The following is a 57,671-nucleotide window of genomic DNA, read 5'->3' as shown; positions in this document are numbered from 1 at the left end:
GGCCCGATGCAAATAACGTTCATCAGCAGTTGCTTCAAACGCGGCAATCAATGCTTCGCAGCTATGCATATTGGCGTTTTGCCCGCGATAGGGTGAGACGACGCCATCGGGGCTGGCTTCATCGGCATATAAACCGTCGGCTTCCGACCAGAACAGGCGCTCCATCAATTCGAAGGTTGCGCTGATACCGGTTTCGGCTTCACTGATGCCAATTCTGAACGCGTGGGCGTGTGCCAATAAGACGAATGCCAAGCCGTAGCAATGCTGGGTGCGGTCAACCGGAATGCCGTTTTCCAGCACCCAGGCGTAACCGCCATATTCCGCTTGTTTGTGTTTTTCTTCGAGAAAACGCAAGCCATGGCGTACAGCGTCGCGATATTCTTCTTTACCATCCAGCCGAAAGGCGAGGGCGTAACAAAATACCATGCGGGCGCTGTTGACCAGATGGCGGCTGGCGGCATCGTAAATACTGCCATCATCGTTCAGATAGTGAAAAAATCCACCGCTAGGATCAATCGTGCGCGGATGAAAAAAAGCGATATCGCGTCGCAGTTGTGCGTGCAGGAAAGCTGGCGTTTGAAAGGGGGATGGCTGGGTCATTTTGTCTGTCTCGATTTTTATATGCCGCGAATTATTACGGTCTTTCGCGGACTTGCGCTATTTTTGTAGTGGGTATTACTGACGATTGCGTATGGATGGAAATGGCAACTGCAGGTTGGTGCGATCAGCGAAAAAAGGAATCAAACTGCATGTCGAACTGTTGCAACGCTTTCTGCGCATTTTGCATTTTCTTGCGGAATTCCGGCCCGCGCTTAAGTGCAAGTCCGACTGCCAGAATATCAATGACAACCAGATGCGCAAGCCTTGCCGAGATGGGTGTATACGGATCGGTATTAAAGCTCAGATCGATGGGCACCAGCACGGTTGCCAGTTCTGCCAATGGCGTACCGCTAGGCCCGAGCACGATGATATCGGCACCGCCTTTTTTTGCTAGTTGCACGCTCCGCAGCAAAGCGGCATTCCCACCGCGTTGCGAGATGGCGACTACCGCATCGCCTGGCTGTAAGAGTGAGGCTGCGATACTGTGGATGTGAGGATCGGAATAGGCGACCGTCGGCACGCCGGAACGAAAAAATTTATGCTGCGCATCGGCGGCCACGATACCGGAAGTGCCCTGACCGTAGAACTCAATCTTGTTGGCCTTCAGCAAGACATCCAGCGCACGTTGAATTGCATCCGGGCTGAGATGATTGCGCAGGTCAAGCAACGTATTAATTGAGCGGCTGCAAATCTTGTTGACCAGATCGGCTGCGATATCATCCTGCGCCAGCATTTCGTTTGCGCCCGGCAAAGCAACTGCAAGACTTTGTGCCAGTTTTAGTTTGAAATCATGCCAGCCTTCATAACCGATAGCGCGACAAAAACGTACCACCGTCGGCTCAGAAACTTGTGCATTTTTGGCTAAGGCGGTGATGTTCTCGGATAACGCCAGTTGCGGATTATCGAGAATCGTCAGGGCGACCTTTTTCTCTGACTTTGATAACAAGTCAATTTGGGTGCGAATTGCATCGAGTAACATTGCCACGTTGATGTTCCTGGAAGGCTTTTCAGCTAAATAAGCAGAAAAATTGCGATGAATTTTTGTGTGCCAAACGCGGGGGAAACCTTAGTGCATTGTGTCACTTTTGTACATCTGCCATGGCGAAGAGCAACTTCGCCAGAAGGAAAAATACGCGATTTTCAACCGCGTATTTGAGCAACTAAAAATGAACTAATTTCTATACTTCCGGCAGCGCTTCTTCGCGCCATTGCAAGCCGTCGCGTCCGATCAAGGCACTGGCAGCGGCAGGTCCCCATGTACCGGCGCTGTAAGGAATCGGTTCGTTCTCTTCTTGCTCCCAATACTCAAGAATCGGCTCAACCCATTCCCAGGCGGCTTCCAGTTCGTCGCTGCGCATGAAGAGTGTCAGCTGGCCACGTAATACATCGAGCAGCAATCGTTCGTAGGCTTCCATGCGCGGCGCTTTAAAACTTTCGCGGAAATTCAATTCGAGTTCAACTGGCTTTAAACGCATCCCATCGCCAGGTGTTTTTGCCATCAGATTCAAATGCAAACCTTCATCGGGTTGCAAGCGAATTACCAGACAATTATTTTCAAAACTGCTGTTCGGCTGAGTGAAAATCGAATGCGGAATTTTTTTGAAGCGAATCACAATTTCAGCCAATGAATCGGCCATGCGCTTGCCGGTACGGAGATAAAACGGTACGCCAGCCCAGCGCCATGTATCGACTTCGGTTTTGATGGCGACAAACGTTTCGGTGCGTGAATGTGGATCGGCATCCTGCTCTTTGCGGTAGCCCGGCACCGCAATGCCGTTGACGTGGCCAGCACGATATTGGCCGCGCACGACGTTTTGTGCAAGGGTGACAGGGGTAAAGCGTTTCAGCGAACGCAGGACTTTGAGTTTTTCATCGCGTACGGCATCCGATGTGATGGAGACTGGCGGTTCCATCGCGACAATACACAGCAATTGCAGCAAATGGTTTTGCAGCATGTCGCGTAGCGCGCCGGAGCTTTCGTAGTAGCCCATACGATTGCCGACGCCGAGTTCTTCAGCGATCGTAATTTGTACGTCGGATATCCATTCACGACGCCAGAGCGGCTCAAACAAGACGTTGCCAAAGCGTAGGGCCAGCAAGTTTTGTACGGTCTCTTTGCCGAGATAATGATCGATCCGGAAAATTTGAGATTCGGAAAATATCTGGCCGACTTCAGCATTAATTTGTTTGGCGCTGGCAAGATCACGTCCGAGCGGTTTTTCAAGCACTACGCGTGAGTTTGGCGTTGCCAATCCACAGTTGGATAAATTGCGACAAATTTTAGAAAACAGTGCCGGAGGTGTCGCCAGATAAAAGACGTTGGTGACTTGCGGATCCGGCCGCATCGCGGCAACCAATGCTTTATAGGATGCGGCATCGGTGGCGTCCATGGCGACATAGCGAATACGCTTGCAGAAGCGTTCCCAGATCGTGCTATCGAAGGTCTCCATCGAAATATGCGGCCGCGCGTCACCGTCTATTTGTTGAAGAAAATCTTCATGCGATATGTCGTGTCGGCCGATGCAAAGAATGCGCGCATGCGGTGGTAAATCGCCGGCGCGGTCGCGCGAGTACATTGCCGGTAACAATTTACGCATGGCGAGATCGCCGGTGCCGCCAAAGATTGCCAGATCAAATTCTGCTAGAGCCATGATGTGTGATTATCCGTTTGACTAAAATATTCTTTGTGGGTTTGTTGCACTGTAAAACTACAACCAAAATATAGGAACTAAATATAAGAGTGCTGTCTTGATGGCTGCGACAAATTACAGCGCAGCGCGAGCGCGTGCGATCAAGCCATTGGTAGAGCTATCGTGTTGATCGGGTGAAGGTTGGCCGATCAGCTCATCCCGAATGTGGGTTGCAAGTACCTTGCCGAGTTCGACGCCCCATTGATCAAAACTGTTGATGCCCCAAATCACGCCTTGAACAAATACTTTGTGCTCATACAAGGCGATCAATGATCCGAGCGACGCCGGGGTGAGTTTTTCCATCAGAATGGTATTGCTAGGACGATTGCCCGGAAAGGTGCGGTGCGGTAACAGTGCATCGATTTCCGCTTCCGACAATCCTTTGCTCTGCATTTCAGCGCGCACTTCATCCGGTGTTTTACCGCGCATGAAGGCTTCGGATTGCGCAAAGCAATTCGCCAATAATGCTGCCTGATGACCGGGCAGGTGATGGCTGGCTGTCAAAGCGGCAATAAAATCAACGGGCGTGATATCCGTGCCTTGATGTAATAGCTGGAAGTAAGCATGCTGACCATTGGTGCCGACATTGCCCCAGATAACTGGGCAGGTTTTGATCTCAACAGGGCTACCGTCGATGGCGACGCGCTTGCCGTTGCTTTCCATTTCCAATTGCTGCAAATAGGACGGAAAATTGCCCAAATCCTGATGATAGGGGGCAATGGATAACGAAGCGCTGCCGCAAAAATTGCGCTGCCAGATGCCGACTAATGCCAGAATTACTGGCATATTCTGCGCAAGCGGGGCCGTGCGAAAGTGCGTATCCATCGCGTGTGCACCGGCCAGAAATTCAGTGAATTGCGTAAAGCCAATTGCCAGCGCGACTGACAGGCCGATTGATGCCCATACAGAATAGCGACCGCCAACCCAATCCCAGAACGGAAACATGTTTTGCGGATCGATGCCGAAGGCCTTGACGCCTTCTGTATTGGTGGACACTGCGACAAAGTGATGCGCCAGATCGCTTTCCTGCGCGCCGTCGGCGTGCTGCAAAAACCAGGTGCGTGCGCTATGCGCATTCATCATGGTTTCCATCGTGGTGAATGTTTTGGAGGCGATGACAAAAAGCGTGCTGGCAGGGTTAACCTGCGACAGTACGGCATCCAAATCATGACCATCCACGTTAGATACAAAATGCATCGTCAGACGTGCATGCTGAAACGGTCGTAATGCCTGACAGACCATTTTAGGACCGAGATCGGAGCCACCGATACCGATATTGACGATGTCGGTAATCGGCTTGCCGTTATAGCCGCGCCATGACTCGGAGCGCACCGCCTCGGTAAATTTTGCGACTTGTTCGAGCACTGCATGTACGTCAGCGTTAACGTCTTGCCCGTCGATCACGAGTGGGGCACCCACTGGCGGCCACGGCGCACGCAGGGCGGTGTGCAAAACTGCGCGCTGCTCGGTTGTGTTGATTTTTTCGCCGATGAACATCGCTTCGCGCCGCTGCTCTACCTTGCGTTCACGTGCCAAATCGTATAACAGCGACATAGTGTCGGTTGTAAGCGTATTCTTGGCGTAATCTAAAAACAACCCGGCAGCTTCGATAGAAAACGTCGTAAAGCGTTGAGAGTCTGCAGAGAACAGGTCGCGTAAGGTTTGTTTTGTCGTCGCAGCGTGGTGCTTTTGCAGCGCTATAAAGGCTGGAGAATCAGGTTTTAGGCTAGAAATGTCGTGCGCAGTAGTGGGCATGTCCGTAGTCTCTTGGCATCTGGAATTATGTAAGACTATACAATACCTGCAATAGTTTATGGTAATTTCACTACAAATTATTCTCGATACTATTTTTGCGTCTAACTAGCTAATTTACGTATTTTTTCACTCATCGTCCTTTGATCGGTTGCTGAGGAACTCTACCTTTTGCCATCAATTCGCGTAAATAAAGACCTATCATTATGTGGTTTATTGCAGCAAAATACGTTTTGTATCCGGCGGACAGACCGTCAGAAAAATGCAGCTAGTGCAGCGCAAATCAAAGTAAATTGTAGTAAAATTTCATATTTATAGCATTTCAGTCTTTATCCAAGCGCGCATGCGGTCGAATTCAGCGTGTGTCCAGCTTATCTCTCTCAAGGATCTCCACTATGTCCGTTCAAGCCAGCGTCGCTAAAGTTACCGAGCGCATTATTGCGCGCAGCCAGCCATATCGTAGTGCCTATTTAGCGCGTATCGAAATAGCCCGTCGTCAAGATGTACAGCGCGGTGCGTTGTCCTGTACCAACCTTGCGCATGGATTTGCCGCGTTTCCAGTGAATGATAAGTTGCGACTAAAGCAAGATAAAGATCTCTCGGTAGCAATCGTGTCGTCTTACAATGACATGTTGTCTGCACACCAACCATTCGAGTATTTTCCCCAAATTATCAAAGATGCCGTGCGCGCTGCCGGTGGCGTAGCCCAGTTTGCCGGTGGTACACCAGCGATGTGCGACGGCGTGACCCAAGGGCAGCCGGGCATGGAGTTGTCGTTGTTTTCGCGTGATGCGATTGCGATGGCAACGGCGGTAGCGCTGTCCCACAATATGTTTGATGCCGCATTGTATTTAGGCATTTGCGACAAGATTGTCCCTGGTCTATTAATAGGCGCTTTGCATTTCGGTCATCTGCCAGCGATTTTTGTACCGGGCGGACCGATGACTAGCGGTATGACAAATAAAGAAAAAGTCAAAATTCGCCAGTTATATGCAGAAGGCAAAGTTGACCGCGCCGGTTTGCTAGAGGCCGAATCGCAGTCTTACCATAGCGCCGGGACGTGTACTTTTTACGGTACGGCTAATAGTAATCAAATGCTGATGGAGGCATTGGGCCTGCATCTGCCCGGTTCTGCGTTTATCACGCCGGGTACGCCATTGCGCGATGCATTGACCGCCGAAGCAGGGCGTCAGGCTTTGAAGATTACCGACCATAGCGGTAATTATCGTCCCGTCGGGCATGTGGTCAGCGAAAAGAGTATCGTCAATGCCATCGTTACACTGCTGGCGACAGGTGGATCTACTAATCACACCTTGCATTTGGTGGCGATTGCCAAGGCCGCCGGGATCGTGATTGATTGGAACGATTTTGATGCGTTGTCTGCCGTGGTTCCGTTGATCACGCGTATTTATCCAAACGGCGATGCAGACGTGAACCATTTTCATGCCGCCGGTGGTACGGGTTTCGTGATTCGCGAGTTGTTGGATGCCGGTTTGATGCATGAAGACGTCTCGACGATTTTGGGCGATAGTTTACGCGCTCACTGTGCTGAGCCATTTCTGGAAGGAGACGCGGTCATATTTAAGCCTGCTCCGGAAAAAAGTGGCGATGATACGGTGCTGCGCACCGCGTCGGCACCATTCTCGGCAGATGGCGGTTTGCGATTATTGACCGGAAATCTGGGGCGTGCGGTCATCAAAATTTCGGCTGTAAAAAAAGAACATTGGATAGTCCAGGCACCCGCGATTGTATTTAGTTCGCAAGAGGCATTCATGAAGGCGTTCCGTGCGGGTGAGTTGGATCGGGATTTTGTCGCCGTGCTGAGTTTTCAGGGACCGCGCGCCAACGGGATGCCGGAATTGCATGCATTAACACCGGCGCTGGGCCTGTTGCAAGATAAAGGACGCCACGTTGCGTTGGTAACCGATGGCAGAATGTCGGGTGCATCAGGCAAAGTACCGGCGGCGATCCACGTCACGCCGGAAGTGCTGGCCGGTGGGCCATTGGCGCTGGTACGAACTGGTGACATGATTAAGATGGACGCGCAACACGGCATACTTGAGGCGCTGGTTCCTGCGGATGAATGGGCGCAGCGTCAGGGTGAAGTGGTGAATTTGAGTGCAAATCAGGTTGGTATGGGACGCGAGTTGTTTGCCGTGTTCCGCAACGCGATTAGCGCGGCAGAAGAGGGTGCGACTATCTTTGACTTGCCACCAGCATTGGATACGGTGGCAGTGACTGTTGGATAATTGATATTGCGATATTTGACGAACTAGGAAATCATTACTATGACAACGACTAAATATTTGTACGACAACGAAGTACTGGACATCATGCGCACCTCCGCCGTTATTCCGGTGATCGCGATTGATGATATTGCACACGCCGTTCCGTTGGCGCGGGCATTGGTGGCAGGCGGTATCCGCGTGCTGGAAGTGACGTTGCGGACAGTTCATGGTTTGGCAGCAATTCGCGCCATGGCAGAAGTGCCGGGAGCAATTGTCGGCGTCGGTACGTTAACTCAGCCGGAAGAATTTGCTGCTGCACGCGATGCTGGCGCTGTCTTTGGTGTGTCGCCTGGCTTGACCCCTGCATTGATCGCCGCCGCAAAATCGAGCGGTTTGCCTTTGTTGCCTGGCGTTATGACGCCGTCAGAAGTGATGGCAGCGCGTGAAGCCGGTTTCCGTCAACTCAAGTTGTTTCCAGCGGTGCCAGCAGGTGGCGTCGGCATGTTGAATGCGATTGCAGGGCCACTGAGCGATGTGATTTTCTGTCCTACTGGCGGAATATCGCAGCAGACTGCACCGCAATTCCTCGCATGCAAAAACGTCGCATGTGTTGGCGGATCATGGTTGACGCCTAAAGATGCGCTGGAGTCGGGCGATTGGGCACGGATCACTGCATTAGCATTGGCGGCTAGCCAGTTACGCGCTTCGTAATGACACCTTGATCATAGCGGCTATTTTGCGGCCGCTATCGATGTTCTCTGCATTAAATTTTTCGGCGTCACTCAAGTTGTCATTGAAGTGCTAAGACTTTCTAAGGCGTCGAAAAATTGTCGTATTGCCGCTTTTTACTCCTTCTTTTTCCGCTGTTTTTAGCAAAATTAGTACTTTTTAGTTATCAATAGACATTCCGGTAATAGCTTTTATAAAAGGCATTACTGGACTTCATCAAGAAAAATCATTAAAATAAGTCCTCTTTAAAATATTGCACCACCCCAAAATGGTGTAGTTAAGCCGCGTGACCTGCATCAGCGGGTCGTCCAATGCTCTGACAAACGTCGGAGTTTCATCAAAAGTCGTGGATATCCTCGCACTCAGTTTGCCGCCCCAATGCGGCAGTCGACTCACTCTGAACAATCCTTTCGGGATACGGAGTGGGATAAATTAATTGACAGTTGTTTGTCATGCTCGCGCGTCTCGGACTGTGCAGGTTTTTCCTGTGCTGTAGATACGTCTTGCAGGAAGGAGTAAAACATGACGAGTCGTTATCGTAATGCCATCGTCGGCACAGCCATCACGCTATTGGTTGTGGCGAGTATCGGCTGGACGGTCGGCGCCGACGCTATTCAGCGGTATCAAGGCGATCTGATTTATTACACTATGCGTCACATGCAGTTGGTTGGCTGGTCAATGTTATTGGCTTTGGCGACCGGTCTGCCCGCAGGTATTTTGCTGAGCCGTCCGCTATTCGCGCGCCACGCAGAAAAATTCATGCAAATCTTTAATATCGGGAACACCATTCCGTCGATTGCCGTATTGGCCCTCGCGTTGGCGTTTTTCGGTATCGGCGATAAACCGTCGATCATTGCTTTATGGCTTGCCTCATTGCTGCCGATAGTGCGCAATACTTACGAGGGGCTGAAGCAAGTACCGCCCGCGCTGAGCGATGCTGCAAAAGGCATCGGCATGAAACCTTATCAAATCTTATTCCGTGTTGAGTTACCGAACGCCATCCCGATTATTGTCGGTGGTATTCGCACTGCATTGGCGATTAACGTCGGGACCGCCCCCCTATCGATTTTGATTGGCGGCGAAAGTCTCGGCAGCATTATTTTCCCCGGCATTTATCTGAATAATCAGGACCAATTGCTACTCGGCGCTACCGCAACGGCATTGCTGGCATTGATGTTGGACGCCATTGTGTCTATCGGCAGTAATGCGTATCTCACCAAACGCGGTTTATTACGCTAATCGGGATGTGCTAATGATGTATTCGGATGCATTTTTTGCCTCCATTTAGAAGGGTAAACACTATGAAAAATAGTATAAAAAAATTGCGCGTAAAGCCGTTATTGGCGATTGCATTAAGCGTATTAACGATATTGGGGTTGGTGGCTTCCACTTCTGCCGCTGCGGCAACGTTGACGGTCGGCGGTAAAAATTTTACTGAACAACTGATTCTGTCCACGATGACGCAGCAATATTTGCAGGCCAAAGGCTACGACGTTGAACTGAAAAATGGTTTGGGCTCCACCATCATGCGTCAGGCAATTGAAAGCGGGCAGCTCGATATTATGTGGGAATACACCGGCGGATCGTTGATCGTCGTTCATAAAGTCTTTGATAAGCTCGATTCAGAGCAATCCTATGAACGCATAAAAAAACTTGATGCCGAGATGCATTTGGTCTGGCTTGAGCCTTCACGATTAAATAACACCTATGCATTAGCGGTACCAGCCAAGCGGGCTGAAGAATATGGCCTGAAAACGATAGAAGATCTGGCTAACAAAATTGCCGCAGATAACGCGCAGAATCCGGACAAAAAACATTTGTTTGGCGTCGATTTTGAATTCGCGTCGCGCCCGGATGGTTTGGGGCCGATGTCAGCGTTGTATGGTTTGAACTTTGACCGCAGCGAGGTCAAGCAAATGGACCCCGGTCTGGTCTACACGGCATTGCGAAACGATCAATTATTTGTCGGTTTGACTTATTCGTCCGATGGACGGATCGAAGGATTTAACTTGAAACTGCTGGAAGACAACAAGCATTTCTTTCCTTTCTATACTGCCGCACCGGTTGTGCGCGAAGAGGTTCTTGCTGCCAATCCCAAACTGGCTGAACAGTTGAATGCGCTTTCTTCCAAAATCGACACCCAGAAAATGGCCGAGATGAATAAGAAAGTCGATATCGATCAACAGCCGATAAAGAAAGTCGCTGAAGATTTCCTGCGTGCCGAAGGTTTGCTGTGAGGACCACAAAATGACACTTTTTAATTATCTTTCTGGCGCATGGCCTGAGATATTACATCTCACCATGCAGCATTTAATGTTGGTGAGTATCGCCGTCGGTCTGGCGATTTTGGTTGGTGTGCCGCTCGGCGTTGTGATGATTCGTCATCCCGGTTTGGCTAGCCTGATGCTGGGTTTGGCGACTGTCGTTTTGACATTGCCGTCGATTGCCTTGTTCGGCTTAATGATTCCGCTGTTCTCGCGTTTCGGTCAGGGACTCGGTCCGTTACCGGCTATTACGGCGGTATTTTTATATTCTTTGTTGCCGATCATGCGGAATACTTATTTGGCGCTGGATGGAATCGAAGATGGCGTAAAGGAAGCCGGTATCGGTATCGGGATGACGTTTTGGCAGCGCTTGCGCCTGGTGGATTTACCGTTGGCAGTCCCTGTGATTTTAGGCGGCGTGCGCTCAGCCGTGGTGATGAATATTGGCGTGATGGCGGTGGCGGCAGTGATTGGCGCAGGCGGTTTGGGCGTATTGATCTTGCATGCGATTAGCCAGAGCAATATGCAGAAACTTGTCGTTGGCGCTGTATTGATTAGTGTTCTGGCGATTGTCGCCGATGCGCTGCTACAGTGGTTGCAACGCGTATTAACACCGAAAGGAATGCAAAAATTATGATAGTTCTCGATAAATTAAGCAAAGTTTTTACTCAAAAAGATGGCGTTAAAGTGAAGGCCGTTGATGAGGTAAGTCTGACTGTCGCTGAGGGGGAAATCTGCGTATTTTTGGGACCCTCGGGTTGCGGTAAGAGCACTACCCTAAAGATGATCAATCGGTTGATCGTACCGACTTCGGGGCGGGTGTTGCTAAACGGCGAGGATACGACCGGGATTGATGAGGTTACGCTGCGGCGGCATATTGGTTATGTGATTCAGCAAGTTGGTCTGTTTCCTAACATGACTATCGAAGAAAATATCACCGTTGTACCACGCTTGCTGGGATGGGATAAAAAGCGCTGTCGTGAACGGGCGGTTGAATTGATGGCGATGGTGGCGTTGGATCCTAAGTTGTATTTGAAGCGTTATCCGCGTGAATTGTCTGGTGGGCAGCAGCAGCGTATCGGGGTGATTCGGGCGTTGGCCGCTGATCCGCCGGTGTTGTTGATGGATGAGCCGTTTGGTGCGGTTGATCCGATCAATCGCGAGTCTATTCAGAATGAGTTTTTTTTAATGCAGCGGCAGCTTAATAAAACGGTGATTATGGTTAGTCATGATATTGACGAGGCCATTAAGCTGGGCGACAAGATTGCTATTTTCCGGGCTGGTAAGTTGGTGCAGATTGATCATCCGGATACACTTTTGGCGCGTCCTAAGGATGAGTTTGTTGGTTCTTTTGTGGGCCAGGATGCTACTTTGAAGCGGTTGCTTTTGGTGCGGGCGGGGGATGCGGCTACTACTTCTGCCACGGTACGGGATGACTCTGCTTTGGTGGATGCTTATGGGTTGATGGACGAGAATGATTATCGCTATGTTACTGTTACTGATGGTGATAATCACGCTATGGGGTTTGTTTCGCGGCGCGATGCTCGGGGGGCGGTGGGAGCTTGTTCTGAGAAGGTGAAGCCGTTTCCTGTTAGTGCTACGCCGGATGAGAATTTACGGGTTGTGCTTTCTAAGATGTATAAACATAGTACTAGTTGGATGCCTGTTATTGATCATGATAGTAGTTATTTGGGTGAGGTTACGCAGGATTCTATTGCGGATTATTTGAGTTCTGGGCGGACTCGGCGGTAGGGGGCTGATTTAGAACGATGTTTGGGGATTTGATACTGTCGGCGCTCCGTTGGGGCTTTGCCGGGGGCGGCCCGACAGCCGGTCACTTTCTTTTGCGTCGGCTCGGCGCCCGATTTGCCTGTAATTTCAAAAGCAACTTCAACGTTCTTTAGCTGATTCAAAGCACTTTTCTTGCTGACTTGGTCATCGTCGTGATGTCAGTCTGGGAGTGAGAATTTTGTTTGAATTAAATAGCCGAGGTTGGGCTAGAGTTTAGATCTGTACTGATAAATAAAAAACGGCCATCGGAGTAATCCGATGGCCGTTTTTTGTTTAGTTTAACAATCAGTGATGATTGTTGGACTAACTATTATTGAGCGCTAATTAACGATCGCCAAACGAGCGACGTGTGCTGCTGTCGTTTGTGCGGTTGCCTTTGTAGCCGCCGCCTGCACCAGCGCCTGCGCCAGCACCGTCACGGCGTGGAGCACCTGGTTTGCTAAATGTACGGCCACCGCTTGGCTTGCTTGGTGCACCGCGGTTATCGCCTGGTTTCCAGCCACCTGGTTTGTGGTTCGAGCGTGGTGCTGATGCTGTTTTCTTTGGTTCGAAACCAACAACGACATCGACTGGAATCAATTGCTTGGTGAAGCGTTCGATGCGTTTGACGTTCATGCTTTCAGCGTGGTTTACCAGTGACACGGCAACGCCGTTACGGCCAGCGCGACCGGTACGGCCGATGCGGTGGACGTAGTCTTCTGGGAACTTCGGCAGATCGTAGTTGAATACGTGGGTGATGGCTGGGACGTCGATACCGCGAGCGGCGACGTCAGTTGCTACCAATACACGAACTTGACCGCGACGCAGGCTGTCCAGAGTGCGGTTACGCGCGCCTTGATGCATGTCACCATGCAGTGCAGCAGCAGCGAAGCCAGCGATGTTCAGGCGGTCAGCGATATTGTCTGCATCACGCTTGGTTGCTGTAAATACGACAGCTTGGTCCATGGTTTCGTCGCGCAACAAATGATCCAGCAAACGATTCTTGTGCGACAGATCGTCGACAAAATGAACCTTTTGTTGAATGTTTTCATGTTTTGTTGCCGAACCAGCGATCTGAATGATCATTGGGTTTTTGGTGATGCGCTTTGCCATGTTACCGACAACGCCATCCAGCGTAGCGGAGAACAGCATTGTTTGACGCGACTCAGGTGTGGCAGCAACGATTTTTTCGATATCGTCGATGAAACCCATGTCCAGCATACGATCGGCTTCGTCTAGTACCAGAATTTGCAGTTGCGAGAAATCGATTTTGCCCGATTCCATGTGATCGATCAGACGACCAGGTGTAGCAACCAGGATTTCTGGGTTCTTGGCAAGCAATTGCATTTGCTTTGGATAAGGCATGCCGCCAAGGATCGAAATTGCTTTGATACGCTTCATGTGCGAACCGTACTTGTCAGTCGCGCTTGTTACTTGCAATGCCAATTCACGTGTTGGAGTCAACACCAGCATTTTTGGCTGAGCGGCTTTAAAACGTGGACGGTCACCGCGTGAACGCGATGCCTGCATTTCTTGATTTGGTGTTTTGCCGGTCTGGTCAACTACTGGCTCAGAGGCGAATTTATGCAGTGCTGGCAGCATGAATGCTGCAGTTTTGCCGGAACCGGTTTGCGACGATACCATTAGGTCGCGGCCTTCGATGGCGGCTGGAACAGCTTGTTCCTGAACGCTAGTTGGTTTTGTGTAGCCGGCTTCAGTCAATGCCTGGATAACGGACGCGTGCAGGCCTAGGGATTCAAATGTCATTATTTTCTTTCGTAAAGTTCAGCGCTATATTCTGCAAGCAGTCGTAAAACGACAAATGCAGAGAACGCAAAAAAGCAACGCCGACCAACGAAATTACTATGAAACGACAAAGAAATTTCGGCACAAAAGCTTTGCGCCGGGACGGTGTCAGTTAAACGACACACAAGGCGGGAGGGCTTTTACAATGCAATGTCTTAAATTGATGCAAGACACGCTTAGGCTTGCGCAGCTACTTGTTTTTGTTCTTAATGATTAAACTGTTGTCTAACCATTGCTTGCGTCATATTGCAACGCAGCCCCGGATAATACAGTATTTTTCATCCTATTACACGCTCAATGTTGCGATTGCACATAAATAACGGCGTTTGTTTGTAGGTGCCTTTGTTGATAGTGCGCAATAGCAACAAAAACGTCCGAGAAGGCTCGGACGTTTTTCTGGAAAATCCTGGGATGCCTGACTCCGTCAGAAATTTATTCCGAGATGCCGCCGACAACCTTGGAGAAACCGCCATCTACGTAGGTGATTTCGCCGGTAATGCCGCTAGCTAGATCGGACAACAGGAAGGCTGATGCATTGCCGACATCTTCTAGCGTGACGTTGCGACGCAAAGGAGCATGGTCTGCCACAAAGCCGAGGATTTTGCCGAAGCCTTTAATGCCGCTGGCCGCCAATGTCTTGATTGGACCGGCAGAGATACCATTGACGCGTACACCCTTTGGGCCGAGCGATTCAGCGAGGTAACGCACGCTGGCTTCGAGCGAAGCTTTCGCCAGACCCATTGTGTTGTAGTTAGGTACTACGCGGTCTGAACCCAGATAAGTCAGGGTTAGTAATGCTGAATTTGGGCGCAGCATCGGCAACGCTGCTTTTGCCATCGCCGGAAAGCTATACGCCGAGATGTCATGCGCGATCTTGAAGCCTTCGCGTGATAAGCCATCCAAAAAGTCACCAGCAATCGCTTCTGCCGGAGCGAAGCCGATTGCGTGTACTAGGCCATCCAATTGATCCCACGATTTTCCAAGGTCAGCAAACAATGCATTGATTTGGGCATCATCGCCAACATCGCAATTGAAAATCAATGTGCTGTCGAATTCAGCGGCAAATTTAGTGATGCGGTCTAAAAAACGTTCGCCGACATAGGTAAATGCGAGTTCTGCACCTTCGCGCTTGCAAGCCTGGGCGATCCCATAGGCGATTGAGCGATTCGATAATACGCCCGTGATGAGGATTTTTTTTCCTTGCAGAAATGCCATGTTGACTCCAGATAAATGCGCCGCAAATCAAGTGCGAGGTGCGGCCGCGAGGTTGTGCAATGCGCTACCTGCCGGGTGACACGCGTCACTGGCACAATAACGGATGGGGGTTTTACGCGAATAAGGGCAGATTGTAGGGGTTCATTGCGATCAGGGCAACTAAGCTTGCCCTGATCGCGTTACTTACGATGCCGTTGTCACGCTTTATTGTTTTCGAGAACTTCGGGCTGACGCCAGAATTTCTGTCTTTGTGCTTTGGGGTTTGCTTTTCTTGCTTGCAGCAACGATAACTGCTTTTTTCTCATGTGTCTTGCTGGCGGTTTGTGCGACTTTTACGATGCGCTCCTTACGTTCGCCACGCTTGTTGACTATCACCGCCTTGTGGTATTGCGTGGTGGCAGAAGCGCGTCTGATGCTGCCATCGCCGGAGGAGGCCATGCGGTTCGGTACTTGTAATTGCAAACTTTGACCACGGCTGACACCGTCGCGATGCAAGCTGTTCCAGGATTTGACTTGGCTGACGCTGACGTTATAGCGACCGGCGATGGATGCCAGCGTATCGCGCTTTCCTACTTTGACAAAGATCCGCCGCGTCTCAGGGACGTCTGGCGCGACTGCCATAGTGGCGTTATTGGCGACTTCAGCGGTGATGTCGCTATTTTCGCTCTCGGTTTTTGGCACCAGAATAGTCGAGCCAGCTTTGAGCAACATCCGTGGCGGAATATGATTTACTTCGCGGAGAATGGCGGGCGTCGTGTCGAATTTGATCGCAATTGCCTCAATCCGTTCGCGTGCACTGCCAACGGTGTGCGACGTCCACGATGACAAAGACTGCGTCCATTTAATGATGTTTTTCTTAAATTTTTCTGCATTCGTTTGCGGCAGCAAAATTTTAGTATCCGAACTGCCGATAATGACAGGACGATTAAATTGGGGATTGAGTGCTCTGAAGTCATCCAGTGACAGTTCCGCCAGTTGCGCGGCAACTTTCACGTCAATGTCGCGGGTTTTGCCGATGGTGACAAAATATGGTTCATTGTCGATTTTTGGCAGGGCAATATTATACGCCTCAGGCGCTGCGATGATGTTTTTTACCGCTTGCAATTTAGGCACATAATTGCGAGTTTCAGCAGGCATCAGCGGTGCCAGACTAGCAAAGTCGGTAGGCAAACCGGCGGCTTGATTTCTGTCGATAGCCTTTTGGACCGAGCCTTGGCCCCAGTTATAGGCTGCCAGCGCCAGTTGCCAGTCGCCAAACATGGCGTACAAAGTTTGTAAATAGGTTAATGCAGCGTCGGTGGAGGCAAGCACGTCACGGCGCTCGTCTTTGAACATGTTTTGCTTGAGGTTGAAATCGCGTCCCGTCGCTGGCATAAATTGCCATAAACCTACGGCTTTGGCGCTAGAGAAGGCTTGGGGATTAAACGATGACTCAATAAATGGCAGCAGCGCGAGTTCGGTCGGCATGCCCCGTTTTTCCAACTCTTGTACGACGTGAAACAAATAAGGCGAGGCACGCAGCGTGGTGCGTTCAAAATAATCGGGGCGGGAGCTATAGAACTCGGTTTGCGAGACGACTTGGGCATTGTCGAGGTCTGGAATACTAAATCCTCTGCGTATCCGGGTCCAGACATCGAACTGCGACATCCCAATCACTGCAGGATTGGGGTTGGATGGATCAATCAAACTAAAATTGGGGGTGTAGATAGAAATATCATTGGCTTGGGCCAATAGCGGTGCGCCGAAAAATGCGATGGCGGCAAGCGCGTATGTCTTGAGTGTAAATTGCATGGATTCTTTTTTCTGACGGCATAGGAAGCAGCCGGTATAAAAGGGACAGCGAAAAGGCTAAAGCGCAGTGTACGTAACCGGCTTTTGTCGCGTCAAGCAAAAAATACGCTATCACTTTTGCATAAGTGATTGATTTATAGCGCAATTACGCTAAACAGCGTTCCATAGATTAGGAAATTGCCTATGGAGGGGAATAATGTGCCGGTGGGATGCAACAACTATTTTTGAAGAGATATTTCACAACTGCTAAATAAATATTATTCTAATAATATATACAGTTATTGGCAGTTTATTTGAAATTATTTTTCCATAAACGCAACGCGGCAAATGCAGCCACCGGATCGTCGTTTGCAGCAGCGTTCAGATAATCGCTTTGTTGAAGGCTGGAAATAATTTCTGGCTGTCGATAGCGCAAGAAGGGATTTGTCGCATTTTCCAAGGCAATATTCGACGGTACGGTCGGGATATTGCGATCACGCTTGGCTTGATCTGCGGCAATCCGTTCGAGCAGTGCCGGGTTGCCTGGCTCAACAGCCTGTGCAAAGCGCAGATTCGCCATCGTATATTCGTGGGCGCAAAATACCTGCGTTTGTGGCGGCAATGTGCTTAACTTTGAAAGCGATGCGACCATTTGCGCAGGTGTGCCCTCGAACAAACGCCCGCAGCCGCCAGCAAATAGCGTATCGCCGCAGAATAACCAGTTTTCTGACTGCGCCACATACGCAATATGACCGCGGGTGTGGCCGGGTACGTCAAGTACAGACAACTTTAGCGGTAATTGCGGAACCTCTACAACGTCGCCTTCTTTTAATAGTTTGGTAACATTCGCGATAACTTCGCCCGCCGGGCCAAAGACAGGAACATTATTATGCTGCAATAATGTTTCCACCCCGCCAACATGGTCAGCATGATGATGTGTCAGTAAAATAGCGCTCAGTTTGAGTCCGAGGGTCGCAAGCGTTGCAATTACCGGCGCGGCGTCGCCGGGATCGACGATTGCGGCGTGCTGCCCATCATGGATAAGCCATAGATAATTGTCATTGAAAGCCGGAATCGCTACTACACTCAACGCGTTATTTAACAAGGCAGTCATGGAATATCCGTCTTCAAAAAAGTCTATTATAGCGCTCGGTCCATGGCTACAAACACCCATAGGCCGGTATATGCTGGAATGGGAGCAGGCGCATCTGGACGCAATGACCGCCGATATTTTCGGTTTTAATGCGATGCAAATTGGGTTGCCCGAAATCGATGCATTGCAGGCTAACAGAATGCGGCATAAATGGTTGAGCGATAGCAAAGTTGTTGTCGGCTCAGCGCAAAATCCGCTGATTGGTTGTGGTTTGCAGGAGCAAAATCCGGATCACGCATCGGGCCGCTCTAAAATAGTCATCGCGCACGATTTCGCCGAGTTGCCATTTGCCTCACAAAGTCTGGATCTGGTGGTGTTGCCGCATGTATTGGAGTTTGCCGACGAGCCGCATCAGGTCTTGCGGGAGGTGGAGAGGGTATTGATTCCCGAAGGGCAGGTCATTATTTGTGGGTTTAATCCCGCCAGTTTATGGGGAATACGGCAATCTACGGGCCGATTATCGGGCGCGCATTTTTTGCCGCAGAATGCAGAGTTTATTAGTTTATTGCGCCTGAAAGACTGGTTAAAGCTGCTGAATATGGAAGTCAATCGTGGCCGTTTCGGTTGTTACGCGCCGCCATGCTCCACAGCTAAATGGTTGCACCGTTTTTCGTTTATGGAGAAAGCCGGTAACCGCTGGTGGCCTTATTTTGGCGCTACTTATATAGTGCAAGCGATTAAACGGGTCAAAGGTATGCATCTGATTGGACCGGCGTTTAGTAAAAAAGCAGTCCAGGCGGGCAAGGGCGTACCAGCCACCAACCGAATACATAAAGCGGGCGAAAAATAAGCGGGGAATTGCGCTGCAGGCATAGTGTTTGGCGGCCGCGCTGTAATTGCATTGCAAACGATTTCGTTCTGATTCAATTTTCAAGAAATAGACAAGCATGGACAAAGTAGAAATATTCACCGATGGCGCTTGCAAGGGCAATCCCGGCACTGGCGGCTGGGGCGCGTTACTGATTTCTGGCGGCAACGAAAAAGAGTTATTTGGCGGTGAGCGCAATACGACCAATAATCGGATGGAGTTGTTGGCTGTGATTGAGGCCTTAAAGGTGCTCAAAAAGCCGTGCGAGGTCACGGTGCATACCGATAGCCAATACGTTCAGAAAGGGATCAGCGAGTGGATTCATGGCTGGAAAGCGCGTGGCTGGAAAACTGCCGCCAAGGCACCAGTGAAGAATGTCGATTTATGGCAAGCGTTGGATGCGGCACAGGCGCAGCATCAGATGCAATGGCGCTGGATCAAAGGGCATGCCGGCCATGTTGGCAATGAACGTGCTGATCAGCTTGCCAATCGGGGCGTACTCACTGTTTTGTAGCCTGATAATGGGTGATGTTTGCCATTTGCTTTTCCGAATACTTTTAAAAAATTGAAGTGACTATGCGACAAATCGTTCTAGATACAGAAACTACCGGTCTTAATCCGCGCACCGGTGACCGCATCATCGAAATTGGCTGTGTTGAATTGATCGACCGACGTTTAACTGGCAACAATTATCACCAATACATTAATCCCGAGCGTGATTCTGAAGATGGCGCGTTGGCGGTGCATGGATTGACGACGGAATTCCTCAGCGACAAGCCGAAATTCATACAGATTGCCGCGGAGTTGAGAGAGTACATCGCCGGTGCCGAAGTCATTATTCATAATGCTCCGTTCGATTTGGGCTTTTTGGATGCTGAGTTCAAGCGACTGGATCGTGAGATTTTCAGCAATGAAATCGCTGGTGTTATCGATACGCTGGTCCAGGCGAAGGAGATGTATCCCGGCAAGCGGAATTCGCTGGATGCGCTGTGTGATCGTTACGGTATTTCAAATGCGCATCGTACGTTGCATGGCGCGTTGCTGGATTCTGAGTTGTTGGCTGAAGTTTATTTGGCGATGACGCGGGGGCAAAATAGTTTCAGTATTGATTTTGGCGATGGGGATGAGAGTCTTGGCGAGGATGGGGTACGGTTGCCGTTAGCACCGCTGGGCGAGATTTTTGTACGGCTTGCGAATACCGAAGAACTGGCCGATCACGAGGTGGTTTTGGCTAGTCTGGATAAGGAAGTAAGAGGGGTATGCATTTGGCATAAGGCAGAGGTTGAGGTTGTACTAAACTAAGTGCGCGAAAGCGCGATCATTGTGACCTCTTCTGATTGCTGTTGGAAAATCATTAAAATTAAGGTTGTACAGATGCGAAGGTTGTTGTATTATTTCGTCCTGTTGCAAACGGGCGGTTAGTTCAGCTGGTTAGAATACTTGGTCGACATCCAAGGGGTCGCAGATTCGAATTCTGCACCGCCCACCAGAATATAAAAGGTCTTTCTTCGGAAAGGCCTTTTTTGTTTTCCGCTGCGTTAACACTGTGGAGGGCGGCTGAGGCTGGCTTGCCATTGCGTCAGTGCACTATTCAATATTTGCTTAGGGCGCGCTTATGTCTTCTATAAAAGCATCGTTTTTCAATACTAAATATGTTGGACAAGTTGCGTCATGGGTCTTGATTGGCGTGTTTGTGCTGTTCTATAAAGTAATTCTGCCTAGGTATATTGAGAGTCCTGTTTGGGAGAATTCGACGGTTTTTGGAGTTGGGGTTGCGCTTTCGTGGATTGTTGGGCGTTTGGTTGGAAAAATGGTGCTGGAGAAGAAGCGCATTGGGGCTTTTCTGGTTAAGTGAATTGGTTCGCCTAACACTCGTCCAGTAGACGAAGAACCCCCTCAATGCACGTCCACTTTTTTCCATGGTACGATCCTAATAACAACTAGGAGACTACAATGCCATCCACTACCATAGGTACGTATGAAATTGAGTATTCAGGTGTTTTACTGCCCGATAGCGAACACTGGGCAGCCTACGTAACGATCTTCGCACCGTCACCCAACCCGATGCACCGCAACAATATATTCCCCAACCAGCGCGTTTCCGTCGAGCACATTTTCAGCACTCAGGCAGAAGCCGAGCAGGAGGCTCTAAAGATCGCCACGGAGATGATCAGTCAGTGCAAATCCAAAGCAACCTGATAAACCAACCAATCAGCCTGCGATTAATATCAATAGTCAGTCCAATGCATTCAGGCCGAAAAAAGCCCCTCAAGCCGCCAACAAAAACCCCAACGCAATGGCAGCAGGCAGCGCTTGAACGAACAGGATCTTTTTACCTACTGTAGCCGCGCCAAATATTCCTGCAATAATCACACAAAGCAGAAAAAACACACTAATCGCCAAGCCCGCCGTTCCCAGGTAAAGACCCCAAATCAGCCCCGCCGCAAGAAACCCATTATATAAACCCTGATTCGCGGCGAGCGTTTTCGAGGCGGTGGCGAACTCCTGTGTCAGACGAAAAGTTTTCAACCCGATTGGCTTATCCCACAAAAACATTTCCAGCACCAGAAAATACACGTGCAGCAACGCAACCAGAGCAATCAAAACGCTTGCGATGACGATCATGGACTTTTCCTTAAAACGAAGATTTACGCACTATACATGGCGCAGCCCACCTTTTGCCGAAGCAAAGCGTGGGCTGCGTGTCCTGCGAGCGCTGCGTTATTTGTTCACTAAACGTGGCGGTAACGTCATTGTCAGAACTGCGCCTATCAACAACGAAGCCGCTAGCAAGAACATTCCGCTATTGGTGCTTTGCGTCGTATCTTTCAGCCAACCGACCGCGTAAGGGCTGACGAAACCAGCCAGATTACCTACCGAGTTAATCAGCGCAATCCCGGCAGCTGCCGCGGTACCGCCTAGTAAGGCCGTTGGCAAACTCCAAAACAAGGGCAGCACGGAAACGATACCAATCGCTGCCAGCGTCAACGCACTCATTGCCAACAACGTATTGTGGTCAAACGCGATACTCAATAACAGCCCGATACTGCCCAGAACGGCGGGGATTGCCACGTGCCAGCGGCGTTCGCGGTGTTTATCGGCACTGCGTGCAATCAATAACATGGCGACTACCGAGAAAGCGTACGGAATGGCAGTCAACATGCCGATATCAAATAAATCGGTGACGCCAGTGGTTTTGATAATGGTCGGAAGCCAGAAGCTGACGCCGTACAGTCCCATCACAAAAGAGAAGTAAATCAGCGCCAGCAGCCATGTCCTGGAATTTGCCACCATTTGTCCGAGCGATTGTTCTTCCTTTTGGCTGGCTTCGGCTTTTACCTGAACTTCCAGCAATTGCTTCTCTTCTTCCGTCAGCCATTTGGCATCACGAATCCGATCCTGCAAATACATAATGACCGCTATACCCAGAACTAATGATGGAATCGCTTCTAAAATAAACATCCATTGCCAACCTGCGAGACCGTTTGTGCCGTTCATGTTACGCAGGATCCATCCCGACAAAGGGCCTCCAATGACGCCTGAAATAGGAATGCCAGTCATGAAAAGGGCCACGATTTTGCCGCGACGATGGGATGGATACCAATAGGTCAGATATAAAATCACACCGGGAAAGAAGCCTGCTTCTGCTACGCCGAGCAAAAACCGCATTACGTAGAACGTCGTTGGCGTGTTCACGAAAATCATCGCGCCGGAGACCAGTCCCCACGTGATCATGATGCGGGCGATCCATAACCGTGCGCCCACGCGATGCAAAATCATGTTGCTGGGGACTTCAAAGATAAAATAGCCGATAAAAAAGATGCCGGCGCCGAGTCCGTAGACTGTTTCGCTAAACTTCAGATCGTTCAGCATTTGTAATTTGGCGAAACCGACGTTCACGCGGTCCAGATAGGAGCCGACGTAACAGAGAAACAGCAACGGTAGCAAACGCCATGTTACTTTGGCATAGGTGGCGGTTTCAAATGCGGGGGGAGCGGAGGAACTATAACTATCAACGTTAGCAACCATGTCTTCCTCTATGTGTAATTGTAATTAAGGAGTCTGTTTTATTACGTCAGGCTTACGTAAAATCGCGCATGCACCGTGCGCTGTTTTCGTTAATATGTCGTACTTGAACAATTTTTCGTAAGCCTTTTTTCTGTCTGCTCAGCGATGAATTACTGCCAGACGAGGAAATACAACCAAACTAATAATGCGTTGCAGCTAGCGATATTACATAATGTTGCGACTTTGTATGAATAAATAATTTCCGGGACTGACGTAAAAACGTCGCGACGAACAGATCATCTTCCGCGGCTTGAGGAACGCTGGTGCTGCGCGCACAATTTTGCTTGAGTCTTGATTTTTTGATGATTAGGATCACCCCTTCATGGAATTGCGTCAACTGCGTTATTTCGTTGCCATTGTCGATCACGGCTCGCTTTCCAGCGCCGCCCGTGTCCTGCACGTAGCCCAACCCGCGCTGACGCAGCAAATCAAGCAGCTGGAAGACGAACTTGAGGCGCAATTGCTGCACCGCTCGGCCCAAGGTGTCATGGCGACCGATGCCGGAAAAATATTTTACGAGCATGCGCAGGCAATTCTGAAGCAGGTCGGCGATGCCAAGTCGGCAGTGGGGCAGTCTACCGACAATCCTACTGGCACCGTCGCGTTGGGTATTCCGCAAAGTGCCTCTGGCGTACTCGCGCTTCCCCTCCTGACAGCAATCCGTGCCCGCTACCCGGAAATTTCGCTGCAATTGACAGAAGAATTGACCGGCAACCTGATTGAGCAGTTGAAAACCGGCCGTATCAATCTGGCAGTCTTGTTTGATGATGGACAATTGACATCCTTTGCCACCATGCCGTTGGTGGAGGAGGAAATGATGTTCATCACACGCCGCGATTCGCACTATGCCGACGCGCAGAATGCGACGGCATCCTCAGCCTCCGGGTCAATCACTTTGAGCGAAGTAGTCAAGGCACCCTTAATTTTGCCCGGCCGCTTGCATGGCGTGCGTCCCCGGATTGAGAACATCGTCAGAACGATGGGTTTATCAATCGATAACGTCATCGAAATCAACTCTGTGACAATTTTAAAATCCGCGATTCTGGCCGATATTGGCGCGACAATTTTACCTGTCGCGCCATTGCTATTGGAGATCGAACGCGGTGAAATGCAGGCTTACACGATTAGCGACGTGGTGCTATCGCGCAGGTTGGTGTTGTGCGCGTCGAAGAATATTCCATTGACGAATGCGGCGGCGGCGGTCGAGCGGCTGGTATTGGAAGTCGCAGAAGAGTTATGCAGTAGCGGCCAATGGCGCAATGCCAAAACCTTGACGGTTTAGGACCCACAAGGGCGCATTAGTATTTTGTTGCAGATTCGCGTTGGTTTTTATCACCAACGATCGACAAGACAGACCAGCGCCGCAAGGCCTTTTTAGATTTAGAAATTATGCACATTCTTCTCGTAGAAGATGATTCGGTCCTCGCAGATGGTATTTTGCGCATCTTCAAAAGCCATGGGATGGTCGTCGACGTGGTCCAGAACGGTAGCGATGCCGATGCGTTGTTACAGCGCACCGAAATTTCAGTTGTGGTGCTCGACATCGGCTTGCCCGGTATTGATGGTTTTGAAGTCGTGCGTCGGCTGCGTGCACGTGGGAGCCAGATTCCGGTCTTGCTATTGACCGCTCGCGACTCTGTACAGGATCGGGTCTACGGTTTGGAGATCGGTGCTGACGATTACCTGGTCAAGCCATTTGCAACGCAAGAATTGGTCGCGCGAGTACGTGCTTTGTTACGCCGCAGCGCGCCACAACCTTTAGAAATGCATCTGGGCGGCCTATCCTTAAATACCTCCTCGCGTCGCGCAAAAATTAATGGCAAGACGATCGAACTGTCGGTACGCGAATGGGCGGTGCTGGAATATCTGTTGCAACAAGCTTCCCGCGTGGTCTCGCGCCAGCAAATTATTGATGCGATTTTGCCGTGGGGCGCCGAACTGACGCTGAACGCGGTTGAGGTGTATATCTCTCGCATACGCTTGAAAATCGCCGATGCCGGTATCGAAATTCGTACCATTCGAGGGTTTGGTTACATGCTGGAAAAAGCCGACCATGAATAGCATCCGCATTAACCTGCTGAAATGGCTGATCGTACCGTTGCTGCTGGTGAATTTTATTGGCGCTGGTCTCAGTTATTGGCTTGCCTGGATTCCTGCGCAAATCGCCTTCGATCAAAGCCTGGCCGATGCTGGTTGGGCCATGGTGCCGCGATTGCAAGAGAAAGATGGTCAGGTTGATATCAACTTATCGAAGCAAGCCGAGCAGGTATTGCGGGTCGACCATTTCGATGCCATTTATTTAGTCGTTCGCAGCGGAGATGGCAAATTGCTTGCCGGGGATGCCGATTTTCCACCTTTGCCCAGACAAAAATTATTCAACGAGCCGTCGCCTTACGATGGCCAAATGCGCGGCGAACCGGTACGGATAGTTGCGCTGCAAACCATGATCGGACAGCAACCGGTATTTATCGGTGTTGCCGAAACGCTGCGCAAACGTAATCATATTCGCTCAGTCATATTTTTAGCATTGTCCTTGCTAGAGGCCGTGTTGGCGATAATGTTGGTTGCGACGATCTGGTTCGCCGTCAGTAAGGGTTTGTTGCCGCTGAAAAAGATGCAAATTGATTTGAATTTACGCGATCACGACGATTTGTCGGCAGTGGCTGAAGACAATGTTCCTTTGGAACTTGGCCCGGTCGTCAGTGCGATGAATGGCTTACTGAACAAAGTGCAAATCGGCGCAAAAAAGCAGCAAAACTTTCTGGCAAATGTGGCGCATCAGTTGCGTACGCCGTTGGCAGGGTTCAGAACGCAACTGGAATGGCTGCTACAAAAATATACCAACGAGCCAGAAACGGCGCACTCGATCAAGCTCATGGTGTCATCTACCGAACGCATGATCCGGCAGACTAATCAGCTTCTCGCGCTGGCAAGGGCCGAGCCGACCAAGTTTGAGAAAGACCGGCTGGAAGTCATTGAGTTGAACAAACTGGTAGAAGAATCGATACAACATTTTGTGGAGGAGGCCGACAAAAAATCCATCGATCTCGGCTTCAATTTGGAAACAACCCGTGTCATGGGTGATCAATTTTTGTTGCGCGATCTGATCGATAATTTGATAGACAATGCGATTCGTTATTCACCACCGAAAGGCACGGTCACAGTAAATACGATACAAGGCAAAGACGGCGGGATTTTCTCGGTTGAAGACTCAGGGCCGGGGATCGCCTCGGCCGAGCAAGAATTGATTTTTAATCGCTTTTATCGGATCGATGACAATATCGCGGGCAATGGCCTGGGCTTAGCGATTGTGCGCGATATCACCAATGATCACGGGGCGAGAATTTCGGTTGATCCCGGCGCAGTTGGCGGCACGATATTCGCAGTGCATTTTCCGTTTCCTATTCTTGGCACGCCGACGAAATTGCGACCTTAGCCTTTTTTTTTCATCCCGATAGTGTGCTGAGGCCTTGAGCAGCCATCCTAGGAATAACTGCACCGCTTGCGAGTTTTGCTTCTGTTCAGGGACTACAAAATAATAGTCTTTTACGCCGGGCACCAAGACGTCCCACGGCACGGTTAGCTGGCCCGATGCGATATCGTCCACAACGTATGTCCGGGGGACCAATGCAATGCCTGCCCCCATACGGGCCGCGTCGATCAGCATTGCGTACATCGTATAGCGTGGACCCTTCAATGCTTTTGCATCGGGGCAACCCGCCAACTCAAACCAACGCGACCAGGCCTCGGGGCGACCGGTTTTTTGCATCAAAACATAGTCAAGCAATGCGGATGGATGCTGGCAAGTCGGGCCACCGATCAGCGCAGGACTACACACCGGAATCAGTTCTTCCGTGAACAGATACGTGCTGATGGCGTTGGCCCACACCGGATGATTAAAATGAATCGCCGCATCGAATGGATCTTCAGAAAACAGAAACGGCTCTTCCCGTGCCGTGACGTGGATGGTCACCTCGGGATGCAGTTTATTAAATTCGTGCATGCGTGGCATCAGCCATTTGAGGCCAAAAGTCGGCAGTACCGCCAACTCTAACGAGATGCGCCCAGCATCATGCGCCATCGTCAGGGTGGTATCCATTTCGAGCTTATCCAGACTTTGCTGCACCAGCAAGCTGTAGCTTTTGCCTGCGTCGGTCAGTTGCAACCGCTTTTTGACCCGGCTGAATAATTTAACGCCGAGATAATCTTCTAGCAGGGCGATCTTTCGGCTGATCGCGCTTTCGGTAAATGCCAACTCTTCGGCGGCGCGGGTAAAACTGAGATGACGCGCGGCTGAATCAAATGCCTCCAACATACTGGTGCTGGGAATTTTTCTGCGCATTGATTTTGTTCCATGAAGAACTACATTAAAACGATCGATGACCGTTACGTGATTCTTCATTTTAGCATCGCACAATGGACAATTTGGGGACAGTGAAGACAAGAATGTTGCATGACCCAGGTTTAACGGCGAGCGTCAGACAAACAATTTCGAACGACGGCCTAAAGCGGCCATTTCACCGACAATACCTTTGCGAAATGCCAACACGCACAGGATGAAAATAATGCCGGTTACGATCGTTACCGAATCGCCCAAGGTACTGAACCATGGAATATGCGTCACGCCCGCCAGCCAGTTGCCGATATCGCCTAGTTTATTCTCTAACATGACAATAATGATCGCCCCGACGATAGGACCGATCATGGTCCCTAAACCACCGACTAGCGTCATTAAAACTACCAGGCCGGACATGCTCCAATGCACATCGGTTAGCGTCTGAAAGCCCAGCACCAGTGCTTTGAGCGATCCGGCCAGACCGGCCAATCCTGCCGACAAAACAAAGGCCAGCAGTTTGTAGTGATTAACGTCATAACCAAGCGAGATCGCGCGCGGCTCGTTTTCTTTAATCGCGGTCAATACTTGGCCAAACGGGGAGTGAATGGTGCGTACGATGAGCGCAAAACCGGCGACGGTAATTGCCAGCACGACGTAGTACAGCGTTAAATCATTTTCTAAATTGACCATTCCCAGCAGCTTGCCACGCGGGATGCCTTGCAAGCCATCTTCGCCGCCAGTAAAGGGTGCTTGCAGGCAAACAAAGAAAAGCATTTGCGCTAACGCAAGGGTAATCATGGTGAAGTAAATGCCACGCCGACGAATCGCCAGAACGCCAATCAGCAGACCAATCAATGCGGCGATAGTGGCACCAAGTAATAATGCGATTTCCATTGGCAGGCCCCAGACTTTTAGCGCAAGTCCGGCAATATACCCGGCGCTACCGAAAAAAGCGGCATGGCCGAACGACAATAAACCGGTGTAGCCGATCAGCAAATTAAAGGCGCACGCAAACAAGGCGAAGCACAAGATTTTCATCAATAGCACAGGATATAAACCAAACGGCGCAGCCAGTGCGGCGAGCAATAAAATGCTGTAGCCGATTTTTTTATTCATCATAGGATTTATTTTTCTTTGCCGAACAATCCGGCAGGCCGAATCATTAATACGATAACCATGACGATAAACACCACAGTCGACGATATTTCTGGATAAAACACGCGTGTCAGACCTTCAATGACGCCTAGCGCCAGGCCGGTAATGATCGATCCCATGATAGAGCCCATGCCGCCGATCACGACCACTGCAAATACTACAATGATCAGGTTCGAGCCCATCAGCGGCGACACCTGAATCACTGGTGCGGCGAGCACGCCAGCGAAGGCTGCCAACGCGACGCCGAAGGCGTAAGTCAGCGTCACCATCAGCGGTACGTTGATTCCAAACGCTTCGACCAGTTTAGGATTTTCCGTTCCTGCGCGCAGATACGCACCCAGACGGGTTTTTTCGATCACAAACCAGGTGGAAAAACATACTATCAGCGACGCCAGAACGACCCAGCCACGATAGTTGGGAAGGATCATAAAACCCAGATCAGTTGCACCTTGCAGCGACTCTGGCACCGAATAGGCCTGACCGGAAACACCATAAACGGTGCGAAAAACGCCTTCAACGACTAATGTAATACCAAAGGTTAATAACAGGCCATACAGATGGTCCAGTTTATATAGCCAGCGCAGCATCGTTTTTTCTATGATGACGCCAAACAGACCAACGATTAGCGGCGCAAGAATTAACATTAGCCAGTAGTTCAAGCCGAAATAAGTTAATCCCATCCAGGCAACAAATGCCCCCAGCATATAGAGTGCGCCGTGAGCGAAATTGATCACATTGAGTAAGCCAAAAATGACCGCCAGACCCAGCGATAGCGTAGCGTAAAAGGAGCCGTTCACCAGCCCCAGCAATAGCTGGCTGAAGAACGCAGTTAAGGGAATGCCGAATATATGCATGAGGCGTGTTAGCTGTAAATGTTAGTTAATATGGCGCGTGAATGATGAATGATGAATGATGGTTGTTAACTGGTCGCCGGTGACTTGCGGGTGATGCGTTCGCTGGTGAAATATAACGATCGCTTTACTCAAACTCCTAGCAAAGCATTCAGCGTCTCGGTCTTGGCTTCCAATTCGGACGAGGCGAATGACTCGACGATCTGGCCATGTTCCATTACATAAAAATGGTCGGCAAGCGGTGCTGCAAAACGAAAATTTTGCTCCACCATCACAATCGTGTAACCCTTAGCCTTCAAGGTCTGGATCATCCTTGCCAATGCTTGCACGATGACCGGTGCCAGGCCTTCCGATATCTCATCCAGCAACAGCAAGCGTGCGCCGGTTCGCAAGATGCGTGCAACCGCCAGCATTTGCTGTTCGCCGCCGGAAAGGCGCGTGCCCTGACTATTTTTGCGCTCTTTTAAGTTAGGAAAAATATCGTATATTTCTGCGACCGACATACTCTTGTCTGCGCTTGAAACAAGCGGTGGAAGCATCAGATTTTCTTCGGTCGATAATGATGAAAAAATTCCCCGTTTCTCCGGACAATATCCGACTCCGTGTTGCGCGATTTTGTAGATCGGCAAGGCGATGGTTTCATGGCCGTTGATCTTGATCGATCCTTTGCGAGTGCCAGTTAAGCCCATAATGGCGCGCAAAGTGGTCGAGCGGCCCGCGCCGTTGCGCCCCAGTAGCGTGACTACTTCGCCCTGATGCACGGTCAGATTCACGTTGTGCAAAATATGTGATTCGCCATACCAGGCTTGCAAGTCAGAAATCTCAAGTACTGGCGGGTGATCTGCCGATGTTGATGCCGATCTGGGCATAGTTGCAGTGCGCATTAGCATCAATGTGCTCCTTCCAGACTACCTTCAGAGACGCCCATATACGCTTCCATCACTTGTGGATTATTGGTTACTTGCGCATACGTTCCCTCGGCCAGCATCGCGCCGCGTTGCAGAACACTGATGCGATCGCAAATGCCCGCGACGACGTGCATATTGTGTTCAACCATCAGAATAGTGCGACCGGCAGACACTTTCTTGATCAGCGCGGTTACCCGATCAACGTCCTCATGTCCCATGCCTTGTGTTGGTTCGTCTAGCAGCATCAGTTCCGGGTCCATCGCCAGCGTAGTCGCAATTTCCAGCGCACGCTTGCGACCATAGGGTAAATCGACCGTAGTCGTCGCAGCGAAGTCAATCAGATCGACTTCATCCAACAGCGCCATCGCACGTGTATTCAATTGCTTCAGAGACTCGCCACTGCGCCAGAAATGAAAAGATGTGCCAAGTCGGCGTTGTAATCCGATCCGTACATTTTCCATCACACTCAAGTGCGGAAAAACTGCAGAAATCTGGAACGAGCGGATAATCCCTTTACGCGCGATCTGCGCTGGTGCTGCGGCAGTAATGTTATTGCCGTTAAACAAAATCTGGCCCGATGTCGGTGCCAGAAATTTTGTCAGCAGATTAAAACAAGTCGTTTTCCCGGCTCCATTCGGGCCGATGAGAGCGTGGATATGACCACGCGCGACACGTAAATTAACAGCACTGACGGCTGTAAAACCCTGAAACTCCTTGGTCAGGTCTTTGGTTTCCAGAATGGCATCCATATTATTTTCCTAGCGCCTGTTCTGGATCACTTCTTGGCAAAAGCACAGCTGCCGCTAGCGAGTGAAGGGTAAGCCTCCGTGCCAGGAACAGTCGCCAGTAAGTTGTAATAATCCCAAGGCCGTTTCGATTGCGCCGGTGATTTAACTTGCATCAAATACATGTCGTGTACCAACAAACCATCGGCGCGTATCTTACCGTTTTTGGTATAGAAATCGTTGACCGGCGTTTCCTTCATCTTCTTCATTACCGTATCGGCGTTGTCAGTCCCGGTTGCCTTAACCGCATTCAGATAATGCATTGTGGAGGAATAATCAGCAGCCTGAATTGCAGAGGGCATTTTGCCTACGCGTTTGTAGAAGCGCTCAGACCACTTTCTGGTTTCATCGTTTAAATCCCAATAGAAACCTTCGGTAATGTACAGCCCCTGTGCAGTTTTTAATCCTAAAGCATGTACATCATTGATGAATACCAGCAACCCTGCGAACTTCTGTTTACCAGAAGTAAGCATGCCGAATTCAGCCGCAGTCTTAATCGAATTGATGGTATCTGAACCAGCGTTGGCCAGCCCTATAACTTTTGCGCCGCTGGATTGCGCCTGCAACAAATAGGATGAGAAGTCTGAAGTATTAAAAGGATGCTTAACATTGCCGAGGACCTTACCGCCGTTGGCTTCCACGACCGCGCTTGTATCGGCTTGCAGCGAGTAACCGAAGGAGTAATCGGCAGTCAGAAAGTACCAACTGGTGCCGCCTTGTTTAACAATGTATTTACCGGCGACATTGGCCAGCGCGGCGGTGTCGTGGTTGTAATGCAGACTATACGGCGTGCAATCTTCGTTGGTGACACGGGTTGTGCCGCCGCCAGTGACAATCGCGATACGTTTCTTTTCCGCTGCAATTTTGATCGTGGCAAGCGCTGTGGCCGAGCCGGAAATATCAACGATCATATCGACCTTGCGTTGATCAATCCACTCGCGTGCGGTCGATGCGGCGACATCTGCTTTGTTCAAATGGTCGGCTGCAATGACCTCAATCGGTTTGCCATCTACTTTTCCACCAAAATCCTCCACCGCCATTTTTACGGCTTCTACCGCGCCTTTACCGGCGAAATCTGAAAAGGTGCCGCTGAGATCGGTCAGCACGCCGATGCGGACGACATCGTCTGAAATCTTTGGGACGGGTTGCGATTGCGCGACCGTAAGTGGACCGAATATTGTTGCGCAGATCGCGGTTATTTTTAGCGCGCCATGGACGAAATTGGTTTTCATATATGTCTCCTGATGAAAGTATTTATTTCTTGTTTGATGTCTACATTGCTGCGAAGTCCGAAATTGAAGGTGCAAAATTCCCTCAATGATCCAACTGGTCATCGGTCGTTCCGGTCAACTTTTTTGGGTAAAGATAGTGCTGTCGCTAAATGTCTATTTTGTTTATTTTTCTTGAATTGGTAGTGCCGTCTAGCGTTGTTTATTGCACGTTCGTTTTGCTGCGAATTGCTGCGTGTTCACCCGCTATTTTTCCAAAAACTGCGCCCCGCAATACCGATGTCGCGCCGGTATAAACTTGATAGTAGAGACCAGCCGATTCACCGGCCGCATAAAGCCCTGGAATCGTCCGCCCGTCATGATCAATCACTTGACCAAGCTTGTTTGTCTTGACGCCGCCATACGTAAAGCAAATTCCGGGAATAATCGGATAGGCGCAAAACGGCCCTTGGTTGATCGGCCGTGACCAATGCGATTTATTGATATCCAAACCTTGCGTTGCCAATCCATCCTCTTTCAGCGGCGAAAATTCGCCATCAGTACAGGCAGCGTTGTATTCATCGATCGTGCGGATGAAGGCGCTTGCCGGCAGATTACAGGCTTGCGCCAATGCCTCCAGCGTGTCTGCCTGGATGGCTGGTTGGTCGGTACGTATGCTTTTTTTCCAATTGGGAACATCATTGATGCGCTGATCGAACACGACATAGGCAATGCCGTCCGGTTGTTCGCCGATATCGCGGGCGATATGGTCATAGTGGGCATCGACCGGGCCGGGAGCCTCATCCAGAAAGCGCTTTCCGCGTTTGTTCACCAGTACGCCGTAGGAGAAATTCATGACCAGCGCTTCGGTTTCCTTCGAGCGTGGATCCAGTGGTTCGGCATGATATGAGCCGAAATCCCCGGCAGGTGCAGCGCCAGCATTCAGCGCCATACGAATGCCTTCGCCGCGATTGTAATAGCCGCCCGGTGCCACCGGCCGTACAAACTTAGCGCTGTTGCCCAGATATTGGGTCAACATTTCTGGATTACCTTCAAAGCCACCAGACGCAATCATCACGTTTTTTGCGTACAAGGTTTGTTGCTGGCCACCTTCGCCAGTGACCAATACCTGCAAATTACCCTGCGTATCTGCACGCGTCATTTGGCTTGCCGTGGTGTGATATTTAAAGGTGACACCAAGTTTCTCTGCCTCAGTCAACAGCGCTTCAAGCATTGCAAGACCGCCGCCGACCGGCATCAAACGCGGTGCTGCTGCTGTGACGAAATAAGTTGGTAGCGTATCAAAACGAATGCCGAAACTTTTCAGCCATTGGACGGTGGGTCCGGCTTGTTCCGACAGTGTCGAAATAAGCTCGGGGTCTGGCATGCCGTGTGCCTTGACATACGGCGGCCAGGTGGCGTATTCGGCTGCCACTTCATGGACAATATGCGGGTCTAAATTGTAACCAGCATTGGTGATCAGTTTTTCCTCGAAATCGTCGCTGACTTCATTGTCATTTTTCATGCGGAAATAAGATTCGGTCCAGCGCGTATTGCCGCCGAATTGCTCTCTCGCGGAACGTTCCAGCACGACGACGCGGGCACCGGCAGTAGCCGCTGCTACCGCTGCGGAGAGACCGGAAATACCGCTACCGATGACGAGAAGGTCGGTATCTTTATTGGTAACTTTATTGGCATCAATACTCGCCGCAGTTTCTGATGATGTATGCATAGTGCGTACCTGTTCTATTTCTCTAATGTTGCCGGTTGTTGCGGATGGCTACCGACGCGATGAGCGAACGGGGTTCGCTCATCTTTCGTGAAAATCGCGCGTCGAAGCCATAACATTTCCGACGCAATAGACGACCGCTCTTTAATACTTGCGCACAAAAGGATCCGGCATGTCTAAATCGGTCGAGATCCAGACGCTCTTCGTCTCCAGATATTCTTTTACCGCCTCAATCCCGCCTTCACGGCCCAGACCGCTATCTTTATAACCGCCGAATGGGGTTGTAAAACTGGTTGAGCGGTAATTATTCACCCAGACCGTACCTGCCTTGATTTTCTCCGACATCAGCATCGCACGGTGCAAGCTCTTCGTCCAGATACCTGCAGCCAGTCCAAAGCGAATGTCATTGGCGATCCTGATAGCGTCCGCTTCATCCTTGAACTTGATGACCGCCAGCACCGGCCCAAACACTTCTTCCTGCGCGATACGCATGCTGTTGTCCACGTCGACGAAAATGGTGGGTTCCACAAACTGTCCGGCCCCAAAACCCTCGCCGGTACGGGCGTTTCCGCCCAAGATGCAACGCGCGCCTTCATCTTTACCGATTTGGATGTATTCCATGATTTTTTCAAATTGCGGACGCGTAGCCACCGGGCCGACTTGCACATCCGATCTGGTTGGGTCGCCCAGCTTGGCTTTGCCAGCGATAGCCAGCAGCCGCTCTATGAATTCATCATGTATGTCTTCTTGCAGCAGCAGGCGTGAACCGGCCATGCAAGTCTGCCCACCTGCTGAGAAAATGCCCGTGATGACGCCGTTGGCTGCGCGGGTCAGATCGGCATCGTCGAAAATGATGTGCGGCGATTTTCCGCCTAGTTCCAGCGATACACGTTTTAAGTGCTGTGCGGCTAACAGGTTTACTCTCTTTCCACCTTCGTCGCCGCCAGTGAAGGCGATGCGCGGTACTTTTGGATGCGTTACCAGCGGCTCGCCCACTTCATTTCCAAAGCCAGTGATGACGTTGAATACGCCCGGCGGAAAACCAGCTTCGATGAATAACTTTGCTAATTCAAACATCGATGCAGAAGTATGTTCTGAGGGTTTAGCGATGATGGTATTGCCCGCGCATAATGCCGGGGCTATTTTCCACGCAGTCAGCAGCAAAGATGAATTCCAGGGCGTAATCGTCGCGACCACGCCGATTGGCTCGTAACGGGTGTAGTTGAAAACCTTTGGTTTATCCATCGGGATCACCGCGCCCTGAATCTTGTCTGCGAGTCCTCCGTAGTAATAAAAATACTTGGCCATGTAGCGCACCTGACCACCGACTTCGCTGGACAATTTGCCATTGTCACGACTTTCGGCAAGGGTCAGGTTATCTGCATTCTTTTCGATCAATTCACCAAGTTTGTGCAGCAACAGACCGCGATCGGTGGCCGACATCGTGCCCCACGGACCGTCCATTGCGGCGGACGCTGCTTCTACAGCGCGGTCGACGTCTTCCTTGTTGGCGCGGGGGATTTCTGCCCATGCTTCACCGCTGAACGGATCGAGCGTATCAAACCATAGTCCGGAAAGTGGATCGACCCACTCGTTGTTGATGAATAATTGATAGCGTTGCGTCATGCCTGCCCCCATTTGGAAAAGATGTGTAATGTGTATTTCGACGGAAAATTATTGTTCTTTTTGGGGTGCGCTAGCAAACGATGAATAGGAACGAGTTCATGCGCATTTGGAATTAACTATCAGCGGTTTAACGGTTTCTGGGGACGAGTGGGGCTGATTTTCTTCTCAATGATGCGCAATCCGCATGCTGCGCTTCTTGATTTTTTCTTATTTATTTGCAGTCGCTGGTGTTTGTCAGGGTTTTGTCAGGTTTCTTTCAGGTTTCTGACAGAATCAATCGGTAATCTGTTGTCATCCCTTCATGGGATCGCAGGATATCTGGCGGTTAGCTGGATCTTCTGTGCCATTTCCCTACTGGCGCACGAAGTCGCATTTTATGAATTTTCCTCTCAACCGTATTTTTAGTCTGGCGCTGCTGTTGGTCGGCATTACCGTGCTATTCCCCGCCAAGGCGCAGGATGCACGCGTGCCATGCCAACGGTTTTGGCATCAAATTGCCTGCGTTTCAGTTCCGCTGGCAACGCCCGCTGACGATGCGCAGGCCAAGCAATTTGACGCGCCATCCGATGCGGTGGCAAAAATTTACCTGGCGCGGTCAGGCACCATGGCACCACTGCAAAAATCAGATATTTTTCTAGACGGAAAATGGATCGGCACCTTGGCGCCGTTGACTTATCTGGTCATTGAAACCAATCCAGGCACACATACTGTGAATGCAAGCGATCCCAAAAATGGGAAGCATGATAGCTTTTCGATGCAGGTTGAAGGCTATAAGAATACCTATCTGCAAGAGCAGCTATATCAGCTTTTCAATGCTGAAAAAATCACCTTCAAGATCGTCGACCAGCAGACTGGACAAGCTGCTGTGTTGGCATCCAAATTGATCAGTCCGGCAACGCAGCCCGCTGCCAGCATTGATCGTCCCCCCAGTCCCTGACGCTACTTTTGCAACTCGGTACGCAATAACGCGGTTGCAAAAAAATGCAAGAAATTGAGGCGTTCTAACGATTAAGCCAGTGATACAACGATATTTATTTAAAGTCCCATCATGCAAAAATCACTCCCGCAACAAAAAAAACCCGTATTCATCATCGCCATCGCTATTTTCGTCGCTGTGTGTATTGCCTGGGTAGTGGCAATCGGCGTCGGCAAAAGTCTGGCGCACGCTACTGAAGTCCGTCCTGAGCCGAATTTTGTCCGCAGCGGCGAAGAAATTTCTATTCCTGCGCAGTCCGCCTTACGCGACAGAATTGTGGTCCAGGCGGTAGAGGCGCTTGGAAGCGACCATACGTTGGCATTGCCAGCGCAGGTAGAAGCCGATCCTGCGCGTACGGTAAACATCGTGCCGCCAGTGGCCGGGAAAGTATTGGAATTGAAAGTAGGTCTAGGGGATCACGTTAAAAAAGGCCAGCTGTTGTTAGTGCTGACATCGGGCGATTTTGCGCAAGCCACGGCGGACCAACAAAAGGCCCGCGATGCATTACAACTGGCTAACAAAGTGCTGGAACGTCAGCGCGGCGTGCAAGATGCCGGTGCGGGTGCAGCCAAGGATTTGGAGCAAGCTGAAAGCGCGCATATTCAAGCGCAGTCGGAATTTACCCGCGCCGATACGCGCGTGAAGTCTTTGAGCGCCGCAACCAACGGCAGTGCCGCGAGTAATGGACAGCGCCTGAATATTGTTGCGCCTACCTCCGGTAGCATTACCGCACTAGCCGTCGGCGTCGGCCAGAGCCTTAACGATCCGACTGCCGTATTGATGACAATCGCAAATCTGGATAGCGTCTGGGTCACCGCCAACGTGCCAGAAAATATGCTGGCATCGGTTAAGAACGGTCAGTCAGTGGCGATCCGTTTTCCTGCCTATCCTGACAATGCGTTTCAGGGAAAAGTCGCCTTTATCAGCGATGTTTTACAGCCCGATACACGACGTGCTGCGGTGCGCATCAGCATGCCAAATGCCGATGGAAAGTTGAAGCCGAATATGTTTGCAACGGCGGCATTTAGCGTCGTACAAGCAGCGGCCCCAACGGTGCCGACGTCGGCCTTATTGATGAACAATGACGACACGACGGTATTTCTGGAGTTGACGCCGTGGACTTTTGTCCGGCGCAAGGTGACGATAGGCAGTGAAGATGATGGTAGTGTCCGCATCCAGTCAGGACTTAAGTTGGGCGATCGCGTCGTGACTAAGGGCGGAGTGCTCTTAAATGATTAATAACATCGTTCGCTATTGCCTGCAAAAGCGTTATGCAGTGATTCTGGTGACGATTTTGGTAGCGTTATTTGGCTATTATTCCTGGACACGGATGGCGGTAGAAGCCTATCCGGAACTGTCCGACGTTTCCGCTCAAGTCACCACCCAGGCCCCCGGTCTGGCTGCTGAAGAAATCGAACAGCAAATCACCATCCCGCTAGAACGCCAGTTAAGCGGCACGCCCGGATTGGTGCACATGCGCTCGTCCAGCACGTTTGGGTTGTCGCTGATTACGCTGACGTTTAAAGACGGTGCAGAAGATTATTGGGAACGTCAACGCGTGACCGAACGAATGGCGCAAGCTACGTTGCCGACCGGGATCACACCTAGTCTTGATTCCGTCAGTGGCCCATCGGGCGAAATTTATCGTTATACGCTGGAATCGGATAGCAAAAATTTGCTGGAATTGTCCGAGATTCAACGCTGGATTGTCATGCCCGAATTACGGCAAGTCGCGGGCATTGCCGACGTTGGTAATTTCGGCGGTTTGACGATGGAATATCAACTTGAAGTCGATCAGGATCAGTTGCAGCGTTTTGGTGTGTCGCTGTCCGATGTGACGACCGCAATCAACAACAATAACGCCAACGCAGGCGGCAGCCGGATTTCACGCGGTGAACAGGGTTATGTGGTGCGTGGCATCGGCATGATGCGCAGCTTGACCGATTTGGGCAATGTCGTGGTCAAGCAAGTCAATGGCGTACCGGTATTGGTGCGTGATTTGGGCAAGCTGCAATACAGTCATCAAGAGCGCCAGGGAATTCTCGGCAAGGACAATAATCCTGACACGATTGAAGGGATTGTCAAACTGTTGAAATATCAAAATGCCTCAGAAGTGATTAAGGATGTGCATGCCAAAGTTGCGCAATTACAGAAACAATTAGCACTGCAAGGTGTCCGGATTGTTCCGTACATTGATCGCGACGAATTGATTCAACTCACCGTGCATAAAGTCAGTCATACCGTGATCGAAGGTATTGGTCTGGTGTGTATCGTTTTGATCCTTTTTCTGGGCAGCCCACGCAGCGCATTAGTGGCGGCAGTGACTATTCCACTGGCGCTGGTGGCGGTCTTTATCATGATGTATCTGACCAAGATGCCAGCGAATTTATTCTCGTTGGGCGCGATTGATTTCGGCATCATTGTCGATGGTGCGATTGTCGTTACTGAGGCAATTTTGCGGCGGCGCGAAGCCAAGCCGACGGAAGAATTAAGCGAGGCGGAAGTCCGTGCTGCTACCACTGAAGTCATCAGGCCAATTTTCTTTGCGACGTTGATCATTATTGCCGCGTATTTGCCCTTGTTTGCGTTTGAACGTGCCGAAGGAAAATTGTTGTCGCCGATGGCATTTACGGTCAGTTATGCGTTGCTGGGCGCGTTGTTGTGTAGCATCGTTTTGGTGCCGGGATTGGCATATATGGCGTTGCGCAAACCGCGTCGTATTTTCCATAATAAGCCGCTCGAATGGCTGAGTGCAGGCTATCGTAAAACGCTGGGAAATTTATTAAATAAACCGGTAATTGCTTATGGCATTGGCGCTATCGCATTGGTGGGCGTGATTGTGTTGGGTGGTGCGACTGGTCGTGAGTTTATGCCGCAATTGGATGAGGGCACGCTGTGGCTGCAAGTGCAGATGCCATCCGGTCTGTCGCTGGAAAAAGGCAGTGAAATGGCGGCTGAGCTGCGCCGTACATTGCTGTCGTTTCCTGAGGTTTCTTACGTTGTTACCCAGCTTGGGCGCAGTGATGACGGGACCGATCCGTGGACGCCCTCGCATATGGAAGTGCCGGTGGGATTGAAGCCGTATAGCACGTGGCCCAACGGTGAAAATAAGGCTGAATTTGTACGACGCCTGAATGCGCGTTTGGTGCAGCTGCCGGGATTTTCGGTCGGGATTAGTCAGCCTATCAGCGATGGTGTGAATGATGCTGTCGGTGGTGCGCATAGTCCACTGGTAATCCGCGTTTATGGCGATGATTTTAAAGAACTGCGACGTATCGGCAATGATATCGTTAACGTCTTGCACGGTGTCAGAGGCAGCGCCGATGTGTCGATTTTTCAGGAACCGCCGATTCCACAGATGGTGATCGATATTGATCGTGCTGCGGCTGCCCGTCTGGGTATCAATATCGCGGATATTTCGAACCTGATTCAGACCGGTATTGGCGGCGCGCCAGTGACGCAAATGTATGTTGCCGATCGTATCTATAACGTCTCGGTAAGGTTTCCGAAAGATAGCCGCAACGGGCCGGAGGCGTTGGGTAATTTGTTGTTGACAGCATCCAATGGCGCACGGATTCCGTTGTCGCAACTGGCGCATATTCGGACCAGCACTGGCGAGAGCACGATTACGCATGAAAGCACGCATCGTCAGTTAACCGTGCGGCTGGATTACGCGGACCGCGATTTGCTGTCCTACTACGAAGAAGCGCAAGCCAAGGTGGCTAAAGATGTCCATTTCGATCATGCGAAATATCGTCTGGAATGGGCGGGACAGTTTGAAAACCAAGAACGGGCCCAGGCACGGCTGATCGTTGTATTCGGTCTGGTGCTGGGTTTGATGGCGATTATTTTATATGCCGGATTTGGCAAGCTGCGTCAGGCGTTATTGATCTTGGGCGTGGTGCCATTGGCCGCGCTGGGCGGATTGGTTGCGCTGCAAGTTACTGGCAACACGATCAACGTGGCGACCGGCGTCGGCTTCATTGCGTTGTTTGGCGTGGCGGTGCAAAACGGCATCATTATGGTCTCTAATATTAATCGGGTGCGACAACAGGGAATGGCGTTAATGGAGGCAGTATTGGCGGGCGCTTCCGAACGTTTCCGCCCGGTCTTGATGACCGCGACGGTGGCATCCGTTGGGATGCTGCCAGCGGCGTTGGCGACCGGTGTTGGCACAGACGTGCAGCGTGGTCTGGCGACGGTCGTTGTGGGCGGATTGGTGGTTGCTACATTGCTGACGCTGTTTATTTTGCCGACATTTTATTTTGCGCTGGAACGCTGGATCGAACGCCGTAAAGGGATTGCCAGACCGCTTGATGGTCGGTAATCGATAGTCGGAAATTAGTCGGTGATAGCGTGCTGATCCATTGCACACGATAAAAGTGTAGAGGCTTGAAAATAGGCTTAAAGATGAAGAACATGAAGAAAACATTATTGCGCTCTGTTGCAGCGCCTTCAATATTGCTTGTGGCGTTATCCGGCTGCGCGGTTGGTCCGGATTTTAAGCAGCCGGATGCGCCGACGGTGCAGGGTTATACCAAAACGCCGTTACCGGATAAAACAGTTTCTGCCGATACCACTGGCGGCACAGCGCAGGAGTTCGTTGCTGGCATGGATATTCCGGCGCAGTGGTGGACATTGTTTCAATCGCCGCAGTTGAACGCGGTGATTACGCAGGCGCTGAAGGCTAGCCCCGATCTGGCTTCGGCGCGGGCTGCATTACGTGCAGCTGATGAGCAGGTGGCGGCGCAACGGGGCAGCTATTTCCCTAGTGTTGATGCTAGCCTGGCACCTACTCGGCAGAAGCTGGCCGGGACGCCTGCTCAGGGTGAAGTGTCGCCGTTTAATTTGCATACGGCGCAGGTTAATGTGGCTTATACGCTGGATGCTTTTGGTGGCAATCGGCGTCAGGTGGAAGATTTGCAGGCGCAGGCTGGGCAGCAGCGATTTTTGCTTGAGGCGGCTTATTTGACGTTGACGTCTAATGTTGTTGCGACTGCCGTGCAGGAGGCTTCGCTGCGGGCGCAGATCGGGGCGACCGAGCGGGTTATTGCGATGCAGACTTCGTTGCTGGGATTGTTGCAGCGTCAGTATGCGTTGGGGGATGTGGCGCAGGCGGATGTGGCGACGCAAGAGGCGACATTGGCGCAGACGCAGGCTACTTTGCCGCCATTGCAAAATGCGTTGTCGCAGCAGCGGAATCGCTTGACTGCGTTGGCGGGGCGGTTTCCTAGCGAAGAGTTGGATGAGAAATTTGTGTTGTCTGGGTTGCAGTTGCCGCAGCAGTTGCCGGTGAGTTTGCCGTCGCAGTTGGTGCGTCAGCGGCCTGATGTGCGGGCTGCGGAAGAGCAGTTGCATGCTGCGTCGGCGGCGGTTGGCGTGGCGACGGCCAATATGTTGCCGCAGATTACCTTGAGCGCGAATATTGGAAGCTCTGCGACGCAGTTCGGGAACTTGTTCACTAGCGGCACTGGGTTTTGGGGGTTGGCTGGTGGGTTGACGCAGCCTTTGTTTGCTGGTGGGGCTTTGTTGCATAAGAAGCGGGCTTCGGAGGCGTTGTTAGAGCAGGCTGCGGGACAGTATCGGAGTACGGTGATTGTGGCGTTTCAGAATGTTGCGGATAGTTTGCGGGCTTTGCAGTTTGATGCGGAGACGTTGCGGGGGCAGGTTTTGGCCGAGCGGGCGGCGGCGCGGAGTGTGGAGATTGCGCGGAGATCGGTTGGGTTGGGGGCTAGTAGCCCGCAGACTTTGCTGGCGGCTGAGTTGATTTATCAGCAGGCGGTGATTAATTTGGCGCAGGCGCAGGCTGGGAGGTTTGCTGATAGCGCGGCGTTGTTTCAGGCTTTGGGGGGAGGTTGGTGGAATCGGGGGGAAATTTTGGCTGATGGTTTGCGATAGGTTTGTTGGTTGATTGGACGGGTATGTCCTCCGTCGATGCAAGCCGGGGGGGGCAGCCGGTTACTTTTTCTTGTTTCAGACGTCCCCCGCAGAATAAGTAACCAAATAAGTAACCAAAAAGAAGGCGACCGCAGGTATTGCGGTCCTTCGGGCCCCCAAATTTCTTAGCTGCCCTTCTGGTAGAAGGACCAATTCGCCTTTGGCTCAAACATGTCCTCCGACAATTCCCGAGTGACAGCTAAGAAATTTGACAGCGCTACATGACGGGGTACCTCAACTGTCAGTTTAAAAACAGAGTCAACTTCAAAGGTGGTTGCGTCGCCAAGTTCAAGAACAGCTTCAAAGATGGTTGCGCCTGCAACTTCAAAGGCAACTTCAACTGTCGTTGCGCTTGCAAGTGCAACGGCACCGTAACTTTAAGGCTACAGTTATCGGTTTTTTGGTGGGTTGTATAGTATGTGGCTTGGCATGAATTCTAAATTTTCTGGTATCATCCGAAAATCTTCCGCTAATAAGCGGGCGGTATTTAAATGTAGATCAATATCTGTAAGAGCGAGAAAGGCATCCTGGTTATGACACCGCGAACTACCACCACAATCTGTGCGCGACGCTAGTCGAGGTCTTTTTCTGTTCGAAAAAGCGCGGCTGGTCCGCGTTTTTTTTCGTCTGCGTTTTTGTACTGTTTTTTAGCATTCTTCATTCATTTTATTTAATTCGGCATCGTTGCAATGCGCGCGATGGCTGATATAGGACTCACTATGGTTTCAGTCACACTTCCAGATGGTTCACAGCGCCAGTTCGATGCGCCACTGACAGTTGCGCAGGTTGCCGCTAGTATCGGCGCGGGGCTGGCTAAGGCGGCTTTGGCGGGGAAGGTCGATGGCGTGGTCGTCGATACTTCTTATTTGATCGAGCGTGATGTGGCGCTGGCGATTATTACTGATAAGGATGCTGAGGGTTTGGATGTTATTCGGCATTCGACCGCGCATTTGTTGGCTTACGCTGTTAAGGAGTTGTTTCCGGATGCGCAGGTGACTATCGGGCCGGTGATTGAGAATGGCTTCTATTATGACTTTGCTTATAAGCGACCGTTTACTCCGGACGATTTGGTAATTATCGAAAAGAAAATGGCGGAGCTGGCTAAAAGAGATGAGCCGGTGACCCGTAAAGTATTGCCGCGTGACGAAGCGGTCGCTTACTTCAAGTCGATTGGTGAGGCTTATAAGGCAGAGTTGATTGAGTCGATTCCTGCGGATCAGGATGTTTCCTTGTATACAGAGGGCAGTTTCACCGACTTGTGTCGCGGGCCGCACGTTCCTTCTACCGGCAAGCTGAAAGTCTTCAAGCTGATGAAGTTGGCGGGCGCTTACTGGCGCGGCGACGCAAAGAATGAAATGCTGCAACGTGTGTATGGCACTGCCTGGACTAAAAAAGAGGATCAGGAAGCCTATTTGCATATGCTGGAAGAGGCTGAAAAGCGCGATCACCGCAAGCTCGGACGCGCGTTGGATTTATTCCATATGCAAGAAGAAGCGCCGGGCTTGATTTTCTGGCATCCGAAAGGCTGGACTATTTGGCAACAAGTTGAACAGTTCATGCGCCGGGTTTATCAGGAAAACGGCTATCAGGAAGTAAAAGCGCCGCAGATTCTGGATCGTTCGCTGTGGGAACGTACCGGGCATTGGGAAAATTATCGTGACAATATGTTCACAACTGAGTCGGAAAACCGCAGTTATGCGCTAAAACCGATGAATTGCCCCGGCCATGTCGAGATTTTTAATGCAACTTTGCATAGTTATCGTGATTTGCCGCTACGTTTTGGTGAGTTCGGCCAATGTCATCGCAATGAGCCGTCCGGTGCGTTGCACGGGATGATGCGAGTGCGTGGTTTTACGCAGGATGATGGACATATTTTTTGTACAGAAGAGCAAGTACAGAGCGAAGTCGCCGCCTTTGATAAAGTGGTGCGCGAAGTCTATGACCGTTTCGGCTTTACCGAAGTCGCTGTAAAGCTGGCTTTGCGTCCTGAAAAACGGGTTGGCGAGGATGACGTCTGGGATACTGCTGAGAATGCATTGCGCGATGCTTTGCGCGCCTCTGGCACTTCTTGGGAAGAATTGCCGGGCGAAGGCGCGTTTTATGGGCCAAAAATTGAATACCATTTAAAGGATTCAATCGGACGTTCATGGCAGTGCGGCACGATGCAGGTCGACTTCTCTATGCCGGGTCGTCTGGGCGCAGAATATGTCACAGAAGACAATAATCGCAAGGTACCGGTCATGTTGCATCGGGCCATCGTTGGATCGCTGGAGCGCTTCATCGGTATTTTGATTGAAAACCATGCCGGAGCGATGCCGTTGTGGCTGGCACCAGTGCAAGTTGTCATTTTGAATATCTCCGATGCGCAGTCGGAATACGTCAAAACTGTTGCACAAACGCTGAAGAAACAAGGGTTTAGAGTAGACGTCGATTTGCGTAATGAGAAGATTACCTATAAAATACGGCAGCATTCTTTGCAAAAACCGCCTTATATCCTCGTTGTAGGTGACAAGGAGCGTGATGCAAATACAGTGGCCGTGCGTGCGCGGGGCAATGTCGATTTGGGTGTCATGTCAATTGACGCATTGGTAGAACGCCTCAAAACTGAGGTCGAAACCAAAGCCTGATCGGGAAAGTCCGGAGCGTGGGAGCACGGCTTATTTATTTGATTTTTAAAGGAAACTGCAATAGCTACGGACAAGTCACATCGCATAAATGGTGAAGTAACAGCACCTGAATTGCGTCTCAGCGGCGTTGAAAACGAACCGCTCGGTATCGTTTCCCTGGCAGAAGCCTTTCGTTTGGCTGAAGAGGCAAACGTAGATCTGGTGGAAATCGCGCCGACTGCGCAGCCTCCGGTAGCGCGTTTGATGGACTATGGTAAGTTTAAATACCAGGAACAGAAGAAAGCGCACGAAGCCAAATTGAAGCAGAAGGTTATTCTGGTGAAGGAAGTTAAATTCCGTCCAGGTACCGATGATGGCGATTACGGCATCAAGCTGCGCAATCTGACCAAGTTTCTGGAAGACGGCGACAAGACCAAGATCACATTGCGTTTTCGTGGTCGCGAAATGGCCCATCAGGATATCGGTGTGCGCATGCTGGAACGCCTGAAATCTGATCTGGAGCCGTTCGGACAAGTCGAGCAGTGGCCTAAGATGGAAGGGCGTCAAATGATCATGATCATTGGCCCTAAAAAGAAGAAGTAAGTAGTTAATATTTACTTCTTTTATCAGTTTTGTGGCGGAGTGTGCGTTTTACTGCACTTCGTCCAAAAGCAGCAGACTTGATTCTGCTGCAAAATCTGGTCACGGAATAAGGTGGCGAGGTTTAAACAAGTGAGAGTAGGCATCCAAGCGCAACGATTGTTGCCACCTGCAATCATGTTAAAAAAGGAGCTGTCCTGAAGGACAGATAGAATCATGCCAAAAATGAAAACGAAAAGCGGTGCTAAGAAGCGCTTTCGCGTCCGTCCGGGTGGTACTGTTAAACGCGGTCAAGCGTTTAAACGTCACATTCTGACCAAAAAAACGACCAAGACCAAACGCCAATTGCGCGGTTCAGTCGGTGTCCATGATACAAACATGGTCTCTGTTCGTTCAATGTTGCCAAACGGCTAACCTCACACTATTAAGGAGTTACTATGCCTAGAGTAAAACGTGGGGTTACAGCTCGTGCCCGCCATAAAAAAGTATTAGCCCTTGCAAAAGGTTACCGTGGTCGCCGCAGTAAGGTTTACCGTGTTGCCAAGCAAGCAGTTATGCGCGCTGGTCAATATGCTTACCGTGATCGCCGTAACAAGAAGCGCGTTTTCCGTGCATTGTGGATCGCCCGTATTAACGCTGCTTCCCGTGAGCATGGCGTAACATACAGCGTATTCATGAACGGTCTGAAACGTGCTTCTATCGAACTGGACCGTAAAGTCCTGGCCGATATGGCAGTGATGGACAAGCCAGCGTTTGCTGCGATTGTCAATCAAGTTAAAGCCAACATCGCTGCATAAGTGATTTTGTAGTTTGCTAAGCGGCCGATTGATAATGCGTAGTGCTGAGTAAGATTACAAGTAATTATCACTGAGTATTATTATTTATCATCAAGCAGCGTAGCAATCCAGAGCGGGGCAGAGGTCAACACCTTATGCCCCGCTTGTGCTTTCAGTGCCAATTTGTTTTATTTATAGATTCCGTCGGAGCAGGAAAAACTGCATGAATTCCCTAGAACAACTTGTAACGCAGGCGCAGGCTGATTTTGTCGCCGCTATCGATGCTGCCGCGCTCGAAAATGCCAAAGCCAAATATCTTGGCAAAACCGGTCAAATCACGGAGCAAATGAAGGGGCTGGGTAAGCTGGCACCTGAAGAACGCAAAGTGCAGGGTGCCGTCATCAATATCGCCAAACAGCAGATCGAGAACGCGCTGACTGCGCGCCGTGATGCGTTGGCAGATGCGCAGATGCAAACGCGCTTAAACGCTGAGGCCATCGATGTTACCTTACCGGGACGTGGTCGCAGTGTCGGTGGTATTCACCCGGTAATGCGCACCTGGCAACGGGTTGAAGAGATTTTCCGCTCGATTGGTTTCGATGTGGCCGACGGCCCCGAAATCGAAACAGACTGGACCAATTTCACCGCATTGAACAGCCCCGAAAATCATCCGGCGCGCTCAATGCAAGATACTTTCTACATCGAAGGCAACGACACCCAAGGCAAGCCATTATTGCTGCGCACGCATACCAGCCCGATGCAGGTACGTTATGCGCGGATGAGTAAGCCGCCGATCAAAGTGATTGCGCCGGGTCGTACTTATCGGGTCGATAGCGACGCCACCCATTCGCCGATGTTCCATCAGGTCGAAGGATTGTGGATAGCTGAAGATATCAGCTTCGCGGATCTTAAAGGCGTGTATTTGAATTTCGTCAAAGCGTTCTTTGAAACAGACGATTTGCAAGTACGTTTTCGCCCCTCTTATTTCCCGTTTACCGAACCTTCCGCTGAGATCGATATTGCCTTTGGCAGCGGTCCGCTCAAAGGTAAATGGCTAGAAGTTTCCGGTGCCGGTCAGGTACATCCAAGTGTCGTGCGCAATATGGGCCTTGATCCTGAGCAGTACATTGGTTTTGCGTTCGGCTCCGGCCTCGAACGCCTGACGATGCTGCGCTATGGCATCAACGACTTGCGTCTCTTCTACGAAGGCGATTTGCGCTTTTTAAAGCAATTTAATTAAAGCTGGTCACCCAAGATGTCTCGGATCATGCGCCTTATTTACGACGCGCAACTGATCCGAGTCTTCCCTGATAGTTTTTGAAGGTTTACCCTATGCAATTCTCTGAAAGCTGGCTGCGTACCATGGTCGATCCGAAGATGACTTCGGACGAACTATCCCATTTGCTGACAATGTCTGGCCTTGAAGTGGAAGAGATCGCGCCCGTCGCGCCACCATTCACGCAGATCGTCGTCGGCCACGTGCTTGAGATCGGCAAACACCCGAACGCTGACCGGCTCAATGTCTGTCAGGTGGACGTTGGCACAGGGACACATTTAACGATCGTATGCGGCGCTGCGAATGTGCGCGCCGGTCTTAAAGTGCCGTGCGCAATGGTGGGCGCGATCCTGCCACCGGGCGCAGACGGTAAGCCTTTCGAGATCAAAATAGGCGAGTTGCGCGGCGTAGAATCGCAAGGCATGCTGTGTTCCGCCCGCGAATTAAAGCTGTCCGAGGATCATGATGGGTTGCTGGAATTGGCCGATGATGCCCCAGTCGGCATGAATTTCCGTGATTATTATGAGTTAAACGATCTGAAATTTACGATCAAACTCACCCCAAATAAAGCTGATTGCCTGTCCGTTCTGGGCGTTGCGCGTGAAGTATCCGCTTTGACTGGTACGCCGCTCAAGCAGCCGACATTTGAAATCGTCAGCGCAAATATTGCTGACGCATTACCGGTCAAAATTTCCGCCCCTGACTTATGCGGCCGTTTTTCAGGTCGTATTATTCGCGGTCTGAATGCCAAAGCTGCGACACCGCAATGGATGAAGCAGCGTCTGGAGCGCAGCGGTCAGCGTTCGATTTCAGCACTGGTGGATATCTCCAACTATGTGATGCTGGAATTGGGACGACCGACCCACGTATTCGATCTGGATAAAATCCATGGCAGCCTCGATGTGCGTTGGGGCAAAACCGGCGAATCGCTAAAACTGTTAAACGGCAACACCGTCAGCGTTGATGAGTGGATCGGTGTGATTGCCGACGAACAGCAGATTGAGTCGCTGGCGGGCATCATGGGCGGCGATGCGACAGCTGTATCGCTCGATACACAAAATATTTATCTGGAAGCCGCATTTTGGTTTCCGCAAGCGATTCAAGGCCGTGCACGTCGCTTCAATTTTTCGACCGATGCTGGCCATCGCTTTGAGCGTGGCGTTGATTTCGCTACCAACGTTGAACATCTCGAACGCATCACCGCGCTATTAATCGATATCTGCGGCAATGCAGATACCAAGATCGGCCCTATCGACGATCAGCAGGTTAATTTGCCGCAGCGATTGCCAGTGACTATCCGCACCGCACGCGCCGTCAAAGTCATCGGTGTGCCGCTGACAGATGCATTGATTGCCGACATCTTTACGCGTCTTGGTTTGACTTTCTCGCAAGAGCCGGGTGTATTTCAGGTGACGCCACCATCGTATCGCTTCGATATTGAAATTGAAGAAGATCTGATTGAAGAAATCGTTCGCGTGTACGGATTTGAAAACATCCCTGCATTGCCGCCAGTTGCGCCAAACACGATGTTTATTGCGCCGGAAAATACGCGCTCGTTGTTCGCCATTAGTCATAAACTAGCCGCGCTAGATTATCAGGAAGTGATCAACTACAGTTTTGTCGAAGAAGCGTGGGAAGTTGACTTTGCCGCTAACGCGCAGCCGATTAAACTACTCAATCCTATTGCCAGCCAGATGAGCGTCATGCGTTCGTCGCTGGTCGGCAGCCTGGTCGCCAACGTTAAATACAACCTGAATCGCAAGGTTAGTCGGGTACGGATTTTCGAGGCCGGTACGGTATTCTCGCGCAATCCAGACGTGCAAGATGGCCCACTATCGGTAGCAGGTTTCGATCAGCCTAAACACGTTGCCGGATTAGCCTACGGACCGTATGCCGAAGAGCAATGGGGCCAACCTGGCCGGGCGGTGGATTTCTTTGATGTCAAGGCGGATCTTGAGGCGCTGTTTGCGCCAATAACATTGCGCTTTGCCAAAACAGAGCATCCGGCATTGCATCCGGGCCGCGCAGCGCAAGTACTGCTAGACGGCAAAGTAGTCGGTTTTATTGGCGAGCTACATCCGCGCTTGCAGCAGAAGTATGAGCTGCCTTTGGCACCGGTCGTATTCGAAGTTACCGCAGATGCTTTGCAACAACGCGCGATACCAAAATACGCCGAACTATCAAAATTTCCAGCCGTCGTCCGTGATCTTGCTGTGGTGGTGAAACAGGGTGTTCCAGCGCAAGATTTACTGGATATTTTTGCCGCCGAGAAGCGTACTAACAATGCTTGCCGAATTCTGCAAGCCTTTGTTTTATTTGATGAATATCACGGCAAGGGACTGGAAAATGACGAAAAAAGTCTTGCTTTCCGATTTACCTTGCAAGATACTGAAAATACCCTGCAAGACGACACCGTGGAAGCTGCTATGACCGCTTTGATTGCTGCAGTCAGCAAACTTGATGGTGCGAAACTGCGTACCTGAACAGACTCGGCAGACGCGGAAATTGTTAAAAAAATAAATTAGTGGAATGCCGCGCCGACTTTATTTACGTCGGCGCAGCGGGTGGTTTCATCAGTTGTTGGAACACGACTAAGCGTTGCGTCGATTGGATAGCACCACACGATGCAATGACACGTAAAACAGGGTAATAAACAGAATGAACGCAGAATGAGCGATATGCAGGCAGTCGAGTTTGAGTCCGTTCTGGACGCCGATCTGAATCGAGCGATGCGCGAGGCACAGGCACGTTCGCAGGCCGAAAAAGATTTACCAACATTGACCAAAGCAGAGTTGGCGGAACTCTTGTTTGAACAAGTCGGTCTCAACAAGCGCGAAGCCAAAGATATGGTCGAAACTTTTTTCGACGAAATGCGCAATGCGCTGGAACGTGGCGAGGCCGTGAAGTTATCCGGCTTTGGCAATTTTCAGTTGCGTGACAAACCACAGCGGCCAGGTCGCAATCCAAAAACAGGTGAGGAAATCCCTATTACAGCCCGTCGCGTAGTAACGTTTCATGCCAGCCAAAAGCTGAAGGGCATGGTCGAGGCTACCTCTCAACAACCTTTTTCCCTCTCCCTTTAAGCTAATCCATGAATGATCGTATTAGTAAGTCTGAGGTTATCGTCCTACCGCCGATTCCTGCAAAGCGTTATTTCACCATTGGTGAAGTGAGCGAATTGTGTGGTGTGAAGCCGCACGTTTTACGCTACTGGGAGCAAGAGTTTACGCAGCTTAAGCCGGTCAAACGACGCGGCAATCGGCGCTATTATCAGCATCACGAAGTATTGTTGATCCGTCGCATCCGGGAACTGTTATACGAGCAAGGTTTTACCATCAGCGGTGCGCGCAATAAGCTTGACGGTCGCTTGGCGCAAGCTGAAAAAGATTCGATGGCGGCAGCGGCAGAGGCGGCCCAAAACAAGATTAATTTGATTGAAGTGCGTCATGAGTTAGAGCAGATTCTGGCGTTGCTGACAATTGCACCTGAAGCGAAAACGGTTGCGGCCACTAAATAGTTATTATTCAGTAGCAACCAAGAGGCAATAATCACTAGCACTAGATCGCGCGGGTTAGCGGCCGGGAATAGGCATAGTCTTGCTGCGATCGCCATAGATCGTTATAGCGTGTCTTACCCGCCGTGAGCGACAATCATGCGCGCTCTACTTATTTTACAAACAGCCTCACATTCGGCTTAGAAACTGCCCATCATGCTCAGCGATCCACGCTTCCCAAATCTTTTTATCCTTAATCATCCGCTGATTCAGCACAAGCTGACGCACATGCGCAGCAAGGAAACCTCCACGCGGACTTTCCGCCAGCTACTGCGCGAAATTACCCAGTTAATGGGTTATGAAATCACCCGTGATTTACCGCTCACCACGCAACGCATCGATACCCCGATTCAAAGCATGGATGCGCCCGTAATCGCAGGCCGCAAGTTGGCTGTGGTGCCAGTATTGCGTGCCGGTATCGGCATGAGTGATGGCCTGCTGGATCTGGTGCCATCGGCGCGGGTAGGGCATATCGGCGTATATCGCGATCCCACTACATTAGAGCCAGTCGAATATCTGGTACGCCTGCCAGATCTGGCTGAGCGCACATTTATTCTCTGCGATCCGATGGTTGCTACCGGCAATTCAGCTGTTTACGCCGTCAATGTCCTCAAGCAACGTGGCGTCACCGACGCGCAGATTATTTTCCTGGCGTTGGTTGCTGCACCGGAAGGCGTGCAAGTATTCCAGGATGCGCATCCAGGCGTTAAGTTATATGTTGCCAGCCTGGATTCGCATCTTGATGAGCACGCCTATATTGTTCCTGGTTTAGGCGATGCCGGTGACCGGATTTTCGGTACAAAATAGTTTTTGAAGATTTACCCGCCGCATCATTCTTTGCGGTGCAATACAGAAACAGCAAAAAACAGCAAGAAAGAACAGGAAACAGCAGGAAACAGCGCGTGACTACAAAACAATCGTAGTGCGCGCTTTTTTATGCAGCGCGAAATCACGTTGTCGCATTAATCCAAATGAAGCCGAATACCCGCAGAGACCACATTATTCAATTTGCCTGCCTGACCGAATTGCGCATCATAGTTTGCAAACCAGCCTAAGCGTTTGGTGATATCGGTTGCTATGCCAATACCAACCCAACCGGTGTTGCGCGCCATGCCGATACCTTTTACCTGAAAACCAGTCGTTGGCGCACCGGTGTAATTGGCATCGAAATCAAGTTTTCCGCTGCCAAAAGCATGCTGCCAGGCGGCGTACATCTGCACATAACTTTTACCGGCGAATGATGTAAATGTCGAGTTTGCACGCAGACCCAAGGTACTGGCAACTTGCTGATAAGACTGATTTTTAGCGGTCAAGCCGAACGCGCTACCCGATTCAGTAAAGCTGCCACGATTGACGCGATCATACGAAACGCCTGCAAACGGTGTCATGCTGATGTTGCCAGAAAGTGCCTGATCGAACCCTGTTTCCAGATACGCCGATAACACTTTGTCGTTGTGACGTGCATCTAATGTATCGGTTGTCGATCCCATCATCACGCTACGATTAACGCGGCTATTGACGGTGGCGATACCACCGCGACCACTGACATACACATCGGTGCTGCCGACCTCAAATGCGTGACGTCCGTAGACCGAAACACCAACGCTCTGACTTTTTGATTGACCGCCGAAACGGTTAAAGTGAGCCGTGCTGTCCGAATAAGCCAAGGCCGCACCGATCACTGTTTTTTCATTCAGATGCGTATCTACACCAAACTGACCGCCTGCCAGCGATGTATTCGCACCGGCAAAACCATCTTGCGCCAACTTACCTGAACTACCGATCACACTAGTCCATAAACCGTGTTTTGCCGTCGAACCAGTATTGTTGCCGAATTGCGCCAGTCGGTTCGATAAATCACGATTCACTGCTTGCGACTGCTGAAACGTCAGCGCTTGTGCAGAACCGTGGATCTGGCCTGAAAGGCTATCGATCACGTCCGCAACGTTCGCTGTTGTCGTATTTTGCAGCTCTGCAGCGGCGCGCATAAACGTCGCTTGTGTACCCTCAGTATTTCCTGCCGTGGCCAGCGTATCCGCCACTTGCATTGCTTGTTCCAGATTTTCAGCCGAGTTCATGCGTGTTGCATCGCCGCCGAAAGACTGCTCTGCCATGTCGCGCATATTTTTACGCTGAATCGTCAGATCGACCTGATTTTTTGTGTATTCAAAGCCTGTATTTAACAATGCAATGTTGCTATCTTTGCCCGCAAAAGAGGCGTCTTCAAACGTACCGATTACGCCGCCGTTTGCCTGCAGTATCGTATCTTTTGTTCCTTGCGCAGTAACAAAACTGGCCGCCTGGCCTGTACGTGGATGCATTATTAAGCTTGATTCATCCAGTGTTGCAGTTCCACCGATAGTCAACGGCGCGCCAATGTGTTTGTTCAGCGTTGCACCTGCATCTACCGCATAATTTCCAGCAATCGTCATCCCTTTACCTGCGACTGTCATCGTGCCCGAATTTTGTACATTGCCACCGATCTTGCCATTGTCGGCACGCAGCGTGGCGAACGATGCGACTGTGACACCGGCGCGTACTGAGCCAGTGATATTCAATTCGCCATATTGCACATGATTCTCACCGGTATAAGTATTTGCACCGGATAAGGTCAAGCTGCCGTTACCATCTTTGAACAGGCCTGCGTTGCCAGCGATGTCGTTACTGAACGTGTAGGCATTGTCATCGCTGCCCAAATCTGCAATAAAATCACCAGCCAGCGTTAATTTCTTATCAAATAAAGACGGTCCTTTTACGGCTTTGCTGGCGTCTAATACACCCCAGCCATATGTGTTGCGATCTTCCTGACGCGTTGCCGTCGATAAAATTGTCTGACGCAAGGTACTGGCATTCATCCACGGATAGGCTTGCTGCACCAACGCCGCAGCGGCGCTGACTGCTGGCGCGGCAAATGAGGTGCCGTCCATTCTTTTTCCAGCTACTTTTGACTGAAAGTCTCCTGGAGCGGCTAAACACCAGTTTTGTGCAACGCCGCAACGATTAACGCCTTCAGCAAATTCCCCCGCCTTGCCATACATGCCGTCGATGGCGTTGACCGACGTTACCGCAAGCCAGCGTTCTTCTAGTTCTGGCGACCAGTAAGGCAGACCGGCGTTGACTGTCGGATTCGCTTGATTTGAATTTCCTGTTGCGAAAACGAATAAGAGATCTTCGCCGGTATTCGGCATGCCGACATAAGACCATTTCTCCGTCGTATCTTTTGGTTTTGTCGAGATGTCGCCGGAACCCAGCGATATATTAACGATGCGCACATCTTTAGCTGCCAGATCCGCAAACATCTTTCGCGTCAGCATAGAACGCTTTTGTGGTTCATCTACTCCGGCTGCGGCACCAATCATTTCAACCTGCGGTGCCACGCCTGAAGTGCGACCGCCCAATATTTCAGCCACTACCGCGCCATGCTGACTGCCATTACCTTTACCGCCGTTTTGATAAAAAGTTTTTTCGGTAAGACCAGCCAACTCCGAATGCGATGAATTGAAATCACCATCGACAATCCCGACCTTCACACCTTTTCCAGTCAGGCCATTTGCATGTGCTTGCTTTACTTTAAAAGGATCGTCTGTATTAAACGCGCCGGGCTTTTGCGGCTTAACTGGCTTTGGGGTAATAACCGGCGTCGTAGATTTGTCTGGATTGATTACCGTGCCAATTATTGGCGTAATGACTGTTGGCTGGGTAGAGATCACACCCGGCGTGCCTGGATTATTTGCACCGCTTCCACCGCCACCACCACCGCAGCCGATCAGAAGAACAGAAATGGCGATACATGATGCATTTTTTTGCTGTGATAGTTGAGGACATAAGTCACTTTCAAAAAACAGCAAAAAAAATCCCATGCGCTGGTCCGCTTATGTGGAAGCGCGCTTAATATTTTTTGCTGCAAAGTTAGTCGTGCGAGGACATCGCGTCCTCGGCGGGAAAAAATAAGGCAATTAACGCTGAATTCGGATGCGGTTTTCGGTAATCGACTTGCGCGGTTTTGACTGATCGAAATGTGAAAGAGAGAGTTATCTACTTCTTAATTTGCTTTTTATTGAAGGCTATCTAAGCCGCGATTCGTTGAGAGAATTATCGCCAATACAGCAGAAATCAAGAATGGGGTTTTTCCCAAAAACGAAGAAATGAGATTGACCAGATTCGTCATCTGAGCAGCGTACTCATAAACCGAGCATTTTCTCTGGTCTCGATTTTTTACTGTCGACGCACTGGCTTTAGGTCCGTTCAAAAATGGACTTTGTAATCATAGGGGGAGTTTGAAGTTACTTTTTTTCATCAGCATGCTACGTCACGGCCTTGTGTTGTCGGCTGTGCAAGTGGCCACAGACCCGCATCACATGGCGAAACATACCTAGACTGATGACTACGATAGCGGTGGCAATCTGGATACCTTGCGGCATAGCGGCGCGCAAAAATATACCCGCAAGATCGCCGTTGCGGCTACCAGCAATCCCAGCCAGATTGCGGGCGACACGGGCGAGTTGCCCTCGGACGCGCGTAACCAAGTGATTGGTCACGCTGGTTGTGCGCGAAGATGGCGTAGACGAGTGAAGGCTATATGTACGACGGAGGCGGACACGCGTGTGCAAAATGCGCAGCGATAGTGTCGCTAGTGAAAACTTGCAGGTGATTACCGCAGAGGGCGGCCTGCATTGGAACCCTGTCAGACCGGGTAGTATTGGGAATAATTAGTTGCACTATAGCCCGATCGATCATCTGAGTTCCAGCACGCTGGAGTTGGATGATCGGGGATTATTACTCAGTCAGATAGCTGATGTGGGATTTGGTAAAGCGACGGTCACTGGTTCGTCATACCAGACGGATCGTTTGCAAAACAAAAGCCGAGAGCATTAATGCCCACCGGTCTCAAGTCAGGCAGATGTTTGTACCGAAGAAAAGATAGAGAAATAAAGGAAACGAACCCGGACCGATTTCAGGTGCACGACCCATGCGGGTCGGCACCTGAAGAACACTTTTTATTCAGCGCCGTTTTCAGCAACATTAATAATCAATTTGCCGAAATTTTTACCTTCAAGAAGACCAATAAACGCTTGTGGTGCATTTTCCAGGCCTTCCACAATATCCTCACGGAATTTTATTTTCCCCGTTTTCAACCAGCCGCTCATGTCATTAAAGAATTCGTTATAACGGTGGGCGTAATCAAGAAAAATAATAAAGCCTTGCATTCTGATGCGCCGTGTCAGCAGGGTGCGTGTCAATAACGGCAGGCGATCCGGTCCAGCTGGCAACTCGGTAGCATTGTAGTTTGCGATCAAACCGCAAACCGGTACGCGGGCGCTGGTATTGAGCAGCGGCAATACTGCATCAAACACTGCGCCGCCGACGTTTTCAAAATACACGTCGATCCCTTTAGCGCAAGCTGCCGCCAGTTGTTGTGGGAAGTCGGCGCTGCGATGATCGATGCAGGCGTCGAAGCCGAGTTCTTTGACGGCATACGCGCACTTCTCTGCGCCACCGGCAATGCCGACAACGTAACAGCCCTTGAGTTTGGCGATTTGTCCGACGACTGAACCAACTGCGCCAGTGGCGGCTGCCACTACGACGGTTTCACCGGCCTTTGGCTGACCGATATCCAGCAGACCCATGTAGGCGGTAAAGCTTGGCATTCCCAGCGCACCAAGCGCATACGATGGCTTGCCGATATTGGCATCCAGTTTGGTCAGGTCTGTGCCGTCTGACACTGCATAGTCTTGCCAGCCACTGTTGCTAAGGACCAGATCGTCTTGTTTGTAGTCGGGATGGTGCGATGTGACGACGCGGGCAACGGTGCCGCCAACCATCGGCTCACCAACCGCCACTGATGCTGCGTAGGATTTTGCATCGCTCATGCGGCCACGCATATAAGGGTCTAGCGATAAATGGACGATACGCAACAATACTTGACCCGTCGCCGGGGTTGGCACGGCGGTTTCTTCCAGTCTGAAATCTTCTGGGGTGGGCGCGCCATGCGGACGGGCGGCCAGGACGATGCGACGATTGACGGTGTTGGTTTGTGGCATGTTTGCGGCTCCTTGTAGAGTGTTAAACGAGGGAAATAAACGCCGGTGAATTGGCGTTTTTTGCTACTAATGGCTACTGAATGTTGCGACTTATAAAGCGCCTTCGAGAATCTTACGGCTGACTTCAAGTGTAATGTCTTTGTGCTCGCCCAGCGTTGTCATGCCATGCGCGCTCAACTGCGTGACGACGATGTCGATTGCTGCCTGACCTAATTCATAATCGGACAGACGGGTTTTGATGCCCATGCTTTCAAAGAAATTACGTGTATTTTGGATGGCTTGATCGATGCGCGCTTCTTCGCTGCCTTCGGTGATATTCCATACTCTGGCCGCGTATTGCAGCAGTTTGGCGTGTTTGTTTTTACGCTGGACTGTCAGCAATGATGGCAACACGATTGCCAATGTACGGGCGTGATCGATGTCATATTGCGCGGTCAGTTCATGCCCGATCATGT

Annotated in this window: 48 protein-coding genes, 1 tRNA gene and 1 pseudogene (2 of these 50 cut by a window edge); 28 read left to right on the top strand and 22 right to left on the bottom strand. The window is 50.7% G+C overall.

The genetic code is table 11. The features are described 5' to 3' along the window. The 4 genes from C7W93_RS09620 to pgi all read right to left on the bottom strand — a co-directional run. A protein-coding gene (locus tag C7W93_RS09620) for an AGE family epimerase/isomerase (RefSeq protein ID WP_108439812.1) crosses the window boundary here: on the bottom strand, positions 1–600 show its beginning. The gene continues 612 nt to the left of window position 1, outside the view; 600 of the gene's 1,212 nt are visible here — the first part of the coding sequence; it begins with the start codon at positions 598–600; its stop codon lies beyond the left edge, outside the window. Positions 601–724: 124 nt separating this feature from the next. After that, the gene (locus tag C7W93_RS09615; RefSeq protein WP_108439811.1) at positions 725–1,579 is read right to left on the bottom strand and encodes an SIS domain-containing protein; all 855 of its coding nucleotides are present in this window, start codon (positions 1,577–1,579) and stop codon (positions 725–727) included. A 199-nt stretch (positions 1,580–1,778) separates the two neighbouring features. Then, positions 1,779–3,251 (bottom strand): glucose-6-phosphate dehydrogenase, encoded by a 1,473-nt coding sequence (gene zwf, locus C7W93_RS09610; RefSeq protein ID WP_108439810.1) that lies wholly within the window; start codon positions 3,249–3,251, stop codon positions 1,779–1,781. Positions 3,252–3,365: 114 nt separating this feature from the next. Next, positions 3,366–5,045 carry a glucose-6-phosphate isomerase gene (pgi, locus tag C7W93_RS09605; RefSeq protein ID WP_108439809.1) on the bottom strand — a complete coding sequence of 560 codons (1,680 nt, stop codon included), beginning with the start codon at positions 5,043–5,045 and terminating at the stop codon, positions 3,366–3,368. Positions 5,046–5,437: 392 nt separating this feature from the next. Between pgi and edd the strand changes: the two genes are divergently transcribed. The 6 genes from edd to C7W93_RS09575 all read left to right on the top strand — a co-directional run bounded on the left by edd (position 5,438) and on the right by C7W93_RS09575 (position 12,015). Next, positions 5,438–7,291 carry a phosphogluconate dehydratase gene (edd, locus tag C7W93_RS09600; protein ID WP_108439808.1) on the top strand — a complete coding sequence of 618 codons (1,854 nt, stop codon included), beginning with the start codon at positions 5,438–5,440 and terminating at the stop codon, positions 7,289–7,291. Positions 7,292–7,330: 39 nt separating this feature from the next. Further along, positions 7,331–7,981: a bifunctional 4-hydroxy-2-oxoglutarate aldolase/2-dehydro-3-deoxy-phosphogluconate aldolase gene (gene eda / locus C7W93_RS09595; protein ID WP_108439807.1), complete on the top strand. Its 651-nt coding sequence runs from the start codon at positions 7,331–7,333 to the stop codon at positions 7,979–7,981. Between the two features lie 540 nt (positions 7,982–8,521). Then, positions 8,522–9,238: an ABC transporter permease gene (locus tag C7W93_RS09590; protein WP_108439806.1), complete on the top strand. Its 717-nt coding sequence runs from the start codon at positions 8,522–8,524 to the stop codon at positions 9,236–9,238. A 62-nt stretch (positions 9,239–9,300) separates the two neighbouring features. Further along, a complete protein-coding gene (locus C7W93_RS09585) occupies positions 9,301–10,236 on the top strand; it encodes a glycine betaine ABC transporter substrate-binding protein (RefSeq protein ID WP_108439805.1) in 936 nt (311 codons plus the stop codon). 10 nt (positions 10,237–10,246) lie between these two features. After that, positions 10,247–10,900 carry an ABC transporter permease gene (locus C7W93_RS09580; protein ID WP_108439804.1) on the top strand — a complete coding sequence of 218 codons (654 nt, stop codon included), beginning with the start codon at positions 10,247–10,249 and terminating at the stop codon, positions 10,898–10,900. Beyond that, positions 10,897–12,015 (top strand): betaine/proline/choline family ABC transporter ATP-binding protein, encoded by a 1,119-nt coding sequence (locus tag C7W93_RS09575; RefSeq protein WP_108439803.1) that lies wholly within the window; start codon positions 10,897–10,899, stop codon positions 12,013–12,015. The genes C7W93_RS09580 and C7W93_RS09575 overlap by 4 nt, the downstream gene beginning before the upstream one ends. A gap of 363 nt (positions 12,016–12,378) precedes the next feature. On the opposite strand, the gene C7W93_RS09570 is transcribed toward C7W93_RS09575, so the two are convergent. From C7W93_RS09570 to gloB, 4 genes are all read right to left on the bottom strand, one after another. Continuing rightward, on the bottom strand, positions 12,379–13,800 hold the full coding sequence (locus tag C7W93_RS09570) for a DEAD/DEAH box helicase (RefSeq protein WP_108439802.1): 1,422 nt from the start codon (positions 13,798–13,800) through the stop codon (positions 12,379–12,381). 471 nt (positions 13,801–14,271) lie between these two features. After that, positions 14,272–15,054, bottom strand: a complete 783-nt coding sequence (gene fabI / locus C7W93_RS09560) for an enoyl-ACP reductase FabI (protein WP_108439800.1) — start codon at positions 15,052–15,054, stop codon at positions 14,272–14,274. Positions 15,055–15,258: 204 nt separating this feature from the next. Continuing rightward, positions 15,259–16,845 carry a transglycosylase SLT domain-containing protein gene (locus C7W93_RS09555; RefSeq protein ID WP_108439799.1) on the bottom strand — a complete coding sequence of 529 codons (1,587 nt, stop codon included), beginning with the start codon at positions 16,843–16,845 and terminating at the stop codon, positions 15,259–15,261. Between the two features lie 289 nt (positions 16,846–17,134). Beyond that, on the bottom strand, positions 17,135–17,938 hold the full coding sequence (gloB, locus tag C7W93_RS09550; protein WP_108439798.1) for a hydroxyacylglutathione hydrolase: 804 nt from the start codon (positions 17,936–17,938) through the stop codon (positions 17,135–17,137). Here gloB and C7W93_RS09545 point away from each other — a divergent pair. The 6 genes from C7W93_RS09545 to C7W93_RS09520 all read left to right on the top strand — a co-directional run bounded on the left by C7W93_RS09545 (position 17,937) and on the right by C7W93_RS09520 (position 20,984). Continuing rightward, a complete protein-coding gene (locus C7W93_RS09545; RefSeq protein ID WP_108439797.1) occupies positions 17,937–18,767 on the top strand; it encodes a class I SAM-dependent methyltransferase in 831 nt (276 codons plus the stop codon). The two genes, gloB and C7W93_RS09545, sit on opposite strands and share 2 nt — an antisense overlap. A 97-nt stretch (positions 18,768–18,864) precedes the next feature. Beyond that, positions 18,865–19,299 (top strand): ribonuclease HI, encoded by a 435-nt coding sequence (gene rnhA / locus C7W93_RS09540; protein ID WP_108439796.1) that lies wholly within the window; start codon positions 18,865–18,867, stop codon positions 19,297–19,299. Positions 19,300–19,361: 62 nt separating this feature from the next. Then, on the top strand, positions 19,362–20,087 hold the full coding sequence (gene dnaQ / locus C7W93_RS09535) for a DNA polymerase III subunit epsilon (RefSeq protein WP_108439795.1): 726 nt from the start codon (positions 19,362–19,364) through the stop codon (positions 20,085–20,087). A gap of 110 nt (positions 20,088–20,197) precedes the next feature. After that, positions 20,198–20,274 (top strand) — tRNA-Val (locus C7W93_RS09530). A gap of 126 nt (positions 20,275–20,400) precedes the next feature. Then, complete coding sequence (locus C7W93_RS09525) at positions 20,401–20,640, top strand: hypothetical protein (protein WP_108439794.1); 240 nt, start codon at positions 20,401–20,403, stop codon at positions 20,638–20,640. A gap of 98 nt (positions 20,641–20,738) precedes the next feature. Continuing rightward, positions 20,739–20,984 (top strand): hypothetical protein, encoded by a 246-nt coding sequence (locus C7W93_RS09520; RefSeq protein WP_108439793.1) that lies wholly within the window; start codon positions 20,739–20,741, stop codon positions 20,982–20,984. Positions 20,985–21,053: 69 nt separating this feature from the next. Here C7W93_RS09520 and C7W93_RS09515 read toward each other — a convergent pair whose 3' ends face one another. Both C7W93_RS09515 and C7W93_RS09510 read right to left on the bottom strand, forming a co-directional pair. Continuing rightward, positions 21,054–21,410 (bottom strand): DUF1304 domain-containing protein, encoded by a 357-nt coding sequence (locus C7W93_RS09515; RefSeq protein ID WP_108439792.1) that lies wholly within the window; start codon positions 21,408–21,410, stop codon positions 21,054–21,056. A 96-nt stretch (positions 21,411–21,506) separates the two neighbouring features. Beyond that, complete coding sequence (locus C7W93_RS09510; RefSeq protein WP_108439791.1) at positions 21,507–22,814, bottom strand: MFS transporter; 1,308 nt, start codon at positions 22,812–22,814, stop codon at positions 21,507–21,509. Positions 22,815–23,175: 361 nt separating this feature from the next. Between C7W93_RS09510 and C7W93_RS09500 the strand changes: the two genes are divergently transcribed. From C7W93_RS09500 to C7W93_RS25030, 3 genes are all read left to right on the top strand, one after another. Then, a complete protein-coding gene (locus C7W93_RS09500; protein WP_108439789.1) occupies positions 23,176–24,135 on the top strand; it encodes a LysR substrate-binding domain-containing protein in 960 nt (319 codons plus the stop codon). 107 nt (positions 24,136–24,242) lie between these two features. Next, positions 24,243–24,914 (top strand): response regulator transcription factor, encoded by a 672-nt coding sequence (locus C7W93_RS09495; RefSeq protein ID WP_108439788.1) that lies wholly within the window; start codon positions 24,243–24,245, stop codon positions 24,912–24,914. Then, complete coding sequence (locus C7W93_RS25030; RefSeq protein WP_108439787.1) at positions 24,907–26,289, top strand: sensor histidine kinase; 1,383 nt, start codon at positions 24,907–24,909, stop codon at positions 26,287–26,289. Before C7W93_RS09495 ends, C7W93_RS25030 begins: the two co-directional genes overlap by 8 nt. Positions 26,290–26,331: 42 nt before the next feature. Here C7W93_RS25030 and C7W93_RS09485 read toward each other — a convergent pair. From C7W93_RS09485 to C7W93_RS09450, 8 genes and pseudogenes are all read right to left on the bottom strand, one after another. Continuing rightward, a pseudogene (locus C7W93_RS09485) lies at positions 26,332–27,168 on the bottom strand (LysR substrate-binding domain-containing protein); the annotation flags it as partial. A 162-nt stretch (positions 27,169–27,330) separates the two neighbouring features. Next, the gene (locus C7W93_RS09480) at positions 27,331–28,305 is read right to left on the bottom strand and encodes a branched-chain amino acid ABC transporter permease (protein ID WP_108440571.1); all 975 of its coding nucleotides are present in this window, start codon (positions 28,303–28,305) and stop codon (positions 27,331–27,333) included. 8 nt (positions 28,306–28,313) lie between these two features. Beyond that, positions 28,314–29,198, bottom strand: coding sequence for a branched-chain amino acid ABC transporter permease (locus C7W93_RS09475; RefSeq protein WP_108439786.1), 885 nt, complete (start codon positions 29,196–29,198; stop codon positions 28,314–28,316). 128 nt (positions 29,199–29,326) lie between these two features. Beyond that, on the bottom strand, positions 29,327–30,079 hold the full coding sequence (locus C7W93_RS09470) for an ABC transporter ATP-binding protein (RefSeq protein WP_108440570.1): 753 nt from the start codon (positions 30,077–30,079) through the stop codon (positions 29,327–29,329). Positions 30,080–30,084: 5 nt separating this feature from the next. After that, the gene (locus tag C7W93_RS09465; RefSeq protein WP_108439785.1) at positions 30,085–30,852 is read right to left on the bottom strand and encodes an ABC transporter ATP-binding protein; all 768 of its coding nucleotides are present in this window, start codon (positions 30,850–30,852) and stop codon (positions 30,085–30,087) included. A 26-nt stretch (positions 30,853–30,878) separates the two neighbouring features. Continuing rightward, positions 30,879–32,120, bottom strand: a complete 1,242-nt coding sequence (locus tag C7W93_RS09460; RefSeq protein ID WP_108439784.1) for an ABC transporter substrate-binding protein — start codon at positions 32,118–32,120, stop codon at positions 30,879–30,881. Between the two features lie 199 nt (positions 32,121–32,319). After that, on the bottom strand, positions 32,320–33,828 hold the full coding sequence (locus C7W93_RS09455; protein WP_108439783.1) for an FAD-dependent oxidoreductase: 1,509 nt from the start codon (positions 33,826–33,828) through the stop codon (positions 32,320–32,322). Between the two features lie 141 nt (positions 33,829–33,969). Next, a complete protein-coding gene (locus C7W93_RS09450; protein ID WP_108439782.1) occupies positions 33,970–35,451 on the bottom strand; it encodes an aldehyde dehydrogenase in 1,482 nt (493 codons plus the stop codon). Between the two features lie 376 nt (positions 35,452–35,827). Between C7W93_RS09450 and C7W93_RS09445 the strand changes: the two genes are divergently transcribed. The 13 genes from C7W93_RS09445 (at position 35,828) to upp (ending at position 51,982) form a co-directional block, all read left to right on the top strand. Beyond that, complete coding sequence (locus C7W93_RS09445; protein ID WP_161539911.1) at positions 35,828–36,388, top strand: DUF2846 domain-containing protein; 561 nt, start codon at positions 35,828–35,830, stop codon at positions 36,386–36,388. Between the two features lie 111 nt (positions 36,389–36,499). Continuing rightward, a complete protein-coding gene (locus C7W93_RS09440; protein ID WP_108439780.1) occupies positions 36,500–37,666 on the top strand; it encodes an efflux RND transporter periplasmic adaptor subunit in 1,167 nt (388 codons plus the stop codon). Next, complete coding sequence (locus C7W93_RS09435) at positions 37,659–40,754, top strand: efflux RND transporter permease subunit (protein ID WP_108439779.1); 3,096 nt, start codon at positions 37,659–37,661, stop codon at positions 40,752–40,754. The genes C7W93_RS09440 and C7W93_RS09435 overlap by 8 nt, the downstream gene beginning before the upstream one ends. Before the next feature lie 92 nt (positions 40,755–40,846). After that, positions 40,847–42,325, top strand: coding sequence for an efflux transporter outer membrane subunit (locus C7W93_RS09430; RefSeq protein WP_108439778.1), 1,479 nt, complete (start codon positions 40,847–40,849; stop codon positions 42,323–42,325). Positions 42,326–43,083: 758 nt separating this feature from the next. Further along, on the top strand, positions 43,084–44,991 hold the full coding sequence (gene thrS, locus C7W93_RS09425) for a threonine--tRNA ligase (protein WP_108440569.1): 1,908 nt from the start codon (positions 43,084–43,086) through the stop codon (positions 44,989–44,991). A gap of 60 nt (positions 44,992–45,051) precedes the next feature. Next, the gene (gene infC / locus C7W93_RS09420; RefSeq protein WP_108439777.1) at positions 45,052–45,573 is read left to right on the top strand and encodes a translation initiation factor IF-3; all 522 of its coding nucleotides are present in this window, start codon (positions 45,052–45,054) and stop codon (positions 45,571–45,573) included. Positions 45,574–45,786: 213 nt separating this feature from the next. Next, positions 45,787–45,984: a 50S ribosomal protein L35 gene (gene rpmI, locus C7W93_RS09415; RefSeq protein WP_108439776.1), complete on the top strand. Its 198-nt coding sequence runs from the start codon at positions 45,787–45,789 to the stop codon at positions 45,982–45,984. A gap of 23 nt (positions 45,985–46,007) precedes the next feature. Beyond that, the gene (rplT, locus tag C7W93_RS09410; protein WP_108439775.1) at positions 46,008–46,367 is read left to right on the top strand and encodes a 50S ribosomal protein L20; all 360 of its coding nucleotides are present in this window, start codon (positions 46,008–46,010) and stop codon (positions 46,365–46,367) included. 202 nt (positions 46,368–46,569) lie between these two features. Then, positions 46,570–47,586 (top strand): phenylalanine--tRNA ligase subunit alpha, encoded by a 1,017-nt coding sequence (pheS, locus tag C7W93_RS09405; RefSeq protein WP_108439774.1) that lies wholly within the window; start codon positions 46,570–46,572, stop codon positions 47,584–47,586. Positions 47,587–47,678: 92 nt separating this feature from the next. Then, positions 47,679–50,105 carry a phenylalanine--tRNA ligase subunit beta gene (pheT, locus tag C7W93_RS09400; protein ID WP_108439773.1) on the top strand — a complete coding sequence of 809 codons (2,427 nt, stop codon included), beginning with the start codon at positions 47,679–47,681 and terminating at the stop codon, positions 50,103–50,105. A 186-nt stretch (positions 50,106–50,291) separates the two neighbouring features. Then, positions 50,292–50,705, top strand: coding sequence for an integration host factor subunit alpha (locus C7W93_RS09395; protein ID WP_108439772.1), 414 nt, complete (start codon positions 50,292–50,294; stop codon positions 50,703–50,705). Positions 50,706–50,713: 8 nt separating this feature from the next. Further along, positions 50,714–51,139, top strand: a complete 426-nt coding sequence (locus C7W93_RS09390) for a MerR family transcriptional regulator (protein WP_108439771.1) — start codon at positions 50,714–50,716, stop codon at positions 51,137–51,139. Positions 51,140–51,331: 192 nt separating this feature from the next. Then, positions 51,332–51,982: a uracil phosphoribosyltransferase gene (gene upp, locus C7W93_RS09385; protein ID WP_108439770.1), complete on the top strand. Its 651-nt coding sequence runs from the start codon at positions 51,332–51,334 to the stop codon at positions 51,980–51,982. Between the two features lie 155 nt (positions 51,983–52,137). On the opposite strand, the gene C7W93_RS09380 is transcribed toward upp, so the two are convergent. From C7W93_RS09380 to C7W93_RS09365, 4 genes are all read right to left on the bottom strand, one after another. Then, complete coding sequence (locus C7W93_RS09380) at positions 52,138–55,035, bottom strand: autotransporter serine protease (protein WP_108439769.1); 2,898 nt, start codon at positions 55,033–55,035, stop codon at positions 52,138–52,140. Between the two features lie 444 nt (positions 55,036–55,479). Continuing rightward, positions 55,480–55,713, bottom strand: coding sequence for a hypothetical protein (locus C7W93_RS09375; protein WP_108439768.1), 234 nt, complete (start codon positions 55,711–55,713; stop codon positions 55,480–55,482). Positions 55,714–56,172: 459 nt separating this feature from the next. Next, the gene (locus C7W93_RS09370; protein WP_108439767.1) at positions 56,173–57,216 is read right to left on the bottom strand and encodes an NADP-dependent oxidoreductase; all 1,044 of its coding nucleotides are present in this window, start codon (positions 57,214–57,216) and stop codon (positions 56,173–56,175) included. A 90-nt stretch (positions 57,217–57,306) separates the two neighbouring features. Next, positions 57,307–57,671 carry the 3' end of an iron-containing alcohol dehydrogenase gene (locus C7W93_RS09365; protein WP_108439766.1) on the bottom strand. It continues 793 nt past the right edge of the window, so the window shows 365 of its 1,158 coding nt (coding positions 794–1,158); its start codon lies beyond the right edge, outside the window; its stop codon occupies positions 57,307–57,309.

It is taken from the genome of Glaciimonas sp. PCH181, assembly GCF_003056055.1.
In the GTDB taxonomy this organism is placed as follows: Bacteria; Pseudomonadota; Gammaproteobacteria; order Burkholderiales; family Burkholderiaceae_D; genus Glaciimonas.
This window is presented reverse-complemented; position numbering and strand designations above follow the sequence as displayed.

Bases quoted from the DNA above. Each gene is read 5' to 3' on its own strand.
- C7W93_RS09615 (WP_108439811.1), bottom strand. From the start codon at position 1,579: ATGTTACTCGATGCAATTCGCACCCAAATTGACTTGTTATCAAAGTCA.
- zwf (WP_108439810.1), bottom strand. From the start codon at position 3,251: ATGGCTCTAGCAGAATTTGATCTGGCAATCTTTGGCGGCACCGGCGAT.
- pgi (WP_108439809.1), bottom strand. From the start codon at position 5,045: ATGCCCACTACTGCGCACGACATTTCTAGCCTAAAACCTGATTCTCCA.
- edd (WP_108439808.1), top strand. From the start codon at position 5,438: ATGTCCGTTCAAGCCAGCGTCGCTAAAGTTACCGAGCGCATTATTGCG.
- eda (WP_108439807.1), top strand. From the start codon at position 7,331: ATGACAACGACTAAATATTTGTACGACAACGAAGTACTGGACATCATG.
- C7W93_RS09590 (WP_108439806.1), top strand. From the start codon at position 8,522: ATGACGAGTCGTTATCGTAATGCCATCGTCGGCACAGCCATCACGCTA.
- C7W93_RS09585 (WP_108439805.1), top strand. From the start codon at position 9,301: ATGAAAAATAGTATAAAAAAATTGCGCGTAAAGCCGTTATTGGCGATT.
- C7W93_RS09580 (WP_108439804.1), top strand. From the start codon at position 10,247: ATGACACTTTTTAATTATCTTTCTGGCGCATGGCCTGAGATATTACAT.
- C7W93_RS09575 (WP_108439803.1), top strand. From the start codon at position 10,897: ATGATAGTTCTCGATAAATTAAGCAAAGTTTTTACTCAAAAAGATGGC.
- C7W93_RS09570 (WP_108439802.1), bottom strand. From the start codon at position 13,800: ATGACATTTGAATCCCTAGGCCTGCACGCGTCCGTTATCCAGGCATTG.
- fabI (WP_108439800.1), bottom strand. From the start codon at position 15,054: ATGGCATTTCTGCAAGGAAAAAAAATCCTCATCACGGGCGTATTATCG.
- C7W93_RS09555 (WP_108439799.1), bottom strand. From the start codon at position 16,845: ATGCAATTTACACTCAAGACATACGCGCTTGCCGCCATCGCATTTTTC.
- C7W93_RS09545 (WP_108439797.1), top strand. From the start codon at position 17,937: ATGGAATATCCGTCTTCAAAAAAGTCTATTATAGCGCTCGGTCCATGG.
- gloB (WP_108439798.1), bottom strand. From the start codon at position 17,938: ATGACTGCCTTGTTAAATAACGCGTTGAGTGTAGTAGCGATTCCGGCT.
- rnhA (WP_108439796.1), top strand. From the start codon at position 18,865: ATGGACAAAGTAGAAATATTCACCGATGGCGCTTGCAAGGGCAATCCC.
- dnaQ (WP_108439795.1), top strand. From the start codon at position 19,362: ATGCGACAAATCGTTCTAGATACAGAAACTACCGGTCTTAATCCGCGC.
- C7W93_RS09525 (WP_108439794.1), top strand. From the start codon at position 20,401: ATGTCTTCTATAAAAGCATCGTTTTTCAATACTAAATATGTTGGACAA.
- C7W93_RS09520 (WP_108439793.1), top strand. From the start codon at position 20,739: ATGCCATCCACTACCATAGGTACGTATGAAATTGAGTATTCAGGTGTT.
- C7W93_RS09515 (WP_108439792.1), bottom strand. From the start codon at position 21,410: ATGATCGTCATCGCAAGCGTTTTGATTGCTCTGGTTGCGTTGCTGCAC.
- C7W93_RS09510 (WP_108439791.1), bottom strand. From the start codon at position 22,814: ATGGTTGCTAACGTTGATAGTTATAGTTCCTCCGCTCCCCCCGCATTT.
- C7W93_RS09500 (WP_108439789.1), top strand. From the start codon at position 23,176: ATGGAATTGCGTCAACTGCGTTATTTCGTTGCCATTGTCGATCACGGC.
- C7W93_RS09495 (WP_108439788.1), top strand. From the start codon at position 24,243: ATGCACATTCTTCTCGTAGAAGATGATTCGGTCCTCGCAGATGGTATT.
- C7W93_RS25030 (WP_108439787.1), top strand. From the start codon at position 24,907: ATGAATAGCATCCGCATTAACCTGCTGAAATGGCTGATCGTACCGTTG.
- C7W93_RS09480 (WP_108440571.1), bottom strand. From the start codon at position 28,305: ATGAATAAAAAAATCGGCTACAGCATTTTATTGCTCGCCGCACTGGCT.
- C7W93_RS09475 (WP_108439786.1), bottom strand. From the start codon at position 29,198: ATGCATATATTCGGCATTCCCTTAACTGCGTTCTTCAGCCAGCTATTG.
- C7W93_RS09470 (WP_108440570.1), bottom strand. From the start codon at position 30,079: ATGCGCACTGCAACTATGCCCAGATCGGCATCAACATCGGCAGATCAC.
- C7W93_RS09465 (WP_108439785.1), bottom strand. From the start codon at position 30,852: ATGGATGCCATTCTGGAAACCAAAGACCTGACCAAGGAGTTTCAGGGT.
- C7W93_RS09460 (WP_108439784.1), bottom strand. From the start codon at position 32,120: ATGAAAACCAATTTCGTCCATGGCGCGCTAAAAATAACCGCGATCTGC.
- C7W93_RS09455 (WP_108439783.1), bottom strand. From the start codon at position 33,828: ATGCATACATCATCAGAAACTGCGGCGAGTATTGATGCCAATAAAGTT.
- C7W93_RS09450 (WP_108439782.1), bottom strand. From the start codon at position 35,451: ATGACGCAACGCTATCAATTATTCATCAACAACGAGTGGGTCGATCCA.
- C7W93_RS09445 (WP_161539911.1), top strand. From the start codon at position 35,828: ATGAATTTTCCTCTCAACCGTATTTTTAGTCTGGCGCTGCTGTTGGTC.
- C7W93_RS09440 (WP_108439780.1), top strand. From the start codon at position 36,500: ATGCAAAAATCACTCCCGCAACAAAAAAAACCCGTATTCATCATCGCC.
- C7W93_RS09435 (WP_108439779.1), top strand. From the start codon at position 37,659: ATGATTAATAACATCGTTCGCTATTGCCTGCAAAAGCGTTATGCAGTG.
- C7W93_RS09430 (WP_108439778.1), top strand. From the start codon at position 40,847: ATGAAGAAAACATTATTGCGCTCTGTTGCAGCGCCTTCAATATTGCTT.
- thrS (WP_108440569.1), top strand. From the start codon at position 43,084: ATGGTTTCAGTCACACTTCCAGATGGTTCACAGCGCCAGTTCGATGCG.
- rpmI (WP_108439776.1), top strand. From the start codon at position 45,787: ATGCCAAAAATGAAAACGAAAAGCGGTGCTAAGAAGCGCTTTCGCGTC.
- rplT (WP_108439775.1), top strand. From the start codon at position 46,008: ATGCCTAGAGTAAAACGTGGGGTTACAGCTCGTGCCCGCCATAAAAAA.
- pheS (WP_108439774.1), top strand. From the start codon at position 46,570: ATGAATTCCCTAGAACAACTTGTAACGCAGGCGCAGGCTGATTTTGTC.
- pheT (WP_108439773.1), top strand. From the start codon at position 47,679: ATGCAATTCTCTGAAAGCTGGCTGCGTACCATGGTCGATCCGAAGATG.
- C7W93_RS09395 (WP_108439772.1), top strand. From the start codon at position 50,292: ATGAGCGATATGCAGGCAGTCGAGTTTGAGTCCGTTCTGGACGCCGAT.
- C7W93_RS09390 (WP_108439771.1), top strand. From the start codon at position 50,714: ATGAATGATCGTATTAGTAAGTCTGAGGTTATCGTCCTACCGCCGATT.
- upp (WP_108439770.1), top strand. From the start codon at position 51,332: ATGCTCAGCGATCCACGCTTCCCAAATCTTTTTATCCTTAATCATCCG.
- C7W93_RS09380 (WP_108439769.1), bottom strand. From the start codon at position 55,035: ATGGGATTTTTTTTGCTGTTTTTTGAAAGTGACTTATGTCCTCAACTA.
- C7W93_RS09370 (WP_108439767.1), bottom strand. From the start codon at position 57,216: ATGCCACAAACCAACACCGTCAATCGTCGCATCGTCCTGGCCGCCCGT.